The 56,572-nt window shown below is 70.4% G+C and carries 48 protein-coding genes (2 of these 48 cut by a window edge); 27 read left to right on the top strand and 21 right to left on the bottom strand.

Annotated features, from left to right (window positions below):
- The 4 genes from fabG to mltG form a co-directional block, all read left to right on the top strand.
- Positions 1 to 484, top strand: the 3' portion of a protein-coding gene (fabG, locus tag AAHG03_RS17300) for a 3-oxoacyl-[acyl-carrier-protein] reductase (RefSeq protein WP_342151978.1). Its footprint begins 257 nt before the window's first position; 484 of the gene's 741 nt are visible here — the last part of the coding sequence; the start codon falls outside the window, past its left edge; it ends in the stop codon at positions 482 to 484.
- 258 nt (positions 485 to 742) lie between these two features.
- Positions 743 to 979 carry an acyl carrier protein gene (locus AAHG03_RS17295; RefSeq protein WP_056249561.1) on the top strand — a complete coding sequence of 79 codons (237 nt, stop codon included), beginning with the start codon at positions 743 to 745 and terminating at the stop codon, positions 977 to 979.
- Between the two features lie 109 nt (positions 980 to 1,088).
- Complete coding sequence (fabF, locus tag AAHG03_RS17290) at positions 1,089 to 2,351, top strand: beta-ketoacyl-ACP synthase II (RefSeq protein WP_342151976.1); 1,263 nt, start codon at positions 1,089 to 1,091, stop codon at positions 2,349 to 2,351.
- A gap of 144 nt (positions 2,352 to 2,495) precedes the next feature.
- Complete coding sequence (mltG, locus tag AAHG03_RS17285; protein WP_342151975.1) at positions 2,496 to 3,890, top strand: endolytic transglycosylase MltG; 1,395 nt, start codon at positions 2,496 to 2,498, stop codon at positions 3,888 to 3,890.
- A 214-nt stretch (positions 3,891 to 4,104) separates the two neighbouring features.
- On the opposite strand, the gene AAHG03_RS17280 is transcribed toward mltG, so the two are convergent.
- Entirely contained in the window at positions 4,105 to 4,875 is a 771-nt protein-coding gene (locus AAHG03_RS17280; RefSeq protein ID WP_342151973.1) for an NAD kinase, read from the bottom strand.
- 79 nt (positions 4,876 to 4,954) lie between these two features.
- Here AAHG03_RS17280 and cutA point away from each other — a divergent pair, with 79 nt between their 5' ends.
- Positions 4,955 to 5,281, top strand: coding sequence for a divalent-cation tolerance protein CutA (gene cutA, locus AAHG03_RS17275; RefSeq protein WP_342151972.1), 327 nt, complete (start codon positions 4,955 to 4,957; stop codon positions 5,279 to 5,281).
- Between the two features lie 61 nt (positions 5,282 to 5,342).
- Here the strand turns inward: cutA and AAHG03_RS17270 are convergent, their stop codons facing one another.
- Positions 5,343 to 5,501: a hypothetical protein gene (locus AAHG03_RS17270; protein ID WP_342151971.1), complete on the bottom strand. Its 159-nt coding sequence runs from the start codon at positions 5,499 to 5,501 to the stop codon at positions 5,343 to 5,345.
- A 258-nt stretch (positions 5,502 to 5,759) separates the two neighbouring features.
- Here AAHG03_RS17270 and AAHG03_RS17265 point away from each other — a divergent pair, with 258 nt between their 5' ends.
- The 4 genes from AAHG03_RS17265 to AAHG03_RS17250 all read left to right on the top strand — a co-directional run bounded on the left by AAHG03_RS17265 (position 5,760) and on the right by AAHG03_RS17250 (position 12,913).
- A complete protein-coding gene (locus AAHG03_RS17265) occupies positions 5,760 to 6,182 on the top strand; it encodes a PilZ domain-containing protein (protein WP_342151969.1) in 423 nt (140 codons plus the stop codon).
- Positions 6,183 to 6,531: 349 nt separating this feature from the next.
- Positions 6,532 to 10,989 carry a glycosyltransferase gene (locus AAHG03_RS17260; RefSeq protein ID WP_342151967.1) on the top strand — a complete coding sequence of 1,486 codons (4,458 nt, stop codon included), beginning with the start codon at positions 6,532 to 6,534 and terminating at the stop codon, positions 10,987 to 10,989.
- 125 nt (positions 10,990 to 11,114) lie between these two features.
- Complete coding sequence (gene zwf / locus AAHG03_RS17255) at positions 11,115 to 12,593, top strand: glucose-6-phosphate dehydrogenase (RefSeq protein WP_342151965.1); 1,479 nt, start codon at positions 11,115 to 11,117, stop codon at positions 12,591 to 12,593.
- 74 nt (positions 12,594 to 12,667) lie between these two features.
- A complete protein-coding gene (locus tag AAHG03_RS17250) occupies positions 12,668 to 12,913 on the top strand; it encodes a DUF6894 family protein (RefSeq protein WP_342151963.1) in 246 nt (81 codons plus the stop codon).
- 199 nt (positions 12,914 to 13,112) lie between these two features.
- Here the strand turns inward: AAHG03_RS17250 and AAHG03_RS17245 are convergent, their stop codons facing one another.
- From AAHG03_RS17245 to AAHG03_RS17235, 3 genes are all read right to left on the bottom strand, one after another.
- The gene (locus tag AAHG03_RS17245) at positions 13,113 to 15,539 is read right to left on the bottom strand and encodes a PAS domain-containing sensor histidine kinase (RefSeq protein WP_342151961.1); all 2,427 of its coding nucleotides are present in this window, start codon (positions 15,537 to 15,539) and stop codon (positions 13,113 to 13,115) included.
- A 182-nt stretch (positions 15,540 to 15,721) separates the two neighbouring features.
- Complete coding sequence (gene pepN, locus AAHG03_RS17240; protein ID WP_342151959.1) at positions 15,722 to 18,367, bottom strand: aminopeptidase N; 2,646 nt, start codon at positions 18,365 to 18,367, stop codon at positions 15,722 to 15,724.
- A 254-nt stretch (positions 18,368 to 18,621) separates the two neighbouring features.
- Positions 18,622 to 19,569 (bottom strand): hypothetical protein, encoded by a 948-nt coding sequence (locus AAHG03_RS17235; protein WP_342151957.1) that lies wholly within the window; start codon positions 19,567 to 19,569, stop codon positions 18,622 to 18,624.
- Between the two features lie 451 nt (positions 19,570 to 20,020).
- Here AAHG03_RS17235 and AAHG03_RS17230 point away from each other — a divergent pair, with 451 nt between their 5' ends.
- Positions 20,021 to 20,680, top strand: a complete 660-nt coding sequence (locus tag AAHG03_RS17230; RefSeq protein ID WP_342151956.1) for a cupin domain-containing protein — start codon at positions 20,021 to 20,023, stop codon at positions 20,678 to 20,680.
- 75 nt (positions 20,681 to 20,755) lie between these two features.
- Positions 20,756 to 21,196, top strand: coding sequence for a VOC family protein (locus AAHG03_RS17225; protein WP_342151955.1), 441 nt, complete (start codon positions 20,756 to 20,758; stop codon positions 21,194 to 21,196).
- 252 nt (positions 21,197 to 21,448) lie between these two features.
- Here the strand turns inward: AAHG03_RS17225 and AAHG03_RS17220 are convergent, their stop codons facing one another.
- Both AAHG03_RS17220 and AAHG03_RS17215 read right to left on the bottom strand, forming a co-directional pair.
- Entirely contained in the window at positions 21,449 to 21,613 is a 165-nt protein-coding gene (locus AAHG03_RS17220; RefSeq protein ID WP_342151954.1) for a hypothetical protein, read from the bottom strand.
- A gap of 89 nt (positions 21,614 to 21,702) precedes the next feature.
- On the bottom strand, positions 21,703 to 22,206 hold the full coding sequence (locus tag AAHG03_RS17215) for a hypothetical protein (protein ID WP_342151953.1): 504 nt from the start codon (positions 22,204 to 22,206) through the stop codon (positions 21,703 to 21,705).
- Positions 22,207 to 22,867: 661 nt separating this feature from the next.
- Here AAHG03_RS17215 and AAHG03_RS17210 point away from each other — a divergent pair.
- From AAHG03_RS17210 to AAHG03_RS17200, 3 genes are all read left to right on the top strand, one after another.
- Positions 22,868 to 26,512, top strand: a complete 3,645-nt coding sequence (locus tag AAHG03_RS17210) for a PAS domain S-box protein (protein ID WP_342151952.1) — start codon at positions 22,868 to 22,870, stop codon at positions 26,510 to 26,512.
- Positions 26,513 to 26,725: 213 nt separating this feature from the next.
- Entirely contained in the window at positions 26,726 to 27,751 is a 1,026-nt protein-coding gene (locus tag AAHG03_RS17205) for a sensor histidine kinase (protein ID WP_342151950.1), read from the top strand.
- A gap of 65 nt (positions 27,752 to 27,816) precedes the next feature.
- Positions 27,817 to 28,242 carry a SufE family protein gene (locus AAHG03_RS17200; RefSeq protein WP_342151949.1) on the top strand — a complete coding sequence of 142 codons (426 nt, stop codon included), beginning with the start codon at positions 27,817 to 27,819 and terminating at the stop codon, positions 28,240 to 28,242.
- Between the two features lie 154 nt (positions 28,243 to 28,396).
- Here the strand turns inward: AAHG03_RS17200 and AAHG03_RS17195 are convergent, their stop codons facing one another.
- Together AAHG03_RS17195 and AAHG03_RS17190 are read right to left on the bottom strand one after the other, a co-directional pair.
- A complete protein-coding gene (locus AAHG03_RS17195; RefSeq protein WP_342151948.1) occupies positions 28,397 to 29,233 on the bottom strand; it encodes a DUF6456 domain-containing protein in 837 nt (278 codons plus the stop codon).
- Positions 29,234 to 29,820: 587 nt separating this feature from the next.
- Positions 29,821 to 30,258: a Ros/MucR family transcriptional regulator gene (locus AAHG03_RS17190; RefSeq protein ID WP_091942932.1), complete on the bottom strand. Its 438-nt coding sequence runs from the start codon at positions 30,256 to 30,258 to the stop codon at positions 29,821 to 29,823.
- A gap of 410 nt (positions 30,259 to 30,668) precedes the next feature.
- On the opposite strand from AAHG03_RS17190, the gene AAHG03_RS17185 reads away from it, so the two are divergent.
- On the top strand, positions 30,669 to 32,816 hold the full coding sequence (locus AAHG03_RS17185; protein ID WP_342151947.1) for a S9 family peptidase: 2,148 nt from the start codon (positions 30,669 to 30,671) through the stop codon (positions 32,814 to 32,816).
- A gap of 289 nt (positions 32,817 to 33,105) precedes the next feature.
- Here the strand turns inward: AAHG03_RS17185 and AAHG03_RS17180 are convergent, their stop codons facing one another.
- Both AAHG03_RS17180 and AAHG03_RS17175 read right to left on the bottom strand, forming a co-directional pair.
- Positions 33,106 to 33,381 carry a BQ00720 family protein gene (locus AAHG03_RS17180; protein WP_342151946.1) on the bottom strand — a complete coding sequence of 92 codons (276 nt, stop codon included), beginning with the start codon at positions 33,379 to 33,381 and terminating at the stop codon, positions 33,106 to 33,108.
- 225 nt (positions 33,382 to 33,606) lie between these two features.
- A complete protein-coding gene (locus tag AAHG03_RS17175; protein ID WP_056249615.1) occupies positions 33,607 to 34,038 on the bottom strand; it encodes an Hsp20 family protein in 432 nt (143 codons plus the stop codon).
- Between the two features lie 488 nt (positions 34,039 to 34,526).
- Between AAHG03_RS17175 and AAHG03_RS17170 the strand changes: the two genes are divergently transcribed.
- The 7 genes from AAHG03_RS17170 to AAHG03_RS17140 all read left to right on the top strand — a co-directional run bounded on the left by AAHG03_RS17170 (position 34,527) and on the right by AAHG03_RS17140 (position 38,794).
- Entirely contained in the window at positions 34,527 to 34,973 is a 447-nt protein-coding gene (locus tag AAHG03_RS17170; RefSeq protein ID WP_412759767.1) for a Tat pathway signal protein, read from the top strand.
- A 67-nt stretch (positions 34,974 to 35,040) separates the two neighbouring features.
- Positions 35,041 to 35,751 carry a MotA/TolQ/ExbB proton channel family protein gene (locus AAHG03_RS17165; protein WP_342151945.1) on the top strand — a complete coding sequence of 237 codons (711 nt, stop codon included), beginning with the start codon at positions 35,041 to 35,043 and terminating at the stop codon, positions 35,749 to 35,751.
- A 103-nt stretch (positions 35,752 to 35,854) separates the two neighbouring features.
- A complete protein-coding gene (gene tolR / locus AAHG03_RS17160) occupies positions 35,855 to 36,307 on the top strand; it encodes a protein TolR (protein ID WP_342151944.1) in 453 nt (150 codons plus the stop codon).
- Between the two features lie 4 nt (positions 36,308 to 36,311).
- Positions 36,312 to 37,448: a TonB family protein gene (locus AAHG03_RS17155; RefSeq protein WP_342151943.1), complete on the top strand. Its 1,137-nt coding sequence runs from the start codon at positions 36,312 to 36,314 to the stop codon at positions 37,446 to 37,448.
- Between the two features lie 55 nt (positions 37,449 to 37,503).
- Positions 37,504 to 38,073, top strand: a complete 570-nt coding sequence (locus AAHG03_RS17150) for a metallophosphoesterase family protein (protein WP_342151942.1) — start codon at positions 37,504 to 37,506, stop codon at positions 38,071 to 38,073.
- A 113-nt stretch (positions 38,074 to 38,186) separates the two neighbouring features.
- Complete coding sequence (locus AAHG03_RS17145) at positions 38,187 to 38,501, top strand: hypothetical protein (RefSeq protein WP_342151941.1); 315 nt, start codon at positions 38,187 to 38,189, stop codon at positions 38,499 to 38,501.
- Positions 38,502 to 38,659: 158 nt separating this feature from the next.
- Positions 38,660 to 38,794, top strand: coding sequence for a hypothetical protein (locus AAHG03_RS17140; RefSeq protein ID WP_286159175.1), 135 nt, complete (start codon positions 38,660 to 38,662; stop codon positions 38,792 to 38,794).
- 13 nt (positions 38,795 to 38,807) lie between these two features.
- On the opposite strand, the gene AAHG03_RS17135 is transcribed toward AAHG03_RS17140, so the two are convergent.
- Positions 38,808 to 39,056, bottom strand: a complete 249-nt coding sequence (locus AAHG03_RS17135; RefSeq protein ID WP_342151940.1) for a hypothetical protein — start codon at positions 39,054 to 39,056, stop codon at positions 38,808 to 38,810.
- A 169-nt stretch (positions 39,057 to 39,225) separates the two neighbouring features.
- Between AAHG03_RS17135 and AAHG03_RS17130 the strand changes: the two genes are divergently transcribed.
- A complete protein-coding gene (locus tag AAHG03_RS17130; protein WP_342151938.1) occupies positions 39,226 to 39,600 on the top strand; it encodes a flagellar biosynthesis regulator FlaF in 375 nt (124 codons plus the stop codon).
- Between the two features lie 178 nt (positions 39,601 to 39,778).
- Here the strand turns inward: AAHG03_RS17130 and AAHG03_RS17125 are convergent, their stop codons facing one another.
- The gene (locus AAHG03_RS17125) at positions 39,779 to 41,599 is read right to left on the bottom strand and encodes a methylmalonyl-CoA mutase subunit beta (protein ID WP_342151937.1); all 1,821 of its coding nucleotides are present in this window, start codon (positions 41,597 to 41,599) and stop codon (positions 39,779 to 39,781) included.
- 146 nt (positions 41,600 to 41,745) lie between these two features.
- Positions 41,746 to 42,597, bottom strand: coding sequence for an undecaprenyl-diphosphate phosphatase (locus AAHG03_RS17120; protein WP_342151936.1), 852 nt, complete (start codon positions 42,595 to 42,597; stop codon positions 41,746 to 41,748).
- 253 nt (positions 42,598 to 42,850) lie between these two features.
- Between AAHG03_RS17120 and AAHG03_RS17115 the strand changes: the two genes are divergently transcribed.
- The 3 genes from AAHG03_RS17115 (at position 42,851) to AAHG03_RS17105 (ending at position 45,730) form a co-directional block, all read left to right on the top strand.
- Positions 42,851 to 43,543 (top strand): glutathione S-transferase family protein, encoded by a 693-nt coding sequence (locus tag AAHG03_RS17115; protein ID WP_342151935.1) that lies wholly within the window; start codon positions 42,851 to 42,853, stop codon positions 43,541 to 43,543.
- Between the two features lie 17 nt (positions 43,544 to 43,560).
- Positions 43,561 to 44,721: a tRNA epoxyqueuosine(34) reductase QueG gene (queG, locus tag AAHG03_RS17110; RefSeq protein ID WP_342151934.1), complete on the top strand. Its 1,161-nt coding sequence runs from the start codon at positions 43,561 to 43,563 to the stop codon at positions 44,719 to 44,721.
- A 133-nt stretch (positions 44,722 to 44,854) separates the two neighbouring features.
- A complete protein-coding gene (locus AAHG03_RS17105) occupies positions 44,855 to 45,730 on the top strand; it encodes an SDR family oxidoreductase (protein ID WP_342151932.1) in 876 nt (291 codons plus the stop codon).
- Between the two features lie 157 nt (positions 45,731 to 45,887).
- On the opposite strand, the gene AAHG03_RS17100 is transcribed toward AAHG03_RS17105, so the two are convergent.
- The 6 genes from AAHG03_RS17100 to AAHG03_RS17075 form a co-directional block, all read right to left on the bottom strand.
- Positions 45,888 to 47,840 (bottom strand): methyl-accepting chemotaxis protein, encoded by a 1,953-nt coding sequence (locus AAHG03_RS17100; RefSeq protein WP_342151931.1) that lies wholly within the window; start codon positions 47,838 to 47,840, stop codon positions 45,888 to 45,890.
- 433 nt (positions 47,841 to 48,273) lie between these two features.
- Complete coding sequence (locus AAHG03_RS17095; RefSeq protein ID WP_412759764.1) at positions 48,274 to 49,032, bottom strand: NUDIX hydrolase; 759 nt, start codon at positions 49,030 to 49,032, stop codon at positions 48,274 to 48,276.
- Complete coding sequence (locus AAHG03_RS17090) at positions 48,983 to 49,468, bottom strand: DUF983 domain-containing protein (RefSeq protein ID WP_342151929.1); 486 nt, start codon at positions 49,466 to 49,468, stop codon at positions 48,983 to 48,985. The genes AAHG03_RS17095 and AAHG03_RS17090 overlap by 50 nt, the downstream gene beginning before the upstream one ends.
- A 23-nt stretch (positions 49,469 to 49,491) precedes the next feature.
- Positions 49,492 to 51,855: a ribonuclease R gene (gene rnr / locus AAHG03_RS17085; RefSeq protein ID WP_342151928.1), complete on the bottom strand. Its 2,364-nt coding sequence runs from the start codon at positions 51,853 to 51,855 to the stop codon at positions 49,492 to 49,494.
- Between the two features lie 192 nt (positions 51,856 to 52,047).
- Positions 52,048 to 52,959, bottom strand: coding sequence for a polyphosphate kinase 2 (gene ppk2 / locus AAHG03_RS17080; RefSeq protein ID WP_342151927.1), 912 nt, complete (start codon positions 52,957 to 52,959; stop codon positions 52,048 to 52,050).
- Between the two features lie 9 nt (positions 52,960 to 52,968).
- Complete coding sequence (locus AAHG03_RS17075; RefSeq protein WP_342151926.1) at positions 52,969 to 54,219, bottom strand: FAD-dependent monooxygenase; 1,251 nt, start codon at positions 54,217 to 54,219, stop codon at positions 52,969 to 52,971.
- A 383-nt stretch (positions 54,220 to 54,602) separates the two neighbouring features.
- Between AAHG03_RS17075 and AAHG03_RS17070 the strand changes: the two genes are divergently transcribed.
- The gene (locus tag AAHG03_RS17070; protein ID WP_342152051.1) at positions 54,603 to 56,069 is read left to right on the top strand and encodes a cobyric acid synthase; all 1,467 of its coding nucleotides are present in this window, start codon (positions 54,603 to 54,605) and stop codon (positions 56,067 to 56,069) included.
- On the opposite strand, the gene AAHG03_RS17065 is transcribed toward AAHG03_RS17070, so the two are convergent.
- A protein-coding gene (locus AAHG03_RS17065) for a DUF3616 domain-containing protein (protein WP_342151924.1) crosses the window boundary here: on the bottom strand, positions 56,045 to 56,572 show its end. 561 nt of this gene lie beyond the right edge of the window; the window shows 528 of its 1,089 coding nt (coding positions 562–1,089); the start codon falls outside the window, past its right edge; the stop codon is at positions 56,045 to 56,047. The genes AAHG03_RS17070 and AAHG03_RS17065 overlap by 25 nt on opposite strands.

The raw sequence follows: 56,572 nt of genomic DNA, 5'->3' as shown, positions 1-56,572 counted from the left end.
CAACAACGCCGGCATCACCCGCGACAACCTCTTCATGCGGATGAAGGACGAGGAGTGGGAGGCGGTGCTGAACGTCAACCTCACGGCGGCCTTCCGGCTGTCGCGGGCGGCACTCAGGGGCATGATGAAGCGCCGCTACGGCCGCATCATCGGCATCGGCTCGGTCGTCGGCACCACCGGCAATCCGGGCCAGGGCAATTACGCGGCGGCAAAGGCCGGGCTGGTCGGCATGACCAAGGCGCTTGCCGCGGAAGTCGCGAGCCGCAACGTCACGGTCAACTGCATCGCGCCGGGCTTCATCGGCTCGGCGATGACGGACGCGCTGAACGAGAAGCAGCGCGAGACCATCCTGACCCGCGTGCCGGCAGGGCGCCTCGGCACGGCGGGTGAGATCGGCGCGGCGGCGGTGTACTTGGCGTCGGAGGAAGCCGCCTACGTCACCGGGCAGACGCTCCACGTCAACGGCGGCATGGCGATGGTCTGAAGCCGTCCACAGAGATGGTTTCCGACCGAAAAACCACGCCACTGAACGCTTTCTGAACCGCCTCTCGCCAGCACGGAAACCCTGTGTTAACACCCGGCTCAGCCGTGCAGGGGAGTTGACGGTTCAGCGGGTTGCGGCTTTCCAAACCACGCGCGATCGAACAACGGCCGTCTCGAAGAATCCCCGAAGCGGGAAGGCGGCCACGGCGCTTTCGTCGAAACAAAACCACCACGATCGAGAAGACGAGGACCAAGAACGATGAGCGATATCGCCGAGCGCGTGAAGAAGATCGTCGTCGAGCACCTGGGCGTCGAGCCGGAGAAGGTCACTGAGGCCTCCAACTTCATCGACGATCTCGGCGCCGACAGCCTCGACACCGTCGAGCTGGTGATGGCGTTCGAGGAGGAGTTCAACGTCGAGATCCCGGACGACGCCGCCGAGACCATTCAGACGGTCGGCGACGCGGTCAAGTTCCTGGAGAAGAACTCCGCCTGATCTCAGGCGTCCTCGTGCGGGCGGGGTCGAGAGGCCCCGCGCGCCGACAACCTTTGTTCAACGGCGCCCCGGTCGCACGGCCGGGTCGCGGATCGATCGGGAACGTGCGATGCGTCGGGTGGTGATCACGGGTCTGGGTGCGGTCACGCCGCTGGGAGGCAGCGTCGAGCACACCTGGAGCCGGCTGATCGCCGGCGACAGCGGCGCCTCGAAGGTCACCGCGTTCCAGACCGACGACCTCGCCTGCCGCATCGCCTGCACGCTGCCCTTCGGCGACGGCAGCAACGGCACCTTCAATCCCGACACATGGATGGAGGTGAAGGAGCAGCGCAAGGTCGATCCCTTCATCGTCTACGCCATGGCCGCCGCCGGTCAGGCGCTCGACGACGCCGACTGGCATCCGAAGTCGGATCAGGATCAGGAGGCCACCGGCGTCCTGATCGGCTCCGGCATCGGCGGCATCGGCACGATCTACGACGCGTCCGTCACCCTTCACGAGAAGGGGCCGCGGCGCATCTCGCCGTTCTTCATTCCCGGCCGCATCATCAACCTCGCCTCGGGGCAGGTCTCGATCCAGCACGGCCTCAAGGGGCCGAACCACGCGGTCGTCACCGCCTGCTCCACCGGCGCGCACGCCATCGGCGACGCCTCGCGGCTGATCGCTTTGGGCGATGCCGACGTGATGGTGGCGGGCGGCACCGAGGCGCCGGTCAACCGGCTCTCGCTCGCGGGGTTCGCCGCCTGCCGCGCGCTCTCCACCGGCTTCAACGACGACCCGACCCGGGCCTCGCGCCCCTACGACCGCGACCGCGACGGCTTCGTCATGGGCGAGGGCGCGGGCGTCGTCGTGCTGGAGGAGTACGAGCACGCCAAGGCGCGCGGCGCCAAGATCTACGCCGAGGTGATCGGCTACGGCCTGTCGGGCGACGCCTACCACATCACCTCGCCCGCGCCCGACGGCGACGGCGGCTTCCGCTGCATGACGGCCGCGGTGAAGCGCGCCGGCATCGACCCGTCCGAGATCGACTACATCAACGCCCACGGCACCTCGACGCCGCTGGGCGACGAACTGGAACTCAAGGCGGTCGAGCGGCTGCTGGGTGATGCCGCCTCCAAGGCCTCGATGTCCTCCACCAAGTCGGCCATCGGCCACCTGCTCGGTGCCGCGGGCGCGGTCGAAGCGATTTTCTCGATCCTGGCGATCCGCGACGGCGTGATGCCGCCGACGCTCAACCTCGACAACCCGTCGGTGGAGACGGCGATCGACCTGATCCCGCACGAGGCCAAGCGCAAGCGCGTCGATACCGTGCTGTCGAACTCGTTCGGCTTCGGCGGCACCAACGCCTCGCTGTTGATGCGCCGGGTGGATTGAGCCGCATCCTCGCGTTAACGCCATTTCGCCACAAAACCGCATAAGGGTCCTGCTCGACACGCGCGGCCGGCCGTGAGCCTCATGGCTCCGAACAATCCGGCGACGATTCGTCGAGAATCGTGCGCGGCTCGCAGCAGGGTCCCGATGTTCCGCAGACTACAAGTGCCGCCCTCGCCGCCGCCGGCCTCCGAGGAGCCGTCGCTGCCCAACCGCCTGTCGCCGCGCAGCCCGAGCGAGGCGCTGAAGCCCACGGTGGCGCCGCCCCCGCCCGAAAAACCGGAGCGTCGCCGCGGCGGTCTGCTCGCCGCCGTCAGCGGCTTCCTCACGCTCGCCGTCATCGCCGCGCTCGGCGCCATGGTCGTGGTCACGCTGTTCAACCGGCAGGCCAATGAGCCGGGGCCGCTGTCGGCCGACAAGGTCGTGGTGATCCCCAACCGCAGCGGCACCTCCGAGATCGCCCAGATCCTCGCCCGCGAGGGCGTGATCGAGCATCCCAACCTGTTCGAACTGGCCGCCCGCTTCGGCGGCAAGGGGCCGCTCAAGCACGGCGAGTACGTGTTCAAGGCCCATGCCAGCGTCCGCGACGCCATCGACACGCTGGCCAACGGCCGTCAGGTCCAGCACGCCATCACCTTCCCCGAGGGCCTGACCTCGGAGCAGATCGTCGGCCGCCTCAACGAGAACGACGTGCTGTCCGGCGAGATCGCCGAGACGCCGCCGGAAGGCTCGCTCCTGCCCGACACCTACAAGTTCGAGCGCGGCGCCACGCGCCAGCAGATCGTCAACCTGATGCGGGCGAAGCAACGCGAGGTGCTGGCGCAGATCTGGCAGCGCCGCAGCCCCGACGTGCCGGTCAAGACGCCGGCCGAGATGGTGACGCTCGCTTCCATCGTCGAGAAGGAGACGGGCCGGGCCGACGAGCGCCCGCGGGTGGCAGGCGTGTTCGTGAACCGCCTCATGAAGCGGATGAAGCTGCAATCCGACCCGACCATCGTCTACGGCCTCGTCGGCGGGCGCGGCACGCTCGGGCGCGGCATCCTGCGCTCGGAGATCGACCGCCCGACCCCCTACAACACCTACGTGATCGAGGGCCTGCCGCCGGGGCCGATCGCCAATCCGGGCCGCGCCGCGCTCGAAGCGGTGGCCAACCCGTCGCGGACGAAGGATCTCTACTTCGTCGCCGACGGTACCGGCGGCCACGCCTTCGCCGATTCGCTGGAGGGCCACCAGCGCAACGTCACCCGCTGGCGGCAGGTGGAGCGCGCCCGCAAGGAGGCGCCGCAGCCGGAATCGGGCAGCGTCGACAAGGTCGATCCCAACACCGCCGAGCCGAACGCGCCCCAGCCCGCGGGCACGCCGGGCCGCGCCTCGGCCTACGCGCCGGGCTCGAACCCGTCCCTGGCCCTCGACGGCGCGACCATCGACGGCCAGCGCCCGAAGGCGTTCGACGCCTCCGAGGGCACCCGCCTCGACCCCTTACGCAACAAGACCTACGATCTCGGCTCGCCCAAGACCGTGCCGGTGCTGCGCAATCCGTGAGGGCCGCCGGGGCGGCTCGTTCTCGCCGATGGACCGGATAGCCCGCTCGTCCCATCAACCCCCCTCATCCTGAGGTGCTCGGCCGAAGGCTGAGCCTCGAAGGAGGGCTCCAGTTCGCGCGCGATCCACTGGAGCCCTCCTTCGAGGCTCCGCTTCGCTCCGCACCTCAGGATGAGGGTGATGGGCGGGAAAGGGGTGGCGGCCGAAAAACCCCTCAGCCGAACTGCTCCCGCAGAATCCGCTCTTCCAAACTATGCCCCGGATCGTGCAGCAGCACGAGGCTGGTGGCGTGGTCGAGCCAGGTCTCCACCGTGCAGACCCGGCGGACCTCGGTGTGGTCGGCCACCGCCGCCACGGGGCGGTAGGTGGCGTCGATTACGTCGATGCGGATGCGCCCGTGATTCGGCAGCAGCGCCCCGCGCCAGCGCCGGGGCCGGAAGGCCGAGATCGGGGTCAGCGCCAGAAGCTGCGCGTTGAGCGGCAGGATCGGCCCGCCGACCGAGAGGTTGTAGGCGGTCGAGCCCGCGGGCGTCGCCACGAGGATGCCGTCGGCGATGAGTTCGGGCAGGCGCACGTGGTCGTCCACCGAGATCCTGAGCTTGGCGGTCTGGTGGGTCTGGCGCAGCATCGAGACCTCGTTGATCGCCCGCGCGGTGTGGCTGCGCCCCTCGATGTCGGTCGCCACCATGGTCAGCGGGTGGATGGTCGAGCGCTTGGTCGCCTCCAGCCGCTCCAGCAGGGCGTCCTCGCGGAACTCGTTCATCAGGAAGCCGACCGTGCCGCGGTTCATGCCGTAGATCGGTTTCGGCTCGTTCATGAAGCGGTGGAGCACCTGTAGCATCAGGCCGTCGCCGCCCAAGGCGACCACCACGTCGGCCTCTTCCGGCGGCACGTGGTCGTAGCGGCGCATCAGCAGGTCCGCCGCGCCCCGCGCCTCCGGCGTGGGGCTCGCCACGAAGGCGATCCGTGAAAAACGCCGCGGCATCGGTCTGTCGGCCCCGTTGACGGATGCGGGCCGCACCGGCTCCAGTACCGGACGCCACCCGCTTCAGGAGAGCCATAGCATGGAGCGCATGCTCCTCGTCTACACGACCTTCCCCGACGCCCCGACCGCCCTGTCGGTTGGCGAGGCGCTGGTGCGGGCCCAGCTCGCGGCCTGCGTCAACGTGCTGCCCGACATGCAGTCGGTCTATGCGTGGCAGGGCCGGATCGAGCGATCGACCGAGGTCGTCGCGATTCTGAAGAGCCGGGAGGGGCTGGCCGGGCCGCTCGGCGCGGCGCTCAAGGAGCGCCATCCCTACGACACGCCGATCATCCTGCACCTGCCGGTTGCGGAGGCCGACCCGGACACCGCGGCCTGGATCGTCGCGGAAACGAGCGATCCGGCATGAGAAGGGCGCGGCACCCGTCGGCGCCGCGCCCTCGACGATCGTGCGGTGAGGCGGCCGGCTTTTAGCCGGCGACCATCGCCGGGGCACGCTGGTGCCGGGCGATGCTGGCCTCGTAGCGTTCGGCTTGAAGCCGAGTGAGGCCGGACACGAGGGCGAGCGCGCCACGGTAGACCGTGTAGGTGCCGTCCTGGGTCGGTTTCACGCGAATGTGCTCGGACATGGGACCACTCCCTGCCTGGGGCCAATCTTCGAACGCGTCGGAACGGGGGCTACGTTAATCAGTCGTTCACGTCTTGCAAGAGCAGAATTGGCTTCTTCGTTGCAGATTTGCATGCTGCACCGCAAGATAAGGCGACTATTTGTGCGGTGCAGCGTGTGCGGCACCCGGATGCAACCACAGCGCAAGGAAGCGACCTAGAACTTTGTAGAAAGACATTCCTGTTACGTCACGTTGGCAGGAACCAATGCGAAACGTTCGATGTCGGACCATCACAGCCAGGACGTCCTCCGTTCGGCCCTCGTCGATGGGGGGGCGGGCGAGCCCGCCGCGGACGGCCTCGTGCCGCGGCGTGAAGCCCGGATGGCCACCAACTGGATCGCGATGATCCGGCTGTTCGACGGCACCGAGATCCCCTGCAACGTCAAGGACATCTCCAAATCCGGGGCCAAGCTCGGCGTGCCGAGTTCCCAGGAGCTGCCGGCTTCCTTCATGCTCAAGGTGGTGGGCCGCGACTTCGTCATGCGGGTGAGCCTCGCGTGGCGCCGCGGCCATTTCGCGGGCGTGCATATCGACCGCATCGCCAAGCTGCCTCAGGCGGTCGAGGCCGCGGCTCCGGTCGAAGGGCCGAAGCCCGACTACGCCTCGATCGGCACGCGCAGCCGCCGCTTCCACGGCGATTGAGCGATACCCCGCCGGGGCGTCGGCCCTTCGCGCTGCGGACGACAGATTCGGCGCGCGTTCCCGAGCGATCTGGTCGCTGGTCTCTATTGCAGTCTTGCCGAAGAGGCGCGGTATATCCGAAAATTATACATTCGATTGCGGTGCTGCGCCTTATCGGACTTCCTGCCAATGCAGTCTTTCCCGCATCGGGCCGCCGGGCCGCGCCCTTGCGGGGCGGGGCGGCGCATAGTAGGTGCGGTGCGCAAACGGGCGCGTACGCGAAACGCGTGACGCGGCTCCCTCGCAAGGCGACACGGCCGGGCGCCTCGCCCCCGCGCGAGGCTGCGGCAGGCTGCGGAGAAGCGTGACGATGGTGAACGTCAATCGGTGGTTCGGGCGTCAATCCGGTCCGACCCCCGCTGCCGAGGCCGCACCGCCCGCACCCGCCCCCGCCGCGCCGGCTGCGAAGGCGCCGCCCAAGCCGGCCGAGGCCGCCAAGCCGCGCGGCGAGGTCCGCCTGTTCGCCTTCCCCGACTATTCGGTCACCAACCCCTACCAGACCGGCCTCTACAGCGCCCTCCACAAGGCCGGCGAGGTCTCCTACGGGCCGATCGAGGAGGCGCTCGCCGCTTTGCGCGAGGACCCGCGGGAGATCGTGTTCCACCTGCACTGGCCCGAGCCGATCTTCGGCGGCGCGGCCGACCTGCACGAGTATCAGGCGCGGGCCGAGGAATTCCTGACCGCCGTCCGGCTGTTCCGGGCCGGCGGCGGCCTGTTCGTCTGGACGATCCACAACAAGCTCTCGCACGAGCGGCGCCTGGGCGACTTCGAACTCTCCTTCCTCACCGAGCTGTCGGCGCTCGCCGACGTGATCCACCTGCACAGCCCGGCGGCGATCGAGGCGGTCAACGACGGCTATCCGGTCGATCCGGCCAAGGTGATCATCGTCCCGCACGGCAGCTATGTCGGCTACTACCCGCCGGGCCCGCCGAAGGACCGCGCGCGCTGGCTCCTCAACGTGCCCGAGGACGCCTTCCTGTTCGGGATCGTCGGCCAGCTGCGCCCCTACAAGGGCATCGACATCCTTCTCGCCGCCTTCGAGGAGGTCGCCGAGCGGCACCCCAACGCCTACCTCGTCATCGCCGGCAAGCCGGTCGCCCCGTTCACGGAAGCCAGCATCAAGCATCTGGCCGAGACGAACCCGAGGCTGCGGGTGCTCCCCGGCTTCCTGCCGGCCCACGACCTCGCCCGGATCTGCACCGCCGCGGACGCGATCGTGCTGCCCTACCGCGAGATCCTGACCTCGGGCTCGGTGCTGCTCGCCGCCTCCTACAGCAAGCCCGTCATCGTGCCGAGCACGCCGACCCTCGACTTCGTCGCCGAGGAAGGCATGGGCCTCACCTACGACGCCGGGGCGCCCGACGGCCTCAAGGAGGCGATGCTCAAGGCGCTGGCGGCGCCGGCCGAGACCGCGACCCTGGGCGCCCAGGCCAAGGACTTCGCCAAGCGCAACACCTGGGCCCCGCACGCCGAGGACTTCGTCAAGAAGCTGAAGACGGCGCTGGCCGCCGAGCGCGTCACGGTCGAGATCGAGGGGCGCAAGCGCGCGGTCTCGGTCTACCGCCGCATCCGCGAGGCGCCCGGCGCCATCGGCGTCGCCCTGGTGAACTACTTCAGCGTCGAGGACATCGAGACGCTGATCGCCGATCTGCCCGAGACCGTGCGCGGGCGCGACGTGCGCGTCTACGTGCTCGACAATTCCGCGGGCCGGCGCCCCAACCGCAACCTGATCGAGCGCGCCGACGTCTACGTCCACCCCGGCAGCAACCTCGGTTACGCCGGCGGCAACAACACCCTGCTCGAACTGATGCGGCAGGAGGGCTGCGAGTACGGCTTCATCCTCAACCCCGACGTGACGATCACGCCCGCGACCTTCGAGACGCTCCTGGATCACGTGCGGCCCGACGCCGTCCTCGCCCCGGCGGTGATGAACGCCGATGGGCTCGTCGGCTACGGCGGCGGCGTGGTCTTCGCGAGCGGCGAGGGCATCGTCGTCAACCAGCTGTTCGAGCGGCAGGCCGCCAGCGTCCTGCCCAAGGAGCCCTACGAGGTCGATGCCCTCAACGGCTGCGCGCTGTTCGTGCCGCTCGCCCTGCTACCGAAGATCGGCCACATCCCGGAAGACTACTTCCTCTATTACGAGGAAACCCACTGGTGCCTCTCGTTCAAGGAGCGCGGCGTCAAGTGCGTGGTCTGTCCCACGGCGCGAATCATCCACAACAAGCGCTCGAAGGCCGGTGACTTCCCGGCGCTCTACTACACCTACTACCTCCTGCGGAACCGCTTCGTCTTCACCGCGCGCTGGGGCAAGAGCCTCGGCGGCGGCGCCTACAACGCCGACGCGGTCGCCGCCGCGATCCAGCGCGACTTCGTCGTGCCGTGGAAGGACAAGATCGCCAAGGGTCAGCCCGGCCTGCTGCGGGTGTTCGAGCGCGGCGTGGCCGCGGCCCTCGAGGACGGCCGCAAGGGCGTGACCGGACCCGTCGATCTGCCCGCGCGCCTCGACCGGGTGCCGCTCGCCGGCACCGCCAGGACCGAGGGCCGGATCGAGCGGTTCGGCGGCGGCCACGTGCAGGGCTGGATCGCCGAGCAGGACCGCGCCGGGGCCTGGGGACCGGGCCAGCTCTGGGTGTTCCGCGACGGCTCGCCGCTGCAGGCGATCGACGTGACGGACGACCGCGGCGACGTCCAGCAGGCGGGCTTCGCCCTCAAGTCCGGCCTCAACACCGCCGCCTCCTTCGCCGTGCCGGACGGCGAGGCCCACCAGTTCGAGCTGCGCACCCGCGGCGACGGTCGCCGCCTGCTCTTCGTCGATGGAACCGAGGGAACGCCCGAGGACCGGCCGGTGGTCGAGCGCCAGGCGACCCAGCACCGGGCCGCCTTCAGCAACGTGATCGGCGGGCGGCTGAACGGCTGGGCCTTCGACCGGTCCCACCCGACCCTCTCGACCCTCGTCGATGTCACCGTCGAGTTCATCGACGCACCCGATCCGGCCGTTGCGCCCAATCCGGCGGCCGAGCCGGCCGCGGCGCCGGCGCCGGCCGTCGAGGCCGTGACCCGGCCGAGCATGACCGTGCGCAACGTCAAGGCGGACCAGTTCCGGGCCGACCTGGAGAAGGCCGGCATCGGCGACGGCCACCACGCCTTCCAGGTCGCCCTGCCGAACGAGGCGTTCCGGTACGCGACCGTGGAGGCCTCGCTTCGGCTGGCCGGCCGCGCCCACGTTCTGGTCAAGCGCGAACTCGCGATCGTCAACCCGATCCGCGACTTCGACAGCGGCTTCACCTTCGAGCAGTTCCTGCGCTGGTCCTACAACGAGGAGCGGATGCCCTACGGGCAGATCGACCGGATCCCGGCGATCTTCGAGGCGATCGACTTCGAGCGGACCCTGCGGATCACCCGCGCCAAACACGTCCCGCAGACGGACCTCGTCAGCATCGTCATGCCGGTGTTCAACCGCGAGAAGATCGTCGGCGAGGCGATCGCTTCGGTGCTGGCCCAGACCTACGCCCACTTCGAGCTCATCGTCGTCGACGACGGCAGCAAGGACGACAGCGTCGCCGCGGTGAAGGCCTTCGACGACCCGCGCATCCGGCTGATCGAGCTGCCCTACAACCGCGGCGTCTCGGCCGCCCGCAACGCGGGCCTGCGCGAGGGCCGGGGGCCGTTCGTCGCCTACATCGATTCCGACAACGTCTGGAGCCCGGACTACCTCGCGGTCATGCTCGACGCCTTCCGCCAGCAGCCGGAGGCGACGAGCGCCTATGCCGGCCAGGAGGTGTGGGAGTACCTGCCGACCCTCGACCGCGACGAGTTCCGCTTCGTCCGCATGGCGCCGTTCAACCGCGCCCGGATGGAGCAGCGCAACTTCATCGACCTCAACGTCTTCATGCACCGCCGCGAATCGTTCGAGCGCTTCGGCGGCTTCAACGAGAGCATGCGGCGGCTGGTCGATTGGGAGCTGATCCTGCGCTACACCGTCGAGCGTCCGCCGGCCTTCCTGCCGGTGACGCTCGGGCGCTACCGGATCGCGCGCGCCGACAACCAGATCACCTTCGTCGAGGATCACCTCGCCAACCTCGCCCTGCTGCGGCTTCCCACGCCGCTGACCGACCTGCGCGCCGCCCAGGGCGTCACCGCGCAGGCGCTGACCGTCTTCGTCCACGCGAGCGGGCCGCAGGCCTTCGCGGGCTGGAAGGAGGCCAACCGGGTTCTGGCCGCCGAGAGCCGCGTCTTCGCCGCGTGGCCGACCGGCATGGGTGCGCAGGGCGTCGGGCCGGACGGCACCGTCCGTTCCTTCGCGAGCGTCACGGCGGCGCTCGCCGAATGCTGCGAGACGGTCGGCGAGGAATCGCTGCTGCTGATCGGCGCCGACTACGTCCTGTCCGGGCGCTGGGCGGCGGTCTACGCGGCGGCCTCGGCGCAGGGGCGCTTCGACGCCCTCACCGGGCGGCTCTACAGCGGCCGGCGCGGGCCGGACGGCAATCAGGTGTTCGACGACCGCATGCCGCTCAAGATCGCCCCTTCGGTGAGCGCGTGGCAGTTCTCGCCGCGGATGCACGGCGTCGTGGCGTCGTGGCTGCCCGCCGACTACCTGATCCTGCCGCCGTCCTCGGTACGCCGCCTTCAGGTCTGCGCCGCGCTGCGCTCCGACCTCGACGAGGCGGTCGCCCGCTTCTTCGGCTACAGCGCGAGCGGGCCGGTGCGCGGCCTCTACGCGCCCGACCTCTCGGCCTTCACCATCGCCGACGTGCCGTTCCGCATCTGACGGCGGGACGGCTCCCTCGGCCGAGCCCGCGGCCGGGCCCTTGCAAGGGCCCGGTCCGGGCCGCTAACCCTCGGGCCAGACCCCGCGGACGCTGCCCGTCGCGCGCGAACCATGGGAGCCGTTTCGTGGCCACCATCATCCCCGTCTCGTCCTTCGATTACGTCGTGTTCGGCGCGACCGGCGACCTGACTCAGCGCAAGCTCCTGCCCGCGCTCTACCAGCGCTACCGCGACGCGCAGATCCCGGAAACGAGTCGCATCATCGGCGCCTCCCGCACCGAGATGGACACCGAGACGTTTCGCGCCCGCGCCCGCGACGCGCTGCTCAGCTACGTCCCGGCCTCCGACATCGACGAGACCAAGCTCAAGGGCTTCCTCGACCACCTGTTCTACGTCGCGGTCGATGCGCTCGGCGACGACGGCTGGCCCGACCTCAAGCGGCTGCTCGACGAGCGGCCCGACCGCATCCGCCCGTTCTACCTCGCCACCTCGCCCGACCTCTACGGCGCGATCTGCCGGAACCTCGACCGCTACGGCCTGATCGGCGAGAAGACCCGCGTCGTGCTGGAAAAGCCGATCGGCAAGGACCTCAAATCGGCCCGCGCCATCAACGACGCCGTCGGCGCGGTCTTCCCCGAGAGCCAGATCTTCCGCATCGACCATTATCTCGGCAAGGAGACGGTGCAGAACCTGCTGGCCCTGCGCTTCGCCAACACCATCGTCGAGCGGCTGTGGAACGCCGACGTGATCGACCACGTCCAGATCACGGTCGGCGAGACCGTCGGCGTCGAGGGGCGGGCGGGCTATTACGACACCTCCGGCGCCCTGCGGGACATGGTGCAGAACCACATCCTCCAGCTGCTGTGCCTGACCGCGATGGAGAGCCCGATCTCGCTCGACGCCGATTCGGTGCGCGACGAGAAGCTGAAGGTGCTGCGGGCGCTAAAACCCATCACCGCCGCCGACGTGCAGAGCGTGACCGTGCGGGGCCAGTACGCGGCCGGAGCGGTCGGCGGCCAGCCGGTGGCCGGCTACCAGACCGATCTCGGCGACCATCCGGTCAGCCGCACCGAGACCTTCGTGGCGCTCAAGCTCGAAGTGCAGACGTGGCGCTGGGCCGGCGTGCCGTTCTACGTCCGCACGGGCAAGCGCCTGCCCAAGAAGCATTCCGAGATCGTGGTGCAGTTCCGCGCCTCGCCGTTCTCGATCTTCCCGGAAGAGTCGTTCGGGCGCGAGCCGAACCGCCTCGTCATCCGCCTCCAGCCGGAGGAGGGGATGAAGCTCGAAGTGATGACCAAGGACCCCGGCCCCGGCGGCATGCGCCTGCGCCCGACCAACCTCGACATCTCGTTCGAGGAGACGTTCAAGCAGCGCTATCCCGACGCCTACGAGCGGCTGCTGATGGACGTGGTGCGCGGCAACGCCACGCTGTTCATGCGCCGCGACGAGGTCGAGGTCGCCTGGGCCTGGGCCGACACCCTGCTCAAGGCCTGGGCCGACCGCCCCGAGCCGCCGCGCCCCTACGCCGCCGGAAGCTGGGGGCCGACCGCCGCCATCGCCCTGATCGAGCGCGACGGCCGCACGTGGCACGAGGAATTGCCTTAGGTTTAACGGCTTCAGGAAACCGCGGGTCGGATGCCGGTTAACGAGCGACAGGGTCGTGACCGGGGTCCGAGGGCATGTCGCGTTACTACTTCGACGTCGAGAACGGCGGCCTCACTGTCGATGAGGAGGGGACCGAACTCGACGGCGGCGAGGCCGTCGCCACGCTGGCCATGCGCACGCTCCTCGACATCGCCCGCTTCGAGGTCGTGGCCCATAACGAACGCCAGATGTCCGTCACCGCCCGCGACGCGACGGGGGTGCCGGTCTACCGCACCGAGCTGACGGTGCGGGCAGGCTGGCTCGTGGGGCATCCGGGGTGACGGCGCGGCCGTGACGAGAGCCGGGCCGAGCGGACCATCCCATCCAACCCCCTCATCCTGAGGTGCCGCGCAGCGGCCTCGAAGGAGGGCTCCAGCGGATCGCGCGGCTGGCTGGAGCCCTCCTTCGAGGGCGCCGCTTCGCGCCGCCACCTCAGGATGAGGGGGTTGGATGGGAGAGGCGTCGCGGGCCGCCACCGCCTCACACCAGATGCGCCATCTCCCGCACCGATCGGCCGGCGCCGCGGACGATGCCCGGCGGCAGCGGGGCGACGGTGGTGATCCGCAGCGGCGCGATCGTCTCGCGGACGGGCTCCTGCGCCCGGTTCGTCGCGCGGCCCCGGTCGGGCCGGACCGGAATCCGCACCGTCTCGACCGGCGTTTCAGGCTGCGGCAGGCGCACCAGCACGATGGTGCCCTGGCCCTCCTCGGAGCGGATGCGTAAGGCGCCGCCGTGCAGCTCGGCGGTGGAGCGGGCGATGGCGAGGCCGAGGCCCGAGCCCTTGTAGGTGCGGGTCAGGTTGGTCTCGACCTGCTCGAACGGGCGGCCGAGCTTGGCGATGGCCGATTTCGGGATGCCGATGCCGGTATCCGCCACGAACAGGTGGACGGAGCCGCCGCAGGGCCGTCCGCGCAAGGCCACCCGCCCGCCCTCGGGCGTGAATTTCACGGCGTTCTGGACGATGTTGAGCAGGATCTGCTGGAGCGCCCGCTCGTCGGCGAACACCTTGAGGGTCGCCGGTACGTCGATGCGGATCGTCACCGACTTGGCCGCCGCTTCTTTCGCGACCATCATCACCGCGGAGGAGATCGCGGCGTCGAGGGCGAGTTCGCGCGGCGCCAGCGTCACCCGCTTCGCCTCGATTCGCGACATATGCAGGATGTCGTCGATGACCGAGAGCAGGTAGGTGCCGCTCTGCTGGATGTCGCGGCAATAATCGCCGTAGCGGGGCGAGCCCAGCGACCCGTAGACCTCGCTCTCCATCAGCTCGGCGAAGCCCATGATGGCGTTGAGCGGCGTGCGCAGCTCGTGGCTCATGTTGGCGAGGAACTCGGACTTCGCTTGGTTGGCGATCTCGGCCCGACCCTTCTGGTCGAGATGGCGCTCGGCGAGGTCGGCGAGCTGCTGGGTCTGGAGTTCGAGGGTGCGCCGCGAGCGCTTGAGGTCCTTGACCGTCTCGATCAGCTCGCGCTCGGAGGCGACGAGCTGCTCCTGATGGCGCTTGAGGCTGGTGATGTCGGTGCCGACCGAGACGTAGCCGCCGTCCTTGGTGCGCCGCTCGCTCACCTGCAGCCAGCGGCCGTCGGCCAGTTCCAGCTCGAAGGTGCGGGCCGGCCCGCGCTCCGGACCGGGGATGCCCCGGCGCACCGTCGGCAGCGCGCCCTGGCCCATGATCTCGTCGTAGCGGCGCCCCGGCACCGCGTCCTCGCTCGCCAGCGCATGGAGATCGCGGAACTTCGAATTGCACAGGACGAGGCGGTTGCCCGCGTCCCACAGCACGAAGGCCTCGGACACCGCCTCGACGGCGTCGCGCAGGCGCATGTCGGCGGTGGCGCTGGTCTCGGCCAATCGCCGCTGCTCGGTCACGTCCATGGCGATGCCGACAAGGTGGCGGCTGCCGTCGCCGGCATCCTCGACGATCTCGGCGCGGGTGCGCAGCCAGACCCAGGCGCCGTCCGCGTTGCGGATGCGGAATTCGTGGTCGAGGGTGGCTTGGCTCGCCGCGAGCTGGCGGGCCAGTTCGTGGAGGTCGCCGTCCTCGTCGTGGAGCAGGGCGTTGACGTCGCCGAAGGACAGCAGGTCCTTCTCCGGCGTGTAGCCGAGCAGGGCGAACATCGAATCCGACCAGAAGATCGTGCCGCGGGCGATGTCCCAATCCCACAGCCCGCAGCGCCCGCGCCCGAGCGCCGTGTCGATGCGCGCCTTGACGAGGTCGCAGACCTCGTCCGCCGAGCGGGCGCGGCGCGTCTGGATCATGTAGGCGGCAGCGATGCCGGTGAGCATCAGGGTGACGGCGCACAGGACGATGGCGTGGCTCCAGAACGCGCGCCACCACGCGGCGTCGATCGGGGCCAGCGGCTGGATCACGGCGACCTGAAGTCCGGAGCCGGGCCGGTGCATCGCCGCGGCGATGGCCTGCCCGCCCCCGTGCAGGCCGACCGTCATGGCGCCCGCGCTCTCGCCGAGGATGGTCAGCGGCTCGCCGTCGGCCAGCATGGCGCTCAGCGTCACGGTGCCGCTTGGCAGGGCCGGATGGGCGGCGCGGATCGCGCCGGCGGAATCGGTGACGAGCACGCGGCTGCCCGCGGGCAGGAGGTGCATCGGCAGGGAGCGGTCGAGCCGCGTCTCGGCCTCGTTCGGCTGTAGCGCGGCGGCGGCGAGGCGGGCGAAGGCCTCGACCTCGCGTTGCGCCGCGCCGACCGCCGCCTCGTAGGGCCCGCGCAGCTGCAGCGCCGAGAGGGCGGTGAGGCCGAGCAGGAACAGCACGAGGAGCGCCGGCAGGGCATAGCGCAGCCAAGCCTCCGCTCGCACGAGACGGACCTGCGCGGTGCCGGTGGGACGCTGGACCCCGAGAATCGTGTCCGCGCGCGCACGCGCGGACAGGGACGCGGACACCGCCCCCGGCATATCGGAACCTCGCAGATGATGAATCCGACCCGGCCGGTGCCGCACCGGCTGTTTTCGAATCGTATTCATATTGAGCATCGCGGGGGCCGCTTTGTCCACGCCCAATTTGGGGGAGGGCGTTGACGTTGGACCCGATCGGAGTCCGTCCCGGATGCCGTCCGATTCCCGAAACCCGAGTCCGATCAGACGGTTAACGAATCACCCAGGCTGCGGCCGGCGATGTCGGCGACGTCACGGGAAAGGCCGGGCGTGGCAAGGATGCGACGCAGGGCGGCGTCCGCCGCGGCCCGGCGCCCCGGCTCCAGGCGGCGCCAGGGGCCGAAGGCGGTCATCAGCCGGGCGGCGACCTGCGGGTTGGTCCGGTCGAGGGCCAGCACGGACTCGGCGACGAGGGCGAAGCCCGCCCCGTCGGCCCGGTTGAACTGGGTCGGGTTGGCAAGCGCGAAGGAGCCGACCAGCGACCGCACCCGGTTCGGGTTGGTCATGGCGAAGGCCGGGTGCGTCTGGAGCCGGCGCACCCGCTCGACCGTGCCATCCTCGGGGATCATGGCCTGGATCGCGAACCACTTGTCGAGCACCAGGGGCTCGTCGGCGTAGAGTTCGGCGAAGGCCGCGAGCGCCGATTCGCGGGGCTCGCCCGGCAGCAGCGCGAGGGTCGAGAGGCCGGCGAGCCGGTCGGTCATGTTGGTGGCCGACGCGATCTGAGCGCCAGCGAGCGCCGTGCCCTCCGCCGGGTCTGCGACCGCGATGAGGTCGAGGGCGGCGTTGCGCAGGGCCCGCCGCCCGGCGGACGCGGCGTCGGGCGAGAACGTCGTGCCCGCGGGCTCGGCCAGCGCGTCGCGTAAGGCGCGCAGGCGGGGGCCGAGCGCGGCGCCGAGGCGCACCCGCAGGGCGCGGCGGGCGGAAAAGATCGCGTCCGGGTCGATGTCGATGCCGATCTCGTCCGCGAGGTCGCTCTCGCTCGGCAGCGCCAGCACCAGGGCGGCGAAGGCCGGGTCGGCGAGCGCGCGCTCGTCGAGGAAGGCGCCGAGCGCCGCCGCGAAGGCCTCCGCGCCGGCGCCCGTGTCCTCGCCGCGCAGCGCCCCTGTCGTCAGCCGGGCCGCGACGCGCTGGGCCGCCTCCCAGCGGTTGAAGCCGTCGGTGTCGTGCCGCAGCAGGGTGAGCCGGTCGGCATCCGCCATCGCCATATCGACCCGCACCGGGGCCGAGAAGCCGCGAAACAGCGAGGGCACCGGCGCGGCGGTAACGTTCTCGAAGGTCAGCGAGGCTTCGGGGCGGTCCAGCACGAACACGCCGTCTTCGACCTGCGGGCTCGTCGCCCCGTCGAGGGGGCCGGCCTCGCCGATCAGGCCGAGCCGGACCGGGATGACGACGGGCGGCGCGTCGGCCCCGGCGCCGGGGCGGGTCTGGCGGAAATCGAGCCGGTAGGTCTTTTGGGACGCGTCGTAGGCGCCGGAGACCGAAACCCGCGGCGTGCCGGGGCGCTCGTACCATTCGGCGAAATCCGCGAGGTCGCGGCCGCTCTCGGTCTCGAAGGCGCACAAGAAATCCTCGACCGTCGCCGCGGTGCCGTCGTTGTCCGTAAAATAGCGGTCCATGCCGGCGCGGAAGGCGGTGTCGCCGATCAGCGTGCGCAGCATCCGGACGATCTCGGCGCCCTTCTCGTAGACGGTGGCCGTGTAGAAGTTGTTGATCTCGGCGTATTGCTTCGGCCGCACCGGGTGGGCGAGCGGGCCGGCATCTTCCGGGAACTGGCGGGCGCGCAGGGTCCGTACTTCGCCGATGCGGTGAACGTCGCGCGAGCGCATGTCGGACGAGAATTCCTGATCGCGGAAGACCGTGAGACCCTCCTTCAGGCAGAGCTGGAACCAGTCGCGGCAGGTGACTCGGTTGCCCGACCAGTTGTGGAAGTACTCGTGCGCGATGATCGCCTCGATCGCCGCGTAATCGGCATCGGTCGCGGTCTCGGGGGAGGCGAGGACATACTTGTCGTTGAAGATGTTGAGGCCCTTGTTCTCCATCGCGCCCATGTTGAAGTCGGACACTGCGACGACGTTGAACACGTCGAGATCGTAGGCGCGGCCGAACACCTCTTCGTCCCACTTCATGGAGCGGGCCACCGCGTCGAGCGCGTAGGCCGCCCGCTCGGCCTTGCCCGGCTCGACGTAGACGGCGAGTTCGACCGCCCGGCCCTCCATGGTGGTGAACGGCGCCGTCATCCGGTCAAGGCGTCCGCCGACGAGGGCGAACAGGTAGGCGGGCTTCGGATGGGGGTCGTGCCAAACCGAGAAGTGACGATCCGTCCCCTCGATCCTGCCCGATTCGATGTTGTTGCCGTTGCCCAAAAGGATGGGTGCCTGCGCCGCGTCGGCCTCGATCCGGGTGGTGTAGACCGCCAGTACGTCCGGCCGGTCGAGGAAGTAGGTGATCCGCCGGAAGCCGTCGGCCTCGCACTGGGTGCAGTAGACGCCGTTCGAGCGGTAGAGCCCCATCAGCTTGGTGTTGGCGGTCGGGTCGAGCCGCGTCTCGATCGTCAGCGTGAATGGCCGCTGCGGCGGCTCCGGCAGGGTCAGCGCCGAGGGCGCGACCCGGAAGGCGGCGGGCGCGAGCGGTTCACCGTCGAGGTCGAGTGCGACGAGGCGCAGGTCGTCGCCGTCGAGCACCAGGGCGGCGCCGGGCCGGCCGGCGGGGTTCGGGCGGATCGCGAGGCGGGCGGTGACGCGGGTGTCGTGCGGGTCCAGGCGGACATCGAGTTCGACCCGGTCGATCAGGTGATCGCTCGGGCGGTAATCCTCCAGGCGGACGGTCGGGGGCGTCTCGGTGCGCATGGGGTTCTGATCCGGGCTCGCCTGCGGGGTCGCCCGACCTTTAGAGGTTTTCGCCCGCGACGGAACCTCGTCGGCCGCGGGCCGCGTTGCGGCAGCAACCGGATTTCCATCCTCCACCGTCATTCCGGGGCGCAGAAGGCGAACCCGGAATCCACCCGTGATGCGGGATGCCCGGCTGAAGCCGAACCGTCGCGGCCAGTCGTGGATTCCGGGTTTCGCTGCGCGGCCCCGGAATGACGGCGGTGAGTGAGCCCTCAGCTCCGGTACGGCGCCTCGATCCCCATCGCCCTGAGGGCCAGCCTGTAGGTCAGGTCCGACTGGACCAGACTGTCGGCGATGAAGCGGTCGAAGGCGGTCATCCAGCGCGGCGTCAGGTGGAGGAACGCGTTGCGCGGGCCGGAGCGGACCACGAAGCCGCGCTCCTGCGCCACGCTCAGGATGTTGCGGATATGGGTGCGCGACACGCCGAAGCGCGGGGCGAGATGGGCGAGGTCGCCCTCGCGGATGCGGGCATCGGGGTCGGCGCCGCCCATCTCGAAGAAGGCCAGCAGGATGATGAGCGCGCTCGTCGCGCTCAGGAAGAACACGATCTCTAGGTTGACCCACATCATCGCCGCGATGGCGTCGAAGGCGGCGGGCGCCGCGCCGGCATGGGCGGCCTGGAAATCCCGGTCGCGCCGCAGCGGCGGGCCGTAGCCGGGCTCGGGGTAGAGCACATCGAGGGGCGCGTAATGGGCGGCGATCCATTCGCGGTCCCAGTCGAGCAGCCGTTCGGTGGGTTTGAGCAGGCGCACCCGGTTGTCCTCGGGCTGGCGCTCCATCTCGACATAGCCGGTCTGAGCGAGCCGGGCGGCGAAGTCGTCGATCAGCCGGGGGCTGGCGAAGCCGAACCGGGCGACCTCGTCCTTGAGCCGGTTGAGCGTCGGCCAGGTCGCGCGGTCGGTCGGGTCGTAGGCGGCGTAGAGGCAGACCAGGATGGCGAGGGCCGTCACGCGGCCGACATCGGCCCCGAGCTGCGCCGGGAAGGTGCCGGCCTCGTAGACCTTGGCGTGCTTGGCGACGAACAGGCGGCGCGCCGCCGGGAAGTCGGGATGGGCCAGGATCTCCTCGGCCGAGCGATGGGCCGGCAGCTTGCCGGCCGGTGCAGCGTTTTCGCGCGGGCTAGGGACGGCGGATGTCTGGCGCTGGGTGAGGGAGGTCATGGTCGGCCGGCATCGTTCTTCTGAGTTGGCCGGCGTTCTAGCCTGCCGCGGCGGGGCCGCAACGCGCGGCCGGCTGCGTCGGCGTCAAAACTTTTTGACCGCACCGCCGATCGACGCTCGCCGCGCCGGGGCGATGCGTGGTCGACCGTATTCCCTCGCCGCCCTCCCGATCGAGCTAGGCCGACAGGTCTCGGCCGTGAATGTTCACAAGGCCGAGAGCGTCAGGCTACGCTCCGCTGCGCGTCGAAGGTCGGGTTCCCTGCCAAACGAGATCGACGCAAAATTTGCCATGTCCGTCCGATTGCGGCGCGGCGCGGGAAACCGCTAGCCAGGGCGAGCGTCAATGCCGACGCGCCCCGGGACCAACGATGACCAAGGCCTCCTTCGAAGCGTTGAGGCGGGGCCTGCGCGCGAGCACGACTGGTTTTCGCGGCTTGAAAGTCTCAGCCCGATGACCGTTCTACGGAGTTTTACGGTCGCTCTACCGTCCAATCCGGCCGAGCGCCGCCGGGCCTGGGCGGGTGCGCTGGCGCCGTTCCTCGACATGGCGCCCGCGGAGCGCGATCCGGCGCCGGGCCTGCTCGCCCTGACCCGCCATCGTCTCGGGCCGCTCACGCTGGTCGAGATGACGGCGCCGGCCCAGACCTTCCGGCGGGCGCTCCGGCCGGGTCACGACGACGTGATGGTCCTGTTCTGGCTCGACGGCGTCGGCCGGGTGACGTGGCCCGGCGGCACGGCCGGGTTCGGCCGCTTGCAGGGCGTGGTGCTCGATCTCGCTCAAGCCGCCACCCTCGCGGTCGGCCCGGTCCGGGCGACCGGCCTCGTCCTGCCGCGAGCGCTCGTCGCGGACCGGGTGCCGAACCTTGCGTCCCTGCACGGGGCGGTGCTCGATCCGGCTTCCGATCCGGTGGGCCGGCTGTTCTTCACCTGCGTTCAGGACGCCGCCGAGACCGCGGCCGGTTTGCCCGCGGATCGGCTGCTGCCCGTCGCCGAAGGGGTCGCCGCCCTCGCGGCGGCCGCCCTGCGCCGCCTCGCCACCGAGCGCCGGGACGCGCCCAAGGCCGCGCCCAAGACCGCGCCGCCACGCCGGCTGGCGGAGGTCGCGGCCTGACCGCCGGCCCCGTTGACGCGTCCCCGCCGCGAGCCAGATAGGCGCTCACCCCTTCGACGAGCTTGCGGAACGGCCATGGAATACCTGCACACGATGGTCCGCGTGGCCGATCTCGACCGCGCGCTCGCCTTCTACGTCGAGGCCTTCGGCCTCGAAGAGGTGCGCCGCGTCGAGAACGAGAAGGGCCGCTTCACCCTGGTCTTCCTCGCCGCCCCGGGCGACATCGCGCGCGCGAAGTCGGAAAAGGCGCCGATGATCGAGCTGACCTACAACTGGGACCCGGAAGAGTATTCCGGCGGGCGCAATTTCGGCCATCTCGCGTATCGGGTCGAGGACATCTACGCCTTCTGCACGAAGCTGAAGGAGCACGGCATCACCATCAACCGCCCCCCGCGCGACGGCTACATGGCCTTCGTCCGCTCCCCCGACGGCATCTCCATCGAGATCCTGCAGAAGGGCGAGGCCAAGCCGCCGCAGGAGCCGTGGGCTTCGATGGAGAATACGGGGACTTGGTAGGGCGGCAGGCACGCAGCGAGCCGCATCCTGAAGCGTGAGCGCCTGTCCGGCTCGGCTCTTCGCAATCGGGATCGATCCCACCCAACCCCCTCATCCTGAGGTGCGTAGCGCAGCGGAGCCTCGAAGGAGGGCTCCAGAGGTCTCAGCGATACACTGGAGCCCTCCTTCGAGGCTGCTTCGCAGCACCTCAGGATGAGGGGGTTGGGTGGGATGAATCGGTCAGAGAGGCTCGGAGCACCTTCGGTGCTGCCGTCACGCCTCCAATTTCGGCACGATTCCCAACTCCGCCAGCTTGGCGCTCACGGCCTCGACCGGGCGCTTGAGCCTCAGGCTGATGACCGGGACCGGAATACCCTCCCGGGCGAGGCTGCGCAGGCTCTGGACGGCGTCGAGGCTCCAGTGGGTTTCGGTCGACATCTTTGTCCTCCTGTCGTTCGCGCCGACCGCGCCTCACACGGCGCGGTCGGGTCTCTCGACGTGGGCCGGCGTGCCGGGGGCGGCAACGTTCACGCCGAACATCCGTGCATGCCCGCGAAACGGGCAGGGCGCTGGGCCTGCACCGGGCGGGTGCCGCGGACCGTCAGGGGGCGGCGGGTCGTCCGCTCGACCTTGAGCAGGATGTTGGAGCCGCCGACGAGCGCCCCGGTCTCGTCCCGCAAGGGCGTCGGGTAGGGCATGAAGGCGGCCCGGCTCCCGTCCGGCCGCTCCAGCACCGCCTGGACGCCGCGCACGGCGGCGCCCTCGCGCAGCGTCACGGCCATCGGGCAGAGGTCGTGCGGCAGTGCCGACCCGTCCGGGTGGTAGAGCCGCCACGCGCCGCACCAGCGCGCCTTGCCGATCACGGGGCGGAAGCCCCACAGCTCGGCCGCCGCGTCGTTGTAGTAGGTCAGCCACCCTTCCGCGTCGGTGGTGTAGAGCGGCGCGGCGATCTGCCGGAACAGCTCGGCCCGCGACGGCTCGTAATTCCAGTCGGAATCCGGGGCGTCAAAATCGTAAGGTTCTCTTTCCATCATGCTCCCCACGACGCGGGCTTCGAAATGCCCGCTGCCAGCATTTCGTGCCCCCCTCTGTCATGGGTTCCTGGGGGCTCGCCGGCTCGGAAGCCGGCACCGTGAGCCCTCCGGAGCGGCGCGCGACACGCCACCCTCCAGATCGTCCAACCCTGTGGAATTGTGCCGCGAAGCTTCCGGGGGCGGTCGCTCCTCGACGCCATGACCGGCGTGGTTGCCGGACTGGGCTCTTCCGCAGGGTCTGATGCGGACGAAGAGTTACAGAGCATGCCCCGCCGCCCCGCGCAAGCGCTTTTGCTGCATCCCTCGACCCGTCCAGAGATCAGCGCGGGCCGGTGACTGTTGTTTTTGCGACGCAAAACAATTCCAGGCTGCCGATGATACGCCGCAGCATCCATGCTGCAGGGCAATCCGGCATTGCATATGCTGTGAATTGTGCAAGCCATGACGGAACGGCCGCTCCACGACTTGCGGGCGAGCGATGCCCGAGGGGCCGGGCGTTCGAGCTTAGGCATTTACCGTGCCGGTTCCGTGGGGCGGCCTCGCGCTTAACCCCGCGGTTGAACTCCGGTATAGCTCGCCCTGTGTCCCCACCCCGTCCGGCCGTCCCTCCCGTCCCCCGTTCCGGTGCCGCGTGCCGATCCGTGCTGCGGGCCGCCCGATGAGCGTGCCGGCCGCCCTCGCGTTCCTGGCCGAGACCGGTGAGACCGGGCGCGAGATCCTCGCCCACGACTGGTCGGGCCACACCCTCGGCCCGATGGCGGGCTGGCCGTCGGCGCTGCGCAGCACGCTCGCGACGATGTTGGGTTGCCCGGCGCCGATGTTCCTGGCCTGGGGGCCGGACGGCATCGTCTTCTTCAACGACGCCTACCGCCCGGTCTTCGGCGACCGGCTCCCGCAGGCGCTCGGGGCGCGCTTCCGCGAGATCTGGGCCGACCTGTGGGACGACATCGGCCCGCTGGTCGAGGCGACGCTGTCCGGGCGCAGCGTGTCCCAGCGCAACCTGCCGCTGACGATGCACCGCCACGGCGTGCCGGAAGAGACGTGGTGGAGCTTCACCTACTCGCCGGTGCGCGACGACGACGGCGCGGTCAACGGCATGCTCTGCATTACCGCCGAGACCACCGCCGAGGTGCTGGCCGAGCGCGCCCGCGAGCGCAGCGAGCAGCGGCTCGACCTCGCCCTCTCGGCGGGCGGCAGCATCGGCGTGTGGGACTGGGACGTCGCCGCCGACCGCGTCACCGCGGATGCCCGCTTCGCCCGGCTCTACGGCGTCGATCCCGTCGTGGCCGAGCGCGGCGCGCCGATCGCCACCTTCTTCGGCGGAATCCACGTCGACGACCTGCCCGAGGTGCGACGGCGGATCGAGGCGGCGCTGACCACCGGCGCGCCGTTCTCGGCGGAGTACCGGCTGGTCCAGGCCGACGGTTCCGTGCGCTGGGCGGCGGCCGAGGGGCGCTGCCTGCACGACGCCGCCGGGCGGCCGACGCGCTTTCCCGGCGTCAGCTCCGACATCACCGAGCGCAAGCGCACCGAGGCGGCGTTGCGCGAGAGCGAGGACCGGTTCCGCGGCATCGCCGACACCATCGAGCAGATGATCTGGTCGACGCGGCCCGACGGGTTCCACGACTACTACAATGCTCGCTGGTACGAGTTCACCGGCATGCCCGACGGCTCGACCGACGGCGCACGGTGGAACGGCATGTTCCACCCCGAGGACCAGGAACGGGCCTGGGCGGTCTGGCGCCACAGCTTGGCTACCGGCGAGACCTACGGCATCGAGTACCGGCTGCGGCACCGCTCGGGCCGGTATCGCTGGGTGCTGGGCCGCGCCAAGCCCCTCCGCGACGCCACGGGCCGGATCGTGCGCTGGTTCGGCACCTGCACCGACATCCACGACCGCAAGCTCGCCGAAGAGCGCCAAGCCTTCCTGCTCGCCCTCAACGACACCTTACGCGAGGCGCCCGACCCGAACGCGGTGACGCTCGCCGCCGCCGCGGCGCTCGGCACGCGGATGAACGCCGCGCGGGCCGGCTACGGTGAGATCGACGCCACGGGCGAGACCGTCCGGGTCGAGCGCGACTGGACCCGCGACGCGTCGATGGAAAGTCTCGCGGGCGAATCGCGCATCCTCGACGGCTTCGGGCCGGCGGTGGTGGCGGAGCTGCGGGCCGGGCGCACGCTGACGGTCGAGGATTGCTACAGCGATCCCCGCGCCGGCCGGCGCTACGCCGCGGTGTGGGACTCGATCGGCTGCCGCGCGCTGGTCGTCGTGCCGCTGATCCGCGAGGGGCGCTTGCGCGCCATCGTCTACCTGCACGAGCCGGAGCCGCGGGCCTGGACGGCGGAAGAGGTCGCCCTCGTCGAGGACGTGGCGCAGCGGGTCTGGCACGCCGCCGAGCGGGCGCGGGCCGAACTCGCGGCGCGGGCGCAGGCGCGGGAACTGCGCCTCATCGCCGATTCGCTCCCCGTCCTCATCGCTTTCTTCGACGCGGGCGGGCGCTGCCGCTTCGCCAACGCCGCGGGGGCGGACTGGTTCGGCGGCACGGCGCCGGACGGGCGAACGCTCGCGGAACTGATCGGCGACGCCTACACGGCCGACCGCTCAGGCTTCGAAGGGGCGCTCGCCGGCCGCGAGGCCCGGTTCGAGCGGGCGTGGCCCAACCGCGACGGGCGCCGCCGCGTCGCCGAGATCCGCTACCGGCCGCGCCTGACCCCGCAGGGCGTCACCGATGGCGCCTACCTGTTCGCCCTCGACGTGACCGACCGCAAGCGGATGGAGGAGGTGCTGGCCCGCGAGGTCGATGCCCGCACCCGCGAGCGCGACCGGCTGTGGCAGACCACCAACGACCTGATGGGCACCGCCGGCCTCGACGGCTACCTGCGCAGCGTCAACCCGGCCTGGAACCGGCTGCTCGGCTGGAGCGAGGCCGAACTTCTGGCTCGTCCCTTCCTCGACCTGATCGACCCCGAGGACCACGCCGAGACCGGCGCGGTGCTGCGCCGGCTTGGCAATCGCGAATCCGTCACCGATTTCGTCGATCGCGTGCTGAGCCGGGACGGGCGGCGGCTCACGGTGATGTGGACCGCGGTGCCGGAGGGGGATCGCTTCCACATCGTCGGCCGCGACATCACCCAGCAGCGCCTCGCCGAGGAGCAGTTGCGGCAGGCCCAGAAGATGGAGGCCGTGGGCCAGCTCACCGGTGGCATCGCCCACGACTTCAACAACCTGCTCACCGGCATCGTCGGCTCGCTCGACCTGATGCGCACCCGGATCGGCCAGGGGCGGATCGACACGCTGGAGCGCTACATCGGCGCGGCGCTGTCCTCGGCCGAGCGCGCGGCGGCGCTGACCCACCGCCTGCTCGCCTTCGCCCGGCGCCAGCCGCTGGAGCAGAAGCCGGTCGATGTCGCAGCACTCCTCTCCGGTATGGAGGCGCTGCTGCGCAGCACGCTCACCGAGAACGTGCGCCTGACCGTGACGACCGGCCCCGAGCTGTGGCCGACGCTCTGCGACTCGCACCAGCTCGAGAACGCGATCCTCAACCTCGCGATCAACGCCCGCGACGCGATGCCGGACGGCGGTACCCTCACGATCACGGCGGAGAACGCCCGCCTCGACCCCACCGACCCGCAGCTCCCGCCGGAGATCGAGCCGGGCGACTACGTTGCCTTGAGCATCGGCGACACCGGCCTCGGCATGGAGCCGGAGGTGGCGGCCCGCGCCTTCGAGCCGTTCTTCACCACGAAGCCCATGGGCCAGGGCACGGGGCTCGGGCTGTCGATGATCTACGGCTTCGCCCGCCAGTCCGGCGGCCATGTCCGGCTCGATTCCGCGCCCGGCCGCGGCACCGCCGTGCTCCTGTACCTGCCGCGCCATCGCGGCACCGTCACCCCCATCCCTGAGCCGACCGCGAGCGAGGCCCCGCCCGCGGGTCGCGGCGAGACCGTGCTGGTGGTCGAGGACGAGCCGGTGGTGCGCGACCTCGTGGTCGAGACCCTGCGCGAACTCGGCTACCGGGCGATCCAGGCGCAGGACGGCCCGGCGGGCCTGCGCATCCTGCGCTCCGAGACCCGCATCGACCTCCTCGTCACCGATGTCGGCCTGCCCGGCCTCGACGGGCGCCAGCTCGCCGAGCAGGCCCGGGCCGGGCGGCCCGAGCTGAAGGTGCTGTTCATCACGGGCTATGCCGAGAACGCCCTGTTCGGCGGCGACGACCGCGATCCGGGCACGCAGATGATCACCAAGCCGTTCCCGGTGAAGGCGCTGGCCGCCCGCATCCGCGCCATGATCGAATCGGGATGATCGAGCTTTCGTGAAGCCCCGGCCGCGCCCCGAAGGCGGCCGAGCGGGTTATCGTCGCGACCGGGCGCGGACGCGGCGTTCGGTCCACTTGTGGACAGGCCGGAACGGCCCCTGTCCGCATACGTTGACCGGCGCGTAACCAAGATGACGGCGCGCTCGCAGCGTCAGGGCAGAGCGAACACAGAGCGGATGGCAGAGGAGATTCCAGCGGAGATGGGTGGGGCGACGAGCCCGTTCGATCTCGGCGACGGCTTCCGCCGTTTCGCGGACCACGTGCCGCTGATGATCTGGCGCACGGATCACACCGGGCGCACGGTCTACCACAACGAGAGCTGGCTCCGGTTCACCGGCCGCACCCTCGATGCGGAGCTGACGGAGGACTGGCGCCGCAGCCTGCACCCGGACGATTTCGAGCGCCATGCCCGCATCGTCGCCGAGGCGTTCGCGGTGCAGGAAGCCTTCACCATCGAGTACCGCCTGCGCCGCCACGACGGCGCCTATCGCTGGCTGCTCGACACCGGCCGCCCGCTGCGGGACGGCGACGCCTTCCACGGCTATCTCGGCTCCTGCTTCGACATCACCGACCGCAAGAACGCGGAGGAGGAATCCGCCCGCGCGCTGATCGAGAAGGAGACGCTGCTCGCCGAGATCTATCACCGGGTGCGCAACAACCTTCAGGTGATGGTGAGCTTGATCGGCCTCTACGGCCGAGCCGCGCCCGAATCCTGCCGCGGCAGCTTCGATGCGCTCGGCCAGCGGGTGCGGGCGATCGCGCTGGTGCAGCAGCACCTGCACGAGGCGCCCCACATCGCCTCGATCGACCTTCAGGACTATCTCCGGCGGCTCGCCGCAGGCCTGGGCAACCTGCGCCGGCCCGGCCGCATCGGCGTGGTCGTGGAGGGCGGCCACACCAGCCTCGTCGAGCCGCGCACCGCCAACGCGCTCGGCATGATCGTCGCCGAAGTCGTCGCCGAATGCCTCGACGCCACCGCCGAGACGGTCAGCTGCTCCATCGCCATCCGGATCGACGCGACCGCGCCGGTGCGCCTGTCGATCGTCTCGGGCAGCGGCGAGGCGGCGGCCGAGGGCAAGCCCGGCGTGCCGATGCTCGGCCCCCGGCTGATCGCCGCCTACGCCGCCCAGGCCGAGATCACGGCGAGCGGCACCGCCACGAGCGCCGACCCGCTGCGGCTCACGCTTCCGGAAGTCCGGCCCGACCTGCGGCCTTCCGCGCCCTGACCGCGCTAGGCTCTTGGTCCCGCGCCCCCTATATCGGGCGCGTCCCCTCGCTTTGTCCGTGAGCCATGCTGCCGAACCTCGACACGATCATCGAGAACTTCGAGATCCTCGACGATCCGATGGACCGCTACGAGTACGTGATCGAACTCGGCAAAAAGCTGCCGACGCTGCCGCCCGAGCAGCATGTCGAGGCCAAGCGCGTCCACGGCTGCGAGAGCCAAGTCTGGCTCGACGTTGGGCTGGATAGGGCGGCCGAGCCCCCGCGGCTGGCGCTCGCGGGCGACAGCGACAGTCACATCGTCAAGGGCTTCGTCGCCCTGATGGTCGCCCTCTACAGCGGTCGCACCCCCGAAGAGGCCCTGAAGGCCGACGGCTTCGACCTTCTCAAGCGCCTCGATTTCGGCGCCCACATCACCTCGAAGCGCTCCAACGGCGTGCGGGCGATGGTCGAGCGGATTCATCGCGACGCCGGGCGGCTGGCGGCGGCGTAGGTCTCCGCCGCTCTTCCCCTCCCCCTTGCGGGGAGGGGTCAGGGGTGGGGGTGGTGCAGAAGGCACCGCCTCCGCCTCATCCTGAACCACCCCCACCTCCTACCTCCTCCCCGCAAGGGGGAGGAGAACGCGTGTTCTGTGAGCTGCGAGACGCTCACGCCGCCCCATCACCCCCCATCCGCCACTGCCGCGTGCGCCCCCGTTCCGGCCCGCGCGCCTCGCGCTCGATGCCGTAATGCTCGGCGAGCCGCCCCAGGGCGATGCGGGCCACGACCTTGGCCGAGCGTGCGGGCCATTTGCGCTCGGATTCGATCCGCTCCAGCCCTTTCAGGAACCCGCACAGGTCGATCAGCAGACCCGACAGGTCGGAGCCGACTGCCGTGAGCGCGTGATCGACCCGCTGGCGCGCGGCGATGGTCCGGTCGGTGGCCGCGGACGGGTCGCGCGGGCCGCCGCCATCGACGCGTTGCGCCGTCCAGTCGGCGGTGACGCCCGGCAGCATCTGCGCCGCCGACAGGTCGTGGCGCAGGCGCTCGCCCGCGGCAAAAGCGGCGGCGTCGATCATCGGCTCGCCGTCGCGGCCCCGGCGCCGCGCCATCCAGGCGAGCGGGCTTTCCGCGGCGTCGCGCAGGCGCATGGTCTCGCCGGTGCCCTCGCGGACGGGATCGAGATGCTGCAGCCGGAAGGCGTCGTCGCGGGGCTCCAGCGCCCGCCGCAGCCGGGCACGGCCGGCGGCACCGATGACGAGGCGGTTGCGGCGCCCGTCGTCGCGGGCCGCGAGGTCGGCGGCGACCAGCGCCTCGCCCGCACGGGCCGGAAAGCGACCGCCCCCGAGCGAGACCCCGCGCCCGCCGCCGCGCACGATCAGGGTGTCGGGCGACGACGGGTCCGGGAAGGCGTAGGCCCCCTCCGCGGCCAGGGCCGCGAGCAAACGTTCGGCCTCCCGGCCGAGCCCGCCACCGTTTTTGTTCGTGTTTTGTTCCTTCGACATCGCGCTACCTGAAAGCCACCGACGGTCAAAAGCTAAAGGACAATGATCCTAAAACAAGCCTTGACAGGTCGGTCATGCGTCTTGAGGTTGCAGCGTCACGCTGATGATTTTAACCTCAGGTGTGGCTCCGGTAGCCGATCCAAGTGCCTTCCCTGCCGCGAAAGTCGCCTCGGACGCGTAGAGCGCACGGAGCGGGCGAGGCAGGCCGGCTCGGGTGTCGGCAAAGCATGGCACGGTCCCGGAGTCCGGGCGTTCGGGCGCCTTCGACTTGCCTGTTGATAACTCGATTCGGCTGCCCCGGATGCCATCACGAAAAAGCCCGCCGCCCCACGGATCGGGACGACGGGCTTTCCCAAAAGGGGTGCGAACGATCGGCGCGGGGCCTCAGGGCTACCCTACAGTCATTGCGAGGCGGAGCCGAAGCAATCCAGGGCTCCGCATCGTCCGGATCAGCCGCAACCTCGGAGACGTCGCGGCCGAAGCGTCTCGCCCCATCCTAAATGGTCGCGCCGCTGGATTGCTTCGCTCACCCTCGCAATGACGGAGCGGGATGCAAACCGGTGGCGACCAACCGATCGACGGCCGGATCAGGCGGCTTCGTCGTAGTTGCCCGGGCGCGGCTGGCCGAGGCCGATCGCCTTGGCGAGGTCGGAGCGGGCCTTGGCGTAGTTCGGGGCGACCATCGGGTATTCGGGCGGCAGGCCCCACTTGGCGCGGTACTGCTCGGGCGAAAGGTTGTACTTCGCGCGCAGGTGCCGCTTGAGCGACTTGAAGGTGCGCCCGTCCTCCAGGCAGACGATGTAGTCGGGCTGGATCGACTTCTTGATCGGCACGGCCGGCTGCTGCGGCTCGGTTGGCTCCGCCTTCGGGGCGACGCGGCCGGTGCCGACCTGGAGCAGGGCGCCGTGCACGGCGCCGATCAGGTGGCCGAGCTCGCCCGCCGGCACGGGATTCTTGGTGACGTAGGCAGCGACGATGTCGGCGGTGAGGACGACGTAGTCGACCGGCGTCTCGGTTTCGTTCATGATCAGAGTGTGTCCCTTGATGCGGTGCCCCGCACACGGTCCGGCGATCGGCTCCGCGAAGGAGCGACGCACGGATCGAGCAGGTAGGGGCGGCTTAGTGCGCGCGGCCCGCACGTTATCGGTTGAGTGTGACGCCCCCCGCAATCACGTGCTCTACCTAGATCAATCAGATTAGACCTGCAAGACAGAGCCGGTATGCAGGACGTGTCCTGCCCAGAGTTTCCTCAACACCATCGTGACGAGTTCGGCGGCGCGGTTCATCGGCATTCGCCGCAGACGTGTGATTCGGTTTGCCGATTTGCACGGCGATCATTTCCGGATCGTCCCGACCGCCCCCGCGACCGCTGGCGCCTTGCGGGCGCGTCGCTCCCGCGGCACATCCGGCGGCAACGACGCTGGAGCCCCGGCCCATGAGCCTTTCGACCCCCGCCTTCACCCTGCCCGCCGAGGCGCCCCGCGCGGAGGCGCGCCCCCACGCCTTCACCCTGCACGGCCGGACCATCGAGGACCCGTTCGCGTGGCTGAAGGCCGGGAACTGGCGCGAGGTGCTGAAGGACGGAAACGCGCTGCCCGCCGACATCCGCGCCTATCTCGAGGCCGAGAACGCCTACGCGGCCGCCGCGCTCGGCGAGACCGGCGACCTTCGCAAGACGTTGGTGGCGGAGATGCGCGGGCGCATCCGCGAGGACGACGGCTCGGTGCCCGATCCCGACGGGCCGTTCGCCTACTACACCCGCCACCGCGAGGGCGGGCAGCACCCGCTGATCTGCCGCCGCCCGCGCACGGTCCATCGCATCGCCGAGGAGGCCGGTGACGCCGAGACCGGCGAGGAGATCCTGCTCGACGGCGACCGGGAAGGGGAGGGGCTCGCCTTCTTCGAGATCGCGGGCGCCGCGCATTCCGACGACCATCGCCTGCTCGCCTGGGGCGCCGACACCAAGGGCTCGGAACTCCACACCCTGCGCGTCCGCGACCTAGACACCGGCATCGACCGCGACGAGCGCGTCGAGAACACGGCCGGCGAGGCCGTTTGGAACGCAACTGGGACCGCATTCTTCTACGTGGCGCTGGACGAGAACCATCGCCCCGCCCGCGTCATGCGCCACCGCCTCGGCACCGCGCAGGCCGACGACCGGATCGTCTACGAGGAGGCGGATTCGGGCTTCTTCGTCAGCATCGGCCGCACCCAATCCGGCACCTATCTGACCATCACTGCGAGCGACCACGAGACCGCGGAGGTCCATCTGCTCGACCGGGCGAACGACGAGGGCCCGCTCACCGTCGTGTCGCCGCGCGAGCCCCAGCTGATCTACTCGGTCGAGCACTGGGCCTCGCACCTCGTCATCCTGACGAACGCGGACGGGGCGGTCGACTTCAAGATCGTCACCTGCCCCCTCGACGCGCCGGGCCGCGAGAACTGGGTCGATGCCGTGCCCTACCGTCCCGGCGTGATGATCCGGCACCTGCACGTGCTCGGAAACCACCTCGTGCGGCTGGAACTGGAGAACGCTCTGCCGCGCATCGTCGTGCGCGACCTGAAGGGCGAGGAGCACACGGTCTCGTTCGCTGAGGAGGCGTACTCGCTGGGGCTGCTGTCCGGCTACGAGTTCGAGACCAACCGCATCCGCTTCGTCTATTCCTCCATGACGACGCCGTCGGAGACCTACGACTACGATTGTGTCACCCGCGCCCGTATCCTGCGCAAGCGCCAGAGCGTGCCGAGCGGCCACGAGCCGGCCGACTACGTGACGCGGCGCCTCTTCGCCACGGCTGCCGACGGCGCGACCGTGCCGGTCTCGCTGATTCACCGCCGGGATCTGCCCCTCGACGGCACGGCGCCGCTGCTGCTCTACGGTTACGGCTCCTACGGCACGCTGATGCCGGCGTCCTTCCGCACCAACCTGTTCAGCCTCGTCGATCGCGGCTTCGTCTACGCCATCGCCCATGTCCGCGGCGGCACCGAGAAGGGCTGGAACTGGTATCTCGATGGCAAGCGCGAGAAGAAGCCCAACACCTTTTCCGACTTCGTCGCCTGCGGGCGGGCGCTGATCGAGGCCGGCTACACGGCGGAAGGGCGCATCGTCGCCCATGGCGGGAGTGCTGGCGGGATGCTGATGGGGGCGGTGGCCAACCTCGCCCCCGAGCTGTTCGCCGGTATCGTCGCCGACGTGCCGTTCGTGGACGTGCTCAACACCATGCTCGACGCCGAGCTGCCGCTCACCCCGCCGGAATGGCCCGAATGGGGCAACCCGGCCGAGAGCGAGGCGGCGTTCGAGACCATCCTGTCCTACTCGCCCTACGACAACGTCGCGGCCAAGCGGTATCCGGCGATCCTGGCGCTCGGCGGCCTGACCGACCCGCGCGTCACCTACTGGGAGCCGGCCAAGTGGGTCGCGCGGCTGCGCGCGACGATGACCGGCGGCGGCCCGATCCTCTGCCGCATCAACATGGAAGCCGGCCACGGCGGCGCCGCCGGGCGGTTCGACCGTTTGGAAGAGGTGGGGCTGATATACGCGTTCGCGCTGATGGCGGCGGAGGCGGCGAAGCAGACTGCTTGATAAGACCAAGGCGGGCCGCGCTTCCCCCTCTCCACGCACGCGGGGAGAGGACTTCGGCGACCTCGTCGTCGCCGAAGTGAGCCGGCAGGCGATGGTGAGGGGGCTTCGACGGAAGAGACTCCTTCGGACAAGCCCCCTCACACCTCGGCTGCCGCCTCGTCGCGCCGACGACAGGGTCGTCGCGACCCTCTCCCCGCGTGCGGGGAGAGGGGATGCGCGGTCGCCGGGGGAGTAGAAAAAGCGATGCCCGACCCGCTGCAAGCGGATCGGGCACGCCTCCGAACAGAAATCAGTGCAGGCTGACCGGGTAGAGCGAATGCGCCATGGCGTTGGCCACCGCCACTTCCCGCGAGTCGGTCAGCATGATCGGCGCGCCCGAGGCTGAGAGCAGGGCGAAGAGGTCGAGGCCGGGGCTCATCTCCGGCGCCTGCGGGAACAGCGCGCGCACCTCGTCCGAGCGGATCGGCCGGACATAGGCGATGTGGCCCTCGCCGAGCGCGGCGAACTCGGCCGGATCGATGGCGGGGGCGGTGGTCTGCGTTTCCGTGATGGTCAGGTCGTTCATGGTTGCCCTCCTTCCGAGGCAGAGCGTGATCCGGATATGGTCCCGAGGTTCGGCGGCTACAAACCGGTGGTGACGATGAGATTCGGCTGAAGACTGCGGTCCGTCGCCGCGGAGTTTTCCTGTGCTGCGTCGATCAGGACCGATGGTCCTGATCGATGCGTCCGGCGGACGGCCGCCGCCCCGCGGTCGCGGGGGCGAGCGACGATGACGAACATCGTCGCTCGGTCAGTCGTCTTTTGAGGAAATCGCGATCTTGCGCACGACCCGCTCCGGCTCCGGCCGGACGAGGTCGATCGACAGGAGGCCGTTCGACAGGTCGGCGCCGAGCACCTCCATGCCGTCGGCGAGCAGGAAGGCCCGCTGGAACTGACGCGCCGCGATCCCACGATGCAGGAACTGACGCGACTTGTCGTCCACCTGCCGGCCGCGCACGACGAGCTGGTTTTCTTCCAGCGAGACGTCGAGTTGGTCCTGGGTGAAGCCGGCGACGGCCAGCGTGATCCGCAGACGCTCGGGCTCGCGCTCGCCGCGGGGCACGCGCTCGATGTTGTAGGGCGGGTAGCCGTCGCTCCCGGCCTTGGCGACGCGGTCGAGCGCCTGCTCGATCTCGTCGAAGCCGAGCAGGAACGGGTGCCCGAACGGGGATGGCCGCGTCATCGTGAAACTCGAACCTCCGGCGGGGCCCTTGGGACGAGTCCCGGCGGCACCCCGCGGTCTCGGGCCCGCCCTGCGGCAGCACCCTTGAGCGTTGATATGGAAAGCGGATCGGGGCCGATCAAGAGCGGGGCCGGGGACGGCTCTAAACAGGCTCTTCGGGATTATGCCGCAAGAAGAGCCGGGATGAACCGGCAATTCTCCGCGGCCAAGCTGAGGTTGAGTAACAGTTTGGAATTGCTCTGAAATTCAGTCGTCGCCTTGATCCCTGACCGGTTTGTCGGATACGCACCCCACCGGAATGGAGCGGTGCTCTCGATATCGGGCGCCGTGTCTCGGCATTGTCGTATCCGGACATCGCGGGACCTCACGCGCGGACCGTCGCCGCGAGGGTGGTTCCGTGGGGCTCCGGCGGAATTCGCGCCCTCGACCGGGCGCCAGCGAGGCCCGCGGCACAACGCCGGAGCGGCCAGGGAGGATCGAGCGTCGTGATGCAGGCAGCCGGGGGAATGATGCGCGGGTTCGCAGCGGCAGGGGCCATCGCGCTCGCGACGACCGGCGCGCCGGCGCAGGAAAGCGCCCCGAAGGGCGCGCCGCTCAAGATCGAGCTGAACCGACTGGAGCCCGCGGGCGAGGCCTGCCGCACCTACATGCTGGTCGATAACGGCCGCGGGCCCGCGCTGAAGTCGCTCAAGGTCGATCTGTTCGCCTTCGACACCGAGGGCGTCGCCCAGAAGCGCCTCGCCGTAGAACTGGGGCCCGTGCAGGAGAAGAAGACGGTCGTGCGGCTGTTCGACTTCGCCGGCCTGTCCTGCCCGAAGATCGGTCGCATCCTGCTCAACGACGTGCTCGCCTGCGAGGGCGCCGACGCCAGCCGCGAGACCTGCCTGGAGCGGATCGAGACCGCCACCAAGACGCAGGCGGCCTTCGACCGCTGATCCGAGCGGCGGGCGCGCCGACGGCACGCCCGCCCGACCCGACACCCGCACTTCGAGGAACTTCGAGATGGATCCCACATCCGCGCCCGTGGAAGCCGCCGCCGCCGCAGGCCACGACTTCTCGTTCGTCGGCCTGTTCCTGCAGGCCGATCCGATCGTGAAGGGCGTGATGATCCTTCTCGTCGTCGCCTCGCTCGCTTGCTGGACCGTGGTGTTCGAGAAGGTCGTGCGGCTCGCCGCCGCCAAGCGGCAGGCCAAGGCGTTCGAGGCGATGGTGCGCAAGGAGGGCGCGGTGGACGCGGGGCAGGACGGCATCGCCGGCCGCATCGTCCATGCCGGGCTCGACGCGTGGCGCGACCAGGACCCGAGCGAGAGCCGGGCCGAGCGCCGCGAGCGCATCGAGCGGGCGATGAAGGGCGCGCTCGGCCTCGAGGTGAAGCGGCTTCAGGGCGGCCTGCCCTTGCTCGCCACCTCCGGCTCGACGGCCCCGTTCATCGGCCTGTTCGGCACGGTGTGGGGCATCATGAACTCGTTCTCCTCCATCGCGAAGAGCCAGGACACGTCGCTCGCCGTCGTGGCGCCGGGCATCGCCGAGGCGCTGTTCGCCACCGCCATCGGCCTCGTCGTCGCGATTCCCGCGGTGATGGCCTACAACAAGCTCTCCGGCGACCTCGCCCGGCTCCAGTCCGGCTTCGTCTCCTGCATCGCCGTGCTGGGCAACCGGCTCGCCCGCGACCGCAGCCCGCACGCCCGCGCCGCCGCCGCCGCCGCCGAGTAATCGTTTCGGCCGGCGCGATCCGCGCCGCCGACCCCGCTCCACTCCAATTCGACGCGAGCCCGCCCGGCCGGCGGGCCGCGCGACGCCCGGGAGGGCGAGACACATGGCCATGGGTTCCCTGCGCTCGGGGGGCGGCGGTGACGACGAGGACGGCCTCGACGCCACGCCGATGTCGGACATCAACGTCACCCCGATGGTGGACGTGATGCTGGTGCTGCTCATCATCTTCATGGTGGCCGCGCCCCTGATGACGACCGGCGTGCCGGTGCAGCTGCCGAAGACCGCAGCCGCCAAGGTCGCGCAGGCGCAGAAGCCGCTGGAGGTCTCGATCGACAAGGACGGCAACCCGTTCATCGCCAAGGACCCGTTCACGGCGGAGACGTTGCTGCCGCGCCTCAAGGAGCTGAAGGCCGAGAACCCCGATCAGGTCGTGCTCGTGCGCGGGGATCGCGACGCGAATTACGGCAAGATCCTCGAGACCATGGGCGTCGTGGCGCAGGCCGGCTTCACCAAGGTGTCGCTGATCGCCCAGGCGCCGGGCGGAGCCGCCAAGTAAGCCGATGACCGCTCACGTTGAACGCGCGCCCGGCGGCCCCGAAGGCGGCCAGGGTCCGCTCGCCGCCGCCTTCGCCGTCGCGCTGCTGCTGCATCTCGCTGCACTCGCCGGCCTCGCCTTCATGCGCACCACGCCGCCGGAAGCGACGGGCGAGCAGCAGGTCACACTCGACCTGAGCCCGGCGATGGAGGAGGCCCCGCCGGTCGACGAGATGGAGGCCGCCCCGACCGATCCCGAGACCAACGAGGTCAAGCCCGAGGAAGCGCCGACGACGGTCAACCCGGTCGAGACGCAGGAAGCCCCGGTCCCGCCGCCCCCTCCGGAGGAAATGACGGAGGCCGTGCCCGACGAGGCGACGCCGCCCCCGCCGCCGGAGATGACGCAGGTTCTGCCGGAGGAGGTGAAGCCGCCGCCGCCGACCGAGATGACCCAGGTGGTGCCCGAAGAGGTGCAGCCCCCGCCGCCCCCGCCGGAGGCCGTCGCCGAGGCACCGCCCGAGACCCCGCCGCCCCCGCCGGAGGAGCAGGTGATCGCCTCGCAGGCGCCGGAGGCCGAGCCGCTGGCGCCGCCGCCGCCCGCGCGGGTACAGGAGGCCAAGCCCAAGCCGAAGGAGCCCGATCCGGCCAAGGTCGCCGAGGCCCGCCGCAAGGAGCTTCTGGAGAAGAAGCGCGAGGCCGAGCGCGAAGCCAAGCGCCGCGAGCTGATCGAGGCGAAGAAGGAAGAGAAGCGCGAGGAGATCCGCAAGGCGGCGGCGAAAGCCAAGGCCGAGCGCGACGCCGCCCGCAAGCGGACCGACGACGCCCAGGGCGCCAGCCAGGTGACCCGGCGGCAGAGCGCGCCCCAGCGCAGCGGCGGCGGCGATCCCAACGCGCTCGCCGCGTGGCGGGGCGCCCTGTCCGCGACGATCAAGGGCCGCATGAACCGCGGTGCCGGTGTCGGCACCGGGGGCGGGGTCGCCACGGTCCGCTTCACGGTCAGCCGGTCCGGCGCCGTGAGCGGCGCGTCGCTCGCGTCGAGCAGCGGCATCCCGGCCATCGACGCCGCCGCGCTCGCCGCGGTGCGCGGCTCGCTGCCCGCGGCCCCGGCCGGCTACGACGGGCAGAGCCTCACTGTGACGGTGCCGATGCGCTTCGGCGGCTGACGACAACGAGGGCCGGGCCTGTCGCGTCCGGCCCCGCGCGCTACAAAGAGCGTGGATGGCGACCTTCTTCACCAGCGACACGCATTTCGGCGATCCGCGCATCCTGCGGATCGACCGGCGCCCGTTTCCCGACCTTCAGACCCACGACCGCGCCCTGATCGAGGCGTGGAACGACGTGGTCGGGCCCGACGACGAGGTCTGGCATCTCGGCGACTTCGCCCTCGGGCCGCCGCCGGAGCGGGTCATCGAGATCCTGGCCTCGCTCCACGGGCGCAAGCACCTCATCGTCGGCAACAACGACGGACCGGCGACGCTCGCCGCACAGGCTTGGGAATCGGTGGCGCATTACGCCGAGATCACCGTGGACGAGCGCCGGCTGGTGCTGTGCCACTACGCCTTCCGGACATGGAACGGGCTCGGGCGCGGGGCGATCAACCTACACGGCCATTCCCACGGGCGGCTCAAACCGATCCCGCGCCAATACGATGTCGGCGTCGATCCGCAGGAGCTTCGGCCGGTCCGGCTCGAGCAGATTCTGACCTCGCGTCGCCGCGGCGCGGGCGGGGACAAATCCGGCAAAGGTTCCGTCAAGCTTGGCGAAAAGAGCCCGGAACCATCGGCTTAGCCGCACCGTTCATCAGACCGACAGCGAGGCGATGCACCGCAGCGAAAGCTCAAGCGCATCGCACCCGCACGATAAACCTTCACGACCTCGGTCGAAACAACCTCGGTCCTGCCATGCGTTCCACTCTTTTCGCCGGCCTCACCGCCGCCCTCGTCGGCACCAGCCTCGTGACTTCCGCCCTCGCCGCCCCCGGCTGCCTCGACGGCCGGCGCAAGGTGCAGGAGGCCAGCGCGCTGCGCTATCAGGCTAACCAAGAGGCCCGTCTCGGCAACCGCGACCGGGTCTGTGACACCCTCGACGAGGTGGGCGACCGCTTCCACGAGGCGCAGGACGCGTTCGAGGATTGCGGCGCCGACGTGGTGGCCATCGACCTGCGCAGCGAACTGCGCGACCTGCGGATCGCCAAGCGCCTTAACCGCTGCGACTGATCCGGGGCGCCCCGCGGCTCGCCTGAAACCTCACCGGAACTGAACCACCGCGGCGAAACCTTCGCCGTGTCCGCCATCGACGTGCGTCCCCGCACCGCCGAGCGTGGCCGTGCGCCGCATCGTCTCCCTAACGACACCGCCCGATTCGGAGCCCCGCCGTGAACACTGTCGAGATCGCCGCCCAGACCGCCCCGCTCCAGACCGGCCCGTCCTTCGCGGCGGCGCTCTGCGGCTTCCTCGGCTGCACGCTCGCCACCACCATGGTGATGTTCCTGATCGGCACCAGCGTCTGAAGATGCCGCTGCCTCAGGGCTTGATCGACCAGAGCCGGCTTCGCGAGAACAGCATGTCGGGCCGCCCGACGGGCGTCTCTGCCCGGGCTTCCGGGCAATGCGGCGGCTCGATGCGGGGGGCCGGTGCGGGCGGGGGGGCTGCGGCCTGAGCGGCCGGCATCAGCCCCAGCCGCGTCTGGACCGAGGGGTTGCGCGCCGCCGAGATGGTGACGACGCCGGCGATGATGCAGCCGGCGATGAGACCGAGGAAGAAGTTCGTCATACCTGTCGGGTCCCGGACCCGGCTCGCGGCACGAGTTGTCCACAGCGGACACCTCGCCCCCTTTCGGGGCGCCATTACGGCGACTGGTCTCGCACACCGCCTTTTAACAAACCGATGTCACACGGAACCTGCGGACCGTGCATGCGTCCGGCGCAGGGGAGTTCGGGCGATGTCGTACGGGGCCAATGCCTACGCGAAGGTCGCGCGCGTCGCGCTCCCGCCCCGCGAGGCGGAAGCCGCCGTACTGCTGAAGGCCGCGGGCAAGCTCCAGGCGCTCGGCCCCGATGTCGGCGCCGGCCCGGTCCTCAACGAGGCGCTGGTGTTCAACCAGAAGGTCTGGACGATCCTGGCCTCCGCCGCGACCGACCCGGCCAACCCGCTCCCGGACGAGATCCGCCTCGGCATCAGCCGCCTCTCGGTCTACGTCTTCCGCACCATCATCGACGCGATGATCGCGCCGAGCCGCGAGAAGGTCGAATCGCTCGTGTCGCTGAACAACCACATCGCCGCGGGCCTGCAGGGCGATCCGGGCGCGGGTGCGTAATTTTTGTGATTGATCACCCCCGGCTGTCATTCCGGGGCTCGCCGAAGGCGAGAACCCGGAATCCACGATTGGGTACGACGGTTCGGTTTAGGCCGGGCATCCCGCATCACGGGTGGATTCCGGGTTCCGCTTCGCGGCCCCGGAATGACGGGGGTGGGTGAGGAGGCGGCCCGTCCGCCTATCCCTTCGCCTTGTCCCCGGCCTCCGTCAGCAGCGCCAGCAGATCGCAGCCCGCGAACAGGAAGCCGTCCACCCCGGCTTCGCGGAGCGCGGCCTCGTCGGCGGGCTTGCCGGCGAGGTAGAGGGTGGTGCAGCTCGCCGCCTTCAGGGCCTTGGCCGCGGGCACGCCGTCGGTCTCGTAGAGCTTGTCCGACGAGCACAGGCAGGCGAGTTTCGCGCCCGACGCCTTGAAGGTTTCCGCGAGCGCGTCGGCCTCGGAAAACCCGTCATTGCCCAGCGCCTCGATGCCGCCCGCCGCGAAGGCGTTGGCAGCAAAGGTCGAGCGGGCGTTGTGGACCGCCACGGGGCCGAGATTGGCCAGGAACACCGACGGCCGTTTCCCGGACTCGGCCAGCGCCGCGTCGGAGGCGTCGCGTAAGCGTTCGTAGGGCTCGGCGAGGCGCTGCGAGGGGAGGGCGCCGTCCGCCTGCGCAGGGGCCTCGCGCGGCTTCACGTCGAGCACCGTCACCGGCTTCTCGGCGAGGAACGGGAATTCGCTCGCCCCCGTCAGCGGCTGCTTGCGGGTCGCGACCGCGCGCTCGCGGGCCTTGCGCACCGTCTCGATCCGGCCGGCGAGCGCGCCCGACGCGAGGCTCTTCGCGATCCCGCCCTCGCGCTCGATCTCCTGGAACGCCGCCCAGGCCTTTTCCGTGAGCTCCGCGGTCAGCGCCTCGAAGCCGCCCGCGCCGGCTGCCGGGTCGGACACCTTGGCGAGGTTCGATTCCTCCACCAAGACGATCTGGCTGTTGCGCACCACGCGCCGGGCGAAGGCGTCGGGCAGGCCGAGCGCCAGGGTGTAGGGCAGGGCGGTGACCGAATCGGCGCCGCCGAGGCCGGCGGAGGCCGAGGCCATGGCGGTGCGGAGGATGTTCACGAAGGGATCGCGGCGGGTCATCATCCGCCACGCGGTCTCGGCCAGCACCCGCAGGGGCTTGGGCTCGAGCCCGCAGGCCTCCTCGATCCGGGCCCAGAGCCGGCGGATCGCCCGGAACTTGGCGATGGTCAGGAACTCGTCGGCATCGGCCACGAGCAGCACCGAGATGGCGTCCCGCGCCCGCTCCAGATCGTGCCCGCCGGCCTCCAAGGCGCGCAGGTAGGCGACCGCGGTGGCGAGCACGATGGCGAGTTCCTGAACCTCGCTTGCGCCGGCCTCGTGATAGGGGCGGGCGTCCGCCAGCGCCACGCGGCCGCGATAGGCGGAAAAATCGGTGAGCGCCTGCGAAAGCTTGCCCTCCCAGCCCTCGCTCGCCCGGCCGGTCGCGGCCTGCGTGCCGATCGGGTCGAGCCCGAGATCCACGTCGAGCCCGGCCGGATCGTCGCCGCGGCGCTCGACCAGTTGCTTCAAGAGACCTGCCACTTCGAAGCCGCGGGCGCCCGCGTCGAGGCGGAGCGCGATGAGGGGCAGCATCGTGCCCTTGAGCGCCGCGTCGAGCCCGTCCACGTCGGTCAGCTCCAGGCCGAAGCCGCGGGCGGCGGGGGCGCCCGCCTCGACCAGAACCAGCGCGTCGGCGCCGCCTTCGAGATCGGTCAGCGCCTGCGCCGCGGCCTTTTCCGCGTCCGGATGGTCGATGCGTTGGGCGAGGCGCCAGGGGCCCGGCGCCCGCACCGGTTGGGTCGTCGGCTCGGCCGGGGCGTAGAGCGGCTCGATGCGCAGGCCGTCCGCGGTCTTGGAGACGAGGCGCTTCTCGAAATCGCCGCCCTTCAGCGCGGCATCGACCGCCTTGCGCCAGCGCTCCGCGGTCGCGGGCTCGAACAACTCGGCAAGCGGACGGTCTTCCATCGTGAACCCTGGCGTGCGGCGTGTGTCGTTCCGCTTCCGGTGTAGAGAGCGGCGGCTTGGCCGCAAGCCCTCGCACGGCGCGAAGCGGGACGACAACCGACTTTAGTCCGGGACGATCCGGCCGCCTCGTTCAAAATCCTGAAGGCTCAGCCAAAAATAATCAGTCCGGCGAAGCCCAGCGAGCCGACGATGATGCGCCACCACGCGAACAGCCAGAAGCCGTGGCGCGAGACGTAGTCGAGCACGGTCCGCACCACGATCAGCGCCGAGACGAAGGCCGCCACGAACCCGATGACGATCAGAGCCGCGTCGTCGGAGGAGAGGTTCTTATAGTTGTCGAGCAGGTCCTTGGCGAAGGCGCCGGCCATGGTCGGCATGGCGAGGTAGAACGAGAACTCGGTGGCCGAGCGCTTGCTCGCGCCCATCAGCATCGCGCCGACGATGGTGGCGCCCGAGCGCGACACGCCGGGGATCATCGCGAGGCACTGGAACAGGCCGATCTTGAGCGCCATCGGCAGGCTGAACTCGAACACGTCGGTCTTGCGCGGGTTCTCGACCGTGTCGGTGTGGCTCTCGTCCTTAGGGGTGGCCTTCGGCTCGCCGACCATGTCGTCGATCACGAGCAGCACGAGCCCGCCCGCCACCAGCGTGGCGCAGATGATCCACGGGTTGAAGAGGTAGTACTTGATGTATTTCGAGAACAGGCCGCCGACGATCGCCGCGGGCAGGAACGCGATCAGCACGGCGAGCACGAAGCGGCGCGCCTTGGGGTCGTTCGGCAGGCTGGTGGCGATGCCCCACAGCTTGCCGAAGTAGACGTACAGGATCGCCAGCACCGCGCCGAGCTGGATCAGCACCTCGAAGGTGTTGTTGGGCGAGTGGAAGCCGATGAAGTGACCGACCAGCAGCTGGTGGCCGGTCGAGGAGACCGGGATGAACTCGGTGGCCCCCTCCACCACGGCGAGCACGAGCGCCTTCGCGATCTGGACGAAATCCATGGGTCTGCTGCTCCTCGGCGCCGGGGGACGCACATTCCGCGCCGCGAGGGTGGCGCTGGCGGGTGGGCAGACGACGGCGGTGCGGCAGCTTTGCGGCGGCAGGGTTGCCAAGCGGTTACCGCGATGCGGCAAGCGTGTTAACGGGGACGAAACGAACCGGCAATAATCCTGGCCCGTCGGCCGGAGCCTCGTTCGGCTGCGGCGGGTTGCCCGAGCCGGCGGCTCATCAGAACGTCACGTTGAACACGGCCTCATGGCGACGCTCCACCACGCTCCGTTCTGCCCGAACTCCCGCTTCATCCGCCTCGCGCTCACCGAGATGGGCATGGAGCCGGTGCTCGTGGAGGAGCGCGCCTGGGAGCGCCGCCGCGACTTCCTCGTCGTCAACCCCGCCGGCACCACGCCGGTGCTGGTGGAGCAGACCGGGCTCGCCGTGCCGGGCGCGGGCGTCATCGCCGAGTATCTCGACGAGACGCGGGGGCTCGGCCTTAACGGGAGGCGGCTCCTGCCCGACACCACCACGGCGCGGGTCGAGGTGCGCCGCCTGCTCGACTGGTTCCTCGTCAAGTTCAACGGCGAGGTGACCGAGTATCTGGTCACGGAAAAGATCGACAAGCGCTTCATGCCGAGTTCCGAGGGCGGCGGCCCGCCGGACATGAACGCCATCCGCGCGGCGCGGACCAACGTGCGCTACCATCTGAAGTATATCGGCTACCTCATCGGCCAGCGCCGGTGGCTGGCCGGCGACCACCTGACCTATGCGGATCTCGCAGCCGCCGCCCATCTCTCCTGCGTGGATTATCTCGGCGACGTGCCATGGGACGAGGACGAGATGGCGAAGGACTGGTACGCGCGGGTGAAGTCCCGCCCGTCCTTCCGTCCGCTCCTGGCCGACCGCGCCCCCGGCATGCCGCCGGCGGCCCATTACGCGGACCTGGATTTCTGAAACCCGACAAGACTTTTTTGGAAGGCGCGGCGCTCCGCGAGGTCGTCGAGGCGCGGGCGAAAAAGCTGGGTTTCGACGCGTTCCGCGTCACCCGGCCCGACGCGGTGCCGCTCACCCGCGAGCGGCTGCCCGCGTGGCTCGCCGAGGGCCAACACGGCAGCATGGACTGGATGGAGGAGCGCGCCGAGCAGCGCGCCGACCCCGCCGTGCTGTGGCCCGACGCCCGCAGCGTGATCGTGCTCGGCATGAATGCGGGGCCCGAGGCCGACCCGCTCGCCCTGCTAGCGTACAAGGACTGCGGCGCCATCGCGACCTACGCGCGACGGCGCGACTACCACGAGGTGATCAAGGGCAAGCTGAAGGAACTCGGCGGCTTCCTCTCGGCCCGTTCGGGCAAGCCCGTGAAAGTCTTCTGCGACACCGCCCCGGTGATGGAGAAGCCGCTGGCCCAGGCCGCCGGGCTCGGCTGGCAGGGCAAGCATACGGTCCTGCTGTCCCGGGCACACGGCAACTGGCTGATGCTCGGCGCGATCTTCTGCGTCGCGGACCTGCCCGTCGATCCGCCGGAGGTCGATCATTGCGGCTCCTGCCGCCGCTGCCTCGACGCCTGCCCGACCGACGCCTTCCCGGCGCCCTACCAGCTCGATGCACGGCGCTGCATCGCCTACCTCACCATCGAACATGCGGGGCCGATTCCTGCGGAATTCCGCGAAGAGATCGGCAACCGGATTTTCGGCTGCGACGATTGCCTCGCGGTCTGCCCCTGGAACAAGTTCGCGCAAGGCGCGCGGGAGGCCCGCATGGCGGCCCGGACCGACCTCGCCGCCCCGCCGCTCGCCGAACTGGCCCGGCTCGACGAGGCGGGGTTTCGCGCGTTCTTTTCCGGCACGCCGATCAAGCGCACCGGCCGCGACCGAATCTTACGCAACGTGCTCATCGCCATCGGCAATTCGGGGGACGCCGCGCTCGGCGAAGAAGCCGTCCGCTGCCTCGCCGACCCGGACCCGGTCGTGCGCGGGGCGGCGGTGTGGGCCTGCGGCCGGCTTTTTTCGGCCGAGCGGCTGAGCCGCCTGTTCGACGCCCATGGCCAAGCCGAGGCGGACGCCCATGTGAGGGCGGAGTGGATTGCCGCCCGGCATCCGCCGGGCTCTTCCCCTCCCCCTTGCGGGGAGGGGTAGGGGTGGGGGTCGTGCAGGATGAGGCGCAAGCGGTGCCTCCTGCACCACCCCCACCTCCCACCTCCTCCCCGCAAGGGGGAGGAGAGCCAGCGATTTCGCCGGCCCCGCGAAGCGTCACGGAGACCTGTTGCGCATGAACCTGTTCGTCTTCGGCCTCGGCTTCTCCGCCCAGCATTTCGCGCAAGACCAGCGGGCCCGCTTCGCCCAGGTCCGCGGGACCGTGACCGAGGCCGCGCGCGCCGAAAAACTCGCGGCCGAGACCGGTTTCACCCTGCGCGCCTTCGGCCCCGACACCGACGATCCCCGCATCGCCGAGGATCTCGCCGACACCGACATCCTCCTCGTCTCCGCCCCGCCCGGCCCCGGCGGCGACACCGCGCTGACCCGCTACCGCGAGGCTATCGCGAAGAGTCGCATCCGCTGGATCGGCTACCTCTCGACCATCGGGGTCTACGGCGACCAGGGCGGTGCCTGGATCGACGAATCCACGCCCGCCACCCCGAAAAGCGCCCGCTCGCGGGAGCGCCTCGCCGTCGAGGAGGCGTGGCTCGCCTTCGGAGCCGAGACCGGCAAGGCCGTGCAGGTGTTCCGGCTCTCAGGCATCTACGGCCCCGGCCGCAACCCGATCGTGAAGCTGCGCGACGGGCGCACCCAGCGCATCGTCAAGCCGGGCCAGGTGTTCAACCGCATCCACGTCGCCGACATCGCCGCGACGCTGGCGGCCTCGATCGCGCGCCCGCGCAACGGCGCGGTCTACAACGTCACAGACGACGAGCCGGCCCCGCCCCAGACGGTGATCGAGTACGCTTCCGAACTCACCGGCCTGCCGCTGCCGCCCGCGGTCGATTTCGAGACCGCCGATCTCAGCCCGATGGCCCGGAGCTTCTACGGCGAGAACAAGCGGGTGCGGAATCGGCTGATCCGCGAGGAGCTGGGGGTGAGCTTGAGCTTCCCGACCTACCGCGAAGGGCTGGCGGGTCTCGTGGCGGACGCCGAGCGGCAGGCCTGACTGCCCCTCCCACCCCACTCCCTCATCCTGAGGTGCGGAGCCTCGAAGGAGGGCTCCAGCGGAGCGCGCGATCCCTGGAGCCCTCCTTCGAGGCCGCTGACGCGGCACCTCAGGATGAGGGGGTTGGGTGGAATGATTTGCTTATAAACACAACGTCTTACACGAACCGTACGCCCAATTCCTCGCCGATCCGCCGCACCACCTCGCACGCCCGCGGCGGCTCGCCGGGGAGGTGCAGGTTGAGGCGGTCCGGCACCGTCCGATCCTCGATCGACAGCTTGGCGCCGGTCTTCGAGCGGTTGAGCAGCATGGCCGCGACGGTCCGCTCAGCCCCGCGCTCCGGCACGAAGCTGATGCGGACCGGGATCAGGCTGCGCACCCGGTCGTCGCCGCGGCGCTCCTCCAGGCCGACGCTCCACGAATCGAGCTTCTGGGCAAAGCTCGCCACCGTCTCGGCGGTGGCCTGCATGTCGGCGCTGACCTGACCGGTGGTGGCGCGCTGCTGCGTGCTCGCCGCGACGGTCTGGGTGATGAAGCCCTGGACGTCATCGACCACCGAGGCCGTCGAGGCCAGCGCCGCGCCGACCTCGCGCGACACCGCCTGCATCGCCCCGATCTCGCCCGCCACGCGGGCGGTCGCCGCCCGTGCCTGCTCGGCGAGACCCTTCACTTCGGTGGCGACGACCGCGAAGCCCCGGCCCGCCGCGCCCGCGCGCGCCGCCTCGATGGTGGCGTTCAGCGCCAGCAGGTTGATCTGGTCGGCGATGGCCGTGATTGCCTCGACGACGCCGTTCATGGCGGCGGCGGCCGTGCCGAGCCGGTCCGACAGGCGGCCCGCCGCCGCCATCCGCTCCTGAATCTCGCCGACCGCCCGGTTCGAGCGGTCCATCTGCCCGGCGATGTCGGTCGAGGTGCGGTGCATCTCTTCGGAGGCCGAAGCCACCCCGCGCACGCGGCCGAGCGTCTGCTCCGCCATGGCGAGCGCACTGGAGCGCACCGTCATGCTCTGCGTGATGTCGAAGGCGTATTTCACCACCTTCACCGGGCGCCCGGCGGCATCGAGCACCGGGTTGTAGGAGGCCTGAATCCACACCTCGCGCCCGCCCTTGCCGACCCGCTGATAGGCGGCCGAGCTGAACCGGCCCTCGCGCAGTCCCTCCCAGAACGCGGCGTAGGCGGCGCTGCGGGCGTAATCCGGCGTCACAAACAGGCTGTGATGGCGGCCGACCACCTCGGGCAGCGTGTAGCCCATGGCGTTGAGGAAGTTGTCGTTGGCGTCGAGCACCGTGCCGTCCAGGGCGAACTCGATCACCGCCTGCGAGCGCCGCGCCGCCTCGACCTGGCCCGCCATGTCGGCCGCGATGGTCTTCGCCGCGGTCACGTCGCTGGCGTACTTCACCACCTTGAACGGGCGGCCGGCGAGATCGAGGATCGGGTTGTAGCTCGCCTGAATCCAGACATCGCGGCCGTCCTTGGCCCGGCGCCGGAACTCGCCCGCCCGGTACTCGCCCTGTGCCAGCGCCTGCCAGAAGTCGCGGTATTCCGGCGAGGCGGCCTCGTCTGCTTCCACGAACAGGCTGTGATGGCGGCCCTGCACCTCGGCGAGGTCGTAGCCCAGCGCGCCGAGGAAGTTGGCGTTGGCGTAGCGGATCGTGCCGTCGAGATCGAACTGGATCACCGCCTGCGAGCGGTCGATGGCTGCGAGCTGGCCGGCCGATTCGACTGCGGCGAGGCGCTCGGCCGTCACGTCGAGGGCGAACTTGACGATCCGGACGGGTTTTCCGCGGCGGTCGAGGACGGGGTTGTAGCTCGCCCGGATCCAGACCTCGCGCCCGTCGCGGGTGATGCGGCGGAACTCGGCGGCCTGAAACGTCCCCTGCCGCAGGCCCTGCCAGAACGCCTCGTAGGCCGGGGCGGCGGCCTCGTTCGGCTCCACGAACATCCGGTGATGGCGCCCGCGCACCTCGTCGAGGCGATAGCCCATCAGGTCGAGGAAGTTGGCGTTGGCGTCCTCGATGGTGCCGTCCAGGGCGAAGGTGATGACGGCCTGGGAGCGGTGCAACGCCTCCAGCTGGGCATCGGCGCCGGAGCGACCCCTGAAGGCGAGCATGTTTTTGTCCGGGCTGGCGTTTGTCACCCTCAGATGCGGTGGAGCGCCTTAAGGCCACGCTAAGATCTGGTCAGGACACCAGCATTTGATGGTTTTTCGGCGAGGAATGAGCCGATGCGCCAAAATGTACGGTTTCGTACCGTCGCGCATCACTCCGACGAGGCGGGACCCGGTTTGTAGGAGAAAGCTGATGCCGCACAGACGCTTAGAGCGAAGTGATTGTAATCGGATGCAACGCAACCGCTGCATCCCTCCCCCCTCTGCGGGGAGGGTGGCCCCCGAAGGGGGACGGGAGAGGGGAGCCCGGCTTCCGGAGATGACGGGACAGCGGCGGCGAGGCGGTAACGTCGCGCTGCCCCTCTCCCGTCCGCTCCGCGGACACCCTCCCACGCAGAGGGGGGAGGGACTTGCGTCGCGTTGTGCGATCGCCGCTCTAGATGTCCTCGCGCAGGCTCTTGCCGTGGCGCTCGAAGTAGAACGGGATCGGCCGGTAGGGCGGGAAGCCGGCTCCCGCCGCGCCCTCCAGATCGTCGAGGACGACCCGGGTGATGCGCGGCAGTTCGAGTTTTTTCCGCGCGTCGTCGAGCGTGACCCAGGCCAACTCGGTCAGCTCTGAATCCGGCCCGACGAGGCCGGGCCGCTCGGCGGCCACGCTCTTGCGATCTACGGCGAAGAAGCGGGTGTCGAACCGGCGCGGGCGCTTGGGCGGGGTGATGGCGCGGGCCACCAGATGCAGGGCTTCGAGATCGGGCATCACGCCCTCTTCGAGGAAGGCCTGCCACGCACCCTCGGGCGCCGTCTCCGGCGGGCCGTAATCGCGGGTGCCGATGAGCAGGCCCGTCTCCTCGTAGGTCTCGCGGATCGCGGCCAGCGCCAGCGAGCGGCCGAGATGGTGCGGCGCGCGGGGTAGTTTGGCGTGCAGCGCGTCGTCGGCCCGCTGCGACAGCGCGCCCGCCACCGGCATCTGCCGGTCGGAGGGCTCGATGCGCCCGCCGGGGAAGACGAACTTGCCGCCCATGAAGGCGAGCCGCTCGTTGCGCCTCCCCATCAGCACCCGCAAGGCCTTGCGGGAGCGGTCGAGCACGATCAGCGTCGCGGCCTCGCGCGGGCGCAAGGCCGTGGCTTTCGCGGGGGAGGGGGTTTTAGGCGTTGCCGAGTTCGGGGGCGTCGCCTGTTCGGGTTCCTGCCTCACCGCCGCGCCTCTCCCCGGCGCCGAGGACCGGCGGCGCCACGCCGAACCCGTGCATGCCAAACGCGTATTGCAGCCCGATCACCGCGCCCTTGACCGGCTGGAGCAGCCCCAGCGCCATCACGAGGGTGAGCAGCGGCCAGACGGTGAGCGACAGCCAGAGCGGCACGTCGTAGCCCATCTCGACCTCCAGCACGAGGTAGCCGACGATGTGGCACACGACGAAGATCACGACGTAGGGCGGCAGGTCGTCGGCCCGGTGGCCCTCCATCGACAGGCCGCAGGCCTCGCATTCCGGCCGCACCTTGAGGAAGCGGCCGAACATCTTGCCCTTGCCGCAATGCGGGCAGCAGTTGAGGAAGCCGCGGGCCATGGCCGGGATCAGCCGCGTGCGCGTCGCGGCCGCCGCGTCCGGCGGGGGGAATGCCTCGATATCCATGAGAGGACCCTACCCGCTCCGCCTCATCGGCGCGAGCCGCGATGACGCCGCGACCCGTCGCCCTCTGCGGCGGGAGGCTTTGCGGGAGCGCGGCCGGGCCGGGACATGGCGGACTTCACCTTGTCGATCTTCGCCTTCGCGCCGAACTTCACCTTGCCGGGCTTGGTCGCGCCGGGTCGGCGGGCGCCGCCGGAGCGGCTGCGCCCTTCCGAGAGAATCTCGAAGCGCAGGGCGCCGGCCACCGCCGCGGCCTCGACCAGCCGCACTTCGACCGGATCGCCCAGGCGATAGGTTTCGCCGGTGCGGTCGCCGACCAGCGCGTGCTGGGTCTCGTCGTGGCGGTAGAAGTCGGCGCCGATGGTGGCGGCGGGCACGAAGCCGTCGGCCCCGGTCTCGCTGAGCTTCACGAACAGCCCCGCACGGGTCACGCCGGAGATGCGGCCCTCGAAGGTGGCGCCGACGCGGTCGGCGAGGTAGCCCGCGATCAGCCGGTCGATGGTCTCGCGCTCGGCCGCCATCGCCCGGCGCTCGGCCCCCGAGATCTGCTCGGACACCGCGTCCAGCATGCCGGCCGTGGTATCGGCGGGCAGGCCGTCCTTGCCGAGACCGCAGGCGCGGATCAGGGCGCGGTGGACGATGAGGTCGGCGTAGCGCCGGATCGGCGAGGTGAAGTGGGCGTAGCGGCGCAGGTTCAGCCCGAAATGGCCGAGATTCTGCGCCGAATAGATCGCCTGCGCCTGGGAGCGCAGCACCACCTCGTTGACGAAGATCGCGTGCTCGCTCTCGGCCACCTGCGCCAGGATGCGGTTGAACAGCGAGGCTTTCAGGGCGCCTGCCTTGACGATCTTGATGCCGATGGAGGCGAGCACTTCCGACAGCGCCCGCATCTTCTCCAGCGCCGGCTCGTCGTGGACGCGGTAGATCAGCGGCGTGTTGGCCTTCTCCAGCGTCTCGGCCGCCGCGACGTTGGCCTGGATCATGAACTCTTCGATCAGCCGATGCGCCTCCAGCCGCTCCGGCACGATCACCCGGTCCACACCGCCGTCCGGCGTCAGCAGCACCTTGCGCTCGGGCAGATCGAGCGAGAGCGGCCCGCGGGCCTCGCGCGCCCGCTTCATCGCCTCGTAGGCGGCGTAGAGCGGGCGAAGCGCCGATTCGAGGATCGGACCGCTGGTCTCGTCGGGTCGGCCGTCGATGGCGGCCTGCGCCTGGGCGTAGGCGAGCTTGGCGTGCGAGCGCATCAGGATGCGGTGGAACGTGTGCGCGCGCTTCACCCCGTCGGCACCGATGACCATGCGCACCGCGATCGCCGGGCGGTCCTCGCCCTGGCGCAGCGAACAGAGATCGTTCGAGATGCGCTCCGGCAGCATCGGCACCACCCGGTCGGGAAAGTAGACCGAGTTGCCGCGCAAAAGCGCCTCGCGGTCGAGCGCCGAGCCGGGGCGGACGTAAGCGGCCACATCCGCGATCGCCACGGTGACGACGAAGCCGCCTTCGTTGCCCGGATCGGGATCGGGCTCAGCCATCACCGCGTCGTCGTGGTCCTTGGCGTCGGGCGGGTCGATGGTGACGAGCGGGGCCTCGCGCCAATCCTCGCGCCCGCGCTTCGTCGCCCGCTTGGCTTCATCCGCTTCCGCCAGCACGGCGGCGGGGAAGACGTGGGGGATGTTGTGGACGTGCAGCGCGATCAGGCTCACGGCCTTCTCGGTGCCGAGCGCCCCGAGCCGTTCGCGGACCCGGCCGCGGGGCAGGCCGAAGCGGGTCTCGCGCTCCACCGCGACGCTGACGAGATCGCCGTCGCGCGCCTCGCCCTCCTCGCCGGGGGGAATCGCGATTTCCTTGCCTTGGGACTTCTTGTCCACGGGCAGGATACGGCCCCCGTCGCGCCCGGCGCGATAGATGCCGACGATCTCCGCCCGGTTCTTGCCGATCACCTTGATGATGCGGCCGGTATAGCGGTTCGGCGCCTCGGGCTCGGGCGTCACGCGGATCAGCGCCCGATCCCCGATGCCGGGCGCCGGGCGGTTTCCCTGGCGGCCGGCCCGCGGCAGCTCGACGGCGATCTTCGGGGGCTCGCCCTCGCCCTCCCACTGCGCCGGTCGGGCGATCAGGTCGCCGTCGCGGTCACGCGAAAAAATGTCGGCCACCACCACGTCGGGCAGGCTGCCGCCCTTGCGGAATCCGCCGCGCTGGCGCTCCAGGCCGCCCTCTTCCTCGATCTCCTTCAGGATCGCCTTCAGCCCGATCTTGTCGGCGCCCTTCAGCCCGAAGGCCTTGGCGATCTCGCGCTTCCCCGCGGGGCCGGGCGTCTGCGCGACAAAAGCGAGGATCTGCTCGCGGGTGGGGAGGGGCGGGCGCTTGCCCTGCGGATCGATGCGTCTGGCCAAGGAGGGGTCCGCCGCGGCACTTCTTTGGAGGGCGCCGGGGTCATCTGAAGGGGTGAGAACGGTGCGGGACCGTGATGTGGGCCCAACATGGGCCTTTATCCGCGACGCCACAACGGTTCGGATTGCTGCACCAACAGTTTCGCCGAAGTCGTCCCGCTCCCGGATGCTCGCTTCCCTGGCCGTCTCAGCCGGTCAGTACCGCGCGGGCACGAACATCTCCGGCGGCACCGGATGGCGCAGATAGTCGGCGTGGCGCACGCGATCCGGCAGCACCACCGGCGGATGCTCCACCGTACCGTAGGGGACCTGATCGAGCAGGTGGCTGATGCAGTTGAGCCGCGCGCGCTTCTTGTCCACCGCCTCGACCACCCACCACGGCGCCTCGGGGATGTGGGTGCGGGCCAGCATGTCCTCCTTGGCGCGGGTGTAGTCCTCCCAGCGGCGGCGCGACTCGACGTCCATCGGCGAGAGCTTCCACTGCTTGAGCGGATCGTGGATGCGCATGCGGAAGCGCATCGCCTGCTCGGCATCGGTGATCGAGAACCAATACTTCACCAGCACGATGCCGGAGCGCACCAGCATCCGCTCGAACTCGGGCACCGAGCGGAAGAATTCTTCGACCTCGGCCTCCGTGCAGAAGCCCATCACCCGCTCGACGCCCGCGCGGTTGTACCACGAGCGGTCGAACAGCACGATCTCGCCCGCCGCCGGCAAGTGGCTGACGTAGCGCTGGAAATACCATTGCGTGCGCTCGCGCTCGCTCGGGGCGGGGAGCGCGGCGACGCGGCAGATGCGGGGATTGAGGCGCTGGGTGATGCGCTTGATCGCGCCGCCCTTGCCGGCGGAATCGCGCCCCTCGAACAGGACGACGATGCGCAGGCCCTCGGCCTTCACCCAATCCTGCAGCCGCACCAGCTCGTGCTGGAGCCGGAGCAACTCGCGGAAATAGGTGCGCCGGTCGAGGCCGTCGCCGGTCCCCGGCTCCAGACGGTCGAGGCGGGCTTCGTCGAGGTCGAGTTCCCATTCCTCGTCGTAGCTGTCGGCGATCTCGCGGCGGATGGCTTCGAGTTCGTCGTCTCTAAGGCGGCTGCCGTCTTCGCTCATCGTCGGGGCTCAGGGTCGGGGGTCGGTGGTCCCGCCGCTTAGAACACCCTCGTGTGACAGGCCGGCGAAGCTTCCCATCATCGTCGGCGCTTCGGGCAGCGCGTCGGCGATCCGCGTGCCGAACAGAGAGGCGGCCCGGCGCACCCAGCCGTTGCGCAGGCGCCGCACTGCCCAGACCGGCCCCGGCTCGACCGCCATGGCGCGGGAAAACAGGCTCGCCCGGATCGCCGCCGCATCGCTTCCCCGCTTCACCGGGTCGTCGTAGAAGGCGCCGATCTTGTCCGCACCCATGCCCGGCGTCGCGAGCCAGCCCGGCAGATGCCCTTGCACCAGCCGCTCGACATCGGTCAGCACCCGCCGCACCCCGACGCCCGGTGCCGGGCAGGTGGTGCAGAACGCATCGCCCAGCAGCACCACGCCGTCGCGGCGATACTCTTGCGAGATCGTCAGATCGATCGGGCGCACCTGCACCCGGCCGTCGATCCCGAGACCGCCGCAGGCCGCCTCGATCCCCGGCAGCAAAGCGGCGAGTGTTCGGGCCGGCTCGCGGCGGAAGGCGCGGGTCCAGTCCTCGTTCGCCCCGCGGTAGACGAACAGGTTGGCCCGCATACCCTCGCCGACGGGAAACAGCGTGAGGTAGGCGGTGCGGTCGCAGGGGCCGCGCCCGTACCACGCCAGCGACTCGAACGGGTAGGCGGCGGCCCGCCGGTCGAGGAAGAAGCCGAGCGAGAGGGAATGGCCGGGCCGGCGCACGACGCGACCGATCCCGGCCTTGCGGCGCACGCTGTCGCCGAGCCCGGTGGCGATCACCACGAGGCGAGCCGCGAGGCGCCGCCCGTCGGCCAGCGTCACGACCTGCCGCTCCGGCCCGGTCTCCAGCGCCTCCACGCGCCCGATCTGCACCGCGGCCCCCGGCAGCAGGCCGGCGCGCAGCGCGTTGACGAGATCGGAATAGGCGAAGCCGTACTCGTCGGCGAAGCGCCGCACCGGACGGGCGCCGGGGCGGTGGATGTCGATCGAACTGATCGGCGTGAGCGCCGGCCGCGCGGCCTCTGCCAGCCCGAGTCTTTCGAAGAGCGCCCAATGCGCGCCGCCGAGCTTTTCCGCGCGGAATTCCTGCGGGAACACGGCGTGCGAATCGATCAGGGCGACCGAGTGCCCGGCCCGCGCGATGAGCGTGGCCGCGGCGGTGCCGCCGAGGCCGGCGCCGATCACCGCGACATCGATGGGCTCAAGGTCGCCGTGTTGTTCGATCGGCATCGCGCTTGATCCGAGGCGGAACGCTTCGCCCCGGCATGGGACGGTTCGGGTTGCCGTGCTGGCTTTGGGGCAAGGGGTAGGCCGGACGTGGCTGCCGCGCGAGTTGGAAGAGTGCGCAGACACGACGTTTGCCACACTCCTCCCCCGTCATTCCGGGGCCGCGGAGCGGAACCCGGAATCCACCCGTGATGCGACGCCCTGCAACTCGCTGCGGCCAGTCGTGGATTCCGGGTTCTCGCCTTCGGCGAGCCCCGGAATGACGGCGCGTTTGTTTTCCAAGCCGCGTATCACTGCTGCCCCGAAACCCTCGACCACACGGCCCCTTGGTGCCATTCGGAGCAGATGCGTCCATCCACGAGCCCTTTCCCGTGACCCGCGCCCTGATGATCCAGGGCACCGGCTCCGATGTCGGCAAGTCGCTGCTGGTGGCCGGGCTCGCCCGCGCCTTCACCCGGCGGGGCCTCACGGTGCGTCCGTTCAAGCCGCAGAATATGTCGAACAACGCCGCCGTCACCGCCGATGGCGGCGAGATCGGTCGCGCCCAGGCGCTCCAGGCGCGGGCCGCGCGGGTGGCGCCGTCCGTCCACATGAACCCGGTGCTGCTCAAGCCCCAGAGCGAGGTCGGCTCGCAGGTCGTGGTGCAGGGCCGGATGATCGGCACCGCCAAGGCACGCGAGTACCAGAGCTGGAAGCCGCGCCTGATGGCCTCGGTGCTCGACAGCTTCGAGCGTCTGTCCGGGGAGGCCGACCTCGTGCTGGTCGAGGGCGCGGGCTCGCCGGCCGAGGTGAACCTGCGCCGCGGCGACATCGCCAATATGGGTTTTAGTCGCGCCACCGGGACGCCGGTGGTGCTGGTGGGCGACATCGACCGCGGCGGCGTCATCGCCAGCCTCGTCGGCACGCAGGCGGTGATCGAGGCGGAGGACGCGGCGATGATCCGCGGCTTCATCGTCAACCGCTTCCGCGGCGACCCGAGCCTGTTCGCCGACGGCATGGCGCTCATCGCGGCGCGCACCGGCTGGGCCCCGCTCGGCCTCGTGCCGTTCTTCGCGGATGCGGCGCGCCTGCCGCCGGAGGATGCGGTGGCGCTCGACGCGCCGGACGCGCGGCGCGAGGGCGTGCCCCTGGTGGCGGTGCCGGTGCTGCCGCACATCGCCAATTTCGACGACCTCGACCCGCTGCGGCAGGAGCCGGGCGTCGCGGTCGCCTTCGTGCGCCCCGGTTCGCCGATCCCGGCCGACGCCGCTCTGATCGTGCTGCCGGGCTCGAAGACCACCATCGACGACTTCGCCTTCGTCCGGGCCCAGGGCTGGGACATCGACATCCTGGCCCATGTCCGCCGCGGGCGGCCGGTGCTGGGGCTGTGCGGCGGCTACCAGATGCTCGGGCGCAGCATCAGCGACCCGGACGGGATCGAGGGCGCGTCGCGCGCCGTGCCGGGCCTCGGCCTCCTCGACATCGCGACGGTGATGCGGGGCGAGAAGCGCCTCGTCGCCGTGACGGGCGAGACCGTCAGCGACGGCGCGCCGTTTGCCGGCTACGAGATGCATATCGGCGACACGACCGGGCCCGACACCGAAAAGCCGCTGCTGCGCTTTTCCGACGGGCGGCCGGACGGCGCCGTCTCAGGCGACGGGCTGGTCTCCGGCACCTACGTCCACGGGCTGTTCGCCGACGACCGCCAGCGCGCGGCCTGGCTCGCCCGGCTCGGCGCGCCGCCGTCATCCGCGAGCTACGAGGCCGGCATCGAGACGGTGCTCGACCGCTTCGCCGACCATCTCGAGACGCATCTCGATTGCGACCGGCTGCTGGCGCTCGCCGAACCCTACCGTAGGCCCGGCACGGTGTAGCTGCGCGGCGCGCCGTTCTTCAGGCTGTCGAAGAACACCAGCACGCGGTCCTTGCCGACCATGGTGATCGCCTCGGGCTTGCCGCGCTTCTCCGATTCGTCGAGCGGGGCGAGGCGCCCCAGCGCCACCGCGCCGGCCTTCCCCTTCGGATCGAAGCGGAACAGGCGGTAGGGCACGTCCTGGAACTGCGCCGGGCCGGTCAGCACCAGAAGCTCGCCGTCCGGCAGCACCGTCAGGTCGCGGATGCCGGCGCCCTCGCCCACCTCGAACGGGATCACCCGCGGCGTGCCGGCGTAGGGCTCGTGCCCCTTCGCGAACAGCGCCTCCACCGACACGGCGACGAGGAAGGCCCTGCCTCCGAGGGAGGGCGCCCGCAGGCCGGCATAAAGGTCGTCGCCGACGACGGCGAGGCCCTCGATGTTAAGGCCGTTCTCGTCGGTGAGATCCTTCAGGAAATGGGCCCCCACGGTCTCGGCCCGCGCCAGCGCATCACCGAGCCGCCA

The sequence above is a fragment of the Methylorubrum subtropicum genome (assembly GCF_038442325.1).
GTDB classification, from domain to species: Bacteria; Pseudomonadota; Alphaproteobacteria; order Rhizobiales; family Beijerinckiaceae; genus Methylobacterium; species Methylobacterium subtropicum.
This window is presented reverse-complemented; position numbering and strand designations above follow the sequence as displayed.

Bases quoted from the DNA above. Each gene is read 5' to 3' on its own strand.
- AAHG03_RS17070 (WP_342152051.1), top strand. From the start codon at position 54,603: ATGATCCAGGGCACCGGCTCCGATGTCGGCAAGTCGCTGCTGGTGGCC.
- AAHG03_RS17135 (WP_342151940.1), bottom strand. From the start codon at position 39,056: ATGACGAACTTCTTCCTCGGTCTCATCGCCGGCTGCATCATCGCCGGC.
- AAHG03_RS17100 (WP_342151931.1), bottom strand. From the start codon at position 47,840: ATGCTCGCCTTCAGGGGTCGCTCCGGCGCCGATGCCCAGCTGGAGGCG.
- AAHG03_RS17120 (WP_342151936.1), bottom strand. From the start codon at position 42,597: ATGGATTTCGTCCAGATCGCGAAGGCGCTCGTGCTCGCCGTGGTGGAG.
- AAHG03_RS17250 (WP_342151963.1), top strand. From the start codon at position 12,668: ATGTCGCGTTACTACTTCGACGTCGAGAACGGCGGCCTCACTGTCGAT.
- AAHG03_RS17175 (WP_056249615.1), bottom strand. From the start codon at position 34,038: ATGACGCGGCCATCCCCGTTCGGGCACCCGTTCCTGCTCGGCTTCGAC.
- AAHG03_RS17195 (WP_342151948.1), bottom strand. From the start codon at position 29,233: ATGTCGAAGGAACAAAACACGAACAAAAACGGTGGCGGGCTCGGCCGG.
- AAHG03_RS17205 (WP_342151950.1), top strand. From the start codon at position 26,726: ATGGGTGGGGCGACGAGCCCGTTCGATCTCGGCGACGGCTTCCGCCGT.
- AAHG03_RS17295 (WP_056249561.1), top strand. From the start codon at position 743: ATGAGCGATATCGCCGAGCGCGTGAAGAAGATCGTCGTCGAGCACCTG.
- AAHG03_RS17115 (WP_342151935.1), top strand. From the start codon at position 42,851: ATGGCGACGCTCCACCACGCTCCGTTCTGCCCGAACTCCCGCTTCATC.
- AAHG03_RS17260 (WP_342151967.1), top strand. From the start codon at position 6,532: ATGGTGAACGTCAATCGGTGGTTCGGGCGTCAATCCGGTCCGACCCCC.
- AAHG03_RS17090 (WP_342151929.1), bottom strand. From the start codon at position 49,468: ATGGATATCGAGGCATTCCCCCCGCCGGACGCGGCGGCCGCGACGCGC.
- AAHG03_RS17105 (WP_342151932.1), top strand. From the start codon at position 44,855: ATGAACCTGTTCGTCTTCGGCCTCGGCTTCTCCGCCCAGCATTTCGCG.
- AAHG03_RS17270 (WP_342151971.1), bottom strand. From the start codon at position 5,501: ATGTCCGAGCACATTCGCGTGAAACCGACCCAGGACGGCACCTACACG.
- AAHG03_RS17145 (WP_342151941.1), top strand. From the start codon at position 38,187: ATGCGTTCCACTCTTTTCGCCGGCCTCACCGCCGCCCTCGTCGGCACC.
- AAHG03_RS17125 (WP_342151937.1), bottom strand. From the start codon at position 41,599: ATGGAAGACCGTCCGCTTGCCGAGTTGTTCGAGCCCGCGACCGCGGAG.
- AAHG03_RS17190 (WP_091942932.1), bottom strand. From the start codon at position 30,258: ATGAACGAAACCGAGACGCCGGTCGACTACGTCGTCCTCACCGCCGAC.
- mltG (WP_342151975.1), top strand. From the start codon at position 2,496: ATGTTCCGCAGACTACAAGTGCCGCCCTCGCCGCCGCCGGCCTCCGAG.
- AAHG03_RS17155 (WP_342151943.1), top strand. From the start codon at position 36,312: ATGACCGCTCACGTTGAACGCGCGCCCGGCGGCCCCGAAGGCGGCCAG.
- AAHG03_RS17225 (WP_342151955.1), top strand. From the start codon at position 20,756: ATGGAATACCTGCACACGATGGTCCGCGTGGCCGATCTCGACCGCGCG.
- cutA (WP_342151972.1), top strand. From the start codon at position 4,955: ATGGAGCGCATGCTCCTCGTCTACACGACCTTCCCCGACGCCCCGACC.
- AAHG03_RS17265 (WP_342151969.1), top strand. From the start codon at position 5,760: ATGTCGGACCATCACAGCCAGGACGTCCTCCGTTCGGCCCTCGTCGAT.
- AAHG03_RS17075 (WP_342151926.1), bottom strand. From the start codon at position 54,219: ATGCCGATCGAACAACACGGCGACCTTGAGCCCATCGATGTCGCGGTG.
- AAHG03_RS17220 (WP_342151954.1), bottom strand. From the start codon at position 21,613: ATGTCGACCGAAACCCACTGGAGCCTCGACGCCGTCCAGAGCCTGCGC.
- AAHG03_RS17235 (WP_342151957.1), bottom strand. From the start codon at position 19,569: ATGACCTCCCTCACCCAGCGCCAGACATCCGCCGTCCCTAGCCCGCGC.
- AAHG03_RS17180 (WP_342151946.1), bottom strand. From the start codon at position 33,381: ATGAACGACCTGACCATCACGGAAACGCAGACCACCGCCCCCGCCATC.
- AAHG03_RS17185 (WP_342151947.1), top strand. From the start codon at position 30,669: ATGAGCCTTTCGACCCCCGCCTTCACCCTGCCCGCCGAGGCGCCCCGC.
- AAHG03_RS17130 (WP_342151938.1), top strand. From the start codon at position 39,226: ATGTCGTACGGGGCCAATGCCTACGCGAAGGTCGCGCGCGTCGCGCTC.
- AAHG03_RS17200 (WP_342151949.1), top strand. From the start codon at position 27,817: ATGCTGCCGAACCTCGACACGATCATCGAGAACTTCGAGATCCTCGAC.
- AAHG03_RS17280 (WP_342151973.1), bottom strand. From the start codon at position 4,875: ATGCCGCGGCGTTTTTCACGGATCGCCTTCGTGGCGAGCCCCACGCCG.
- tolR (WP_342151944.1), top strand. From the start codon at position 35,855: ATGGCCATGGGTTCCCTGCGCTCGGGGGGCGGCGGTGACGACGAGGAC.
- AAHG03_RS17150 (WP_342151942.1), top strand. From the start codon at position 37,504: ATGGCGACCTTCTTCACCAGCGACACGCATTTCGGCGATCCGCGCATC.
- fabF (WP_342151976.1), top strand. From the start codon at position 1,089: ATGCGTCGGGTGGTGATCACGGGTCTGGGTGCGGTCACGCCGCTGGGA.
- AAHG03_RS17230 (WP_342151956.1), top strand. From the start codon at position 20,021: ATGACCGTTCTACGGAGTTTTACGGTCGCTCTACCGTCCAATCCGGCC.
- AAHG03_RS17245 (WP_342151961.1), bottom strand. From the start codon at position 15,539: ATGCCGGGGGCGGTGTCCGCGTCCCTGTCCGCGCGTGCGCGCGCGGAC.
- AAHG03_RS17165 (WP_342151945.1), top strand. From the start codon at position 35,041: ATGGATCCCACATCCGCGCCCGTGGAAGCCGCCGCCGCCGCAGGCCAC.
- pepN (WP_342151959.1), bottom strand. From the start codon at position 18,367: ATGCGCACCGAGACGCCCCCGACCGTCCGCCTGGAGGATTACCGCCCG.
- AAHG03_RS17170 (WP_412759767.1), top strand. From the start codon at position 34,527: ATGCAGGCAGCCGGGGGAATGATGCGCGGGTTCGCAGCGGCAGGGGCC.
- ppk2 (WP_342151927.1), bottom strand. From the start codon at position 52,959: ATGAGCGAAGACGGCAGCCGCCTTAGAGACGACGAACTCGAAGCCATC.
- AAHG03_RS17215 (WP_342151953.1), bottom strand. From the start codon at position 22,206: ATGGAAAGAGAACCTTACGATTTTGACGCCCCGGATTCCGACTGGAAT.
- AAHG03_RS17210 (WP_342151952.1), top strand. From the start codon at position 22,868: ATGAGCGTGCCGGCCGCCCTCGCGTTCCTGGCCGAGACCGGTGAGACC.